This window comes from Pseudomonas sp. BF-R-24 (assembly GCF_019947335.1).
In the GTDB taxonomy this organism is placed as follows: Bacteria; Pseudomonadota; Gammaproteobacteria; order Pseudomonadales; family Pseudomonadaceae; genus Aquipseudomonas; species Aquipseudomonas jessenii.
Genome location: NZ_JAGYGG010000039.1, coordinates 1 through 51,858, shown reverse-complemented (window position 1 = coordinate 51,858; position 51,858 = coordinate 1). Strand labels below are relative to the sequence as shown.

The following is a 51,858-nucleotide window of genomic DNA, read 5'->3' as shown; positions in this document are numbered from 1 at the left end:
GGCTTGCTCGCGAATGCAGTGTGTCAGTCAATACATCTGTCACTGACACTCCGCATTCGCGAGCAAGCCCGCTCCCACAGGGGGTATGCGGTGGTCCTTAGATCCCCGCCAGCGCCAGATCCATCGCAAAGTACGTAAAGATCAGGTCTGCCCCGGCACGTTTGATCGCCCCCAGGCTCTCGCGCACCACACGGTCTTCATCGATGGCCCCGGCCTGGGCGGCAAACTTGATCATCGCGTACTCACCGCTCACCTGATAGGCCGACAGCGGCAGGCGTGAGGCTTCGCGGATGTCGCGGATGATGTCCAGGTATGCACCGGCCGGTTTGACCATCAGCGCATCAGCGCCTTCCTGTTCGTCGAGCAACGATTCGCGTATCGCTTCGCGGCGGTTCATCGGGTTCATCTGGTAGCTTTTACGGTCGCCCTTGAGCGCACTGCCGCCGGCCTCGCGGAACGGGCCATAGAGCGCCGAAGCAAATTTGGTCGAATAGGCCATGATCGCCGTCTGGGTAAACCCGGCATCATCGAGCGCCCGGCGAATCGCCTGGACTTGCCCGTCCATGGCCGCCGAGGGTGCGATCACGTCGGCACCGGCCCGGGCCGCCGCGACGGCTTGCCTGCCGAGGTTGATCAGGGTCTGGTCGTTGTCGACTTCATGGTTGTGCAGTACGCCGCAATGGCCATGGTCGGTGTACTCGCAAAAGCAGGTGTCTGACATTACGATCATTTCCGGCACCGCGTCCTTGGCGATGCGCGACATGCGCGAAACCAGGCCGTCCTCGCGCCAGGTGTCGCTGCCGCTGCTGTCCAGGTGGTGGGAGACGCCGAAGGTCATCACTGACTTGATCCCGGCACGGGCGTAGCGCTCGATCTCGCCGGCCAGCTTCGACTCGGGAATGCGCATCACGCCGGGCATGCTGTTGATCGGCACGAAGTCGTCGATTTCTTCTTCGACGAAAATCGGTAGTACCAGGTCGTTCAGGCTGAACTCGGTCTCCTGGAACAGGCTGCGCAGGCTCGCATTGCGGCGCAGACGGCGTGGGCGTGCTTCGGGGAACTGACTGGACATGGGTATTCCTGAATTTCAGAGGACGAAATGTAGGAGCGAGCTTGCTCCGGGCGGCGCTCCGACGATGGTCGTAAACGATAACGCGCATTGTCTGAATGTTCGCGTTGCCCTTACGTTTTTCGCGAGCAAGCTCGCTCCCACAGGTAATGCGGTGGATCAGCTGGAGACGGGGCTTGGAATCTGCAACCCGCGCACCACCGCCGGTCGCGCCAGGAAGCGTTCCAGCACCCGCGTGACGTTAGGGAAGTTCTGGATGCCCACCAGATCGCCGGCTTCATAGAAGCCGATCAGGTTGCGCACCCACGGGAAAATGGCGATGTCCGCGATGGTGTAGCGCTCGCCCATGATCCAGTCGCGCCCCTGCAGACGATCGTCCAGCACCTTGAGCAGGCGCCTGCTTTCCTCGACGTAGCGGTCACGGGGACGCTTGTCTTCGTAGTCCTTGCCGGCGAATTTGTTGAAAAACCCGAGCTGGCCGAACATCGGACCAATACCGCCCATCTGGAACATCAGCCACTGAATCGTCTCGTAGCGCGGTGCCGATTCCTGGGCCAGCAGTTGCCCGCTCTTGTCGGCCAGGTAGATCAGAATCGCGCCCGACTCGAACAGCGCCAGCGGCCGGTCGTCCGGACCGTGGGGGTCGAGGATCGCCGGAATCTTGTTGTTGGGATTCAGGGAAAGAAATTCCGGGGACATCTGGTCGTTGGTGTCGAAGCCTACCCGGTGAGGTTCATACGGCAGGCCGATCTCTTCGAGCATGATCGAGACCTTGACGCCGTTGGGGGTCGGCAAGGAGTACAGCTGAATCCACTCCGGATACTGGGCAGGCCATTTGCGGGTGATGGGGAATGCGGACAAATCGGTCATGGGCACGATCCACGAAGACATTGAGAGTGACGATCATAATGTAGATATCGGCTCAGCGATCCCTTGAAGCCATCGATCTCGCTGATAGGCGAGATCAAAAGAAATCACGACGGTTTCAACGCCATCCGGTGTAGCGTGTCCACAATTGTGCAACATCCTGTCGATAACCTTCGCTGCAAACCCGTGAAGGTTACCGGTACATTGCCGCCCACTCGGCCGGAATCGAACCAAACGGGCTCAGGGGACTCTGAGAACCACCTCTTTGATGACGGACCGGCTTCAATGACATGGAAAACACCCGACGCAGGACAATCGTGGTGTAGAGGTTTGTCAGCCTTAACCGAATTGCGCTGAAGACCCTTTACACATGAATCTGTTTAATTTTGCCAAACGCTTCAAACATCGCGCTTACCTTTTGTTGCCCGCCTTATTGGTGGTTAGCGCGGTGTGCCTGACGCTGGAGTCCGGCCTGAGTCGCGCCCAACCGATGGATGGCACCCAGACGCTGGTCTTCCTGCGCCACGGGGAAAAACCCGCCGGAGGCCTGGGCCAGCTCAATTGCCAGGGACTGAACCGCGCCATCGACCTGGCCACGCTGCTGCCGGAAAAGTTCGGCAAGGCCAACTATGTGTTTGCGGCGAACCCGACGCGTAACGTCGAGGAAGGCGAGCTCGACAATTCCTACAGTTACATCCGCCCACTGATGACCATCAGCCCCAGCGCCATCAAGCTTGGTCTGCCGGTGAACATCAACTTTTCCGCCAATGACACCAGTGACCTGGCCGATGAACTGCTTCACGACAAGTACCACAATGCGGTCATCTACACGGCCTGGTCCCACGGCTATCTGCCGGAGCTGATCAACAAGGTTGCCGGCGACGCCACCGGCAAAAAAATGACCATCACGGATGACTGGGAGTCCAGCGACTACGACTCGCTGTATGTACTCACCCTGACCTGGCACAACGGCAAGGCCAGCTTGCAGAGCCATGTGTACAAGCAAGGCCTGGATAATGGTGCCGAAACCTGCCCGACCTGAGGCATGCGTTGTCTGAGCTGGCGCCTTCGCGAGCAGGCCCGCTCCCACAGTAGATCTTCAGTGAACACAGATTTTGTGTACGACGCAGATCCAATGTGGGAGCGGGCTTGCTCGCGAAGGGGCCGGCAAAAGCACCCTCAAGCCTTCTGCTTCACTCGCTCGCGCAGATACTCGAGAACCGCCCCCCGTTCCCCGACAAACTCGATCCGCGCGTCTTTCTTCTCCCGCTGAAACGCATACATCGGATCGTAATACTCGCACAGCAGGCCTTCGATCCAGCCCCGGTGCAGATCCACCGCGCCACTGCGGGCCTGCTCGGCCAACGCATCCTCCATCAAAACCAGCATGCGCCGATGACGTTCGCCACCCAGGCGCTTCTGCACATTGTTCAGGCTTGCCAGCAAGCGTTCGGAAAACAGCGCAAAGCCTTCCTCGCCATGCACGTAGATGAATTCGGCGCACAGATCCACCACGTAATCGCGCAGGATCCGCTCGACCCGCCCTTCCAGGCTGTCTTCAAGCCACACCATCGGAAACTGCTGCATGCCCTGGTAAAGCGGCAACGGCAAGGCACAACTGCCCACCGCACGGCTTTCGTCTTCCAGTACGAACTGCTCGATGCCCCGGGCGCGTTTTTTCAGTACGTCTACGGCCAAGCGGTTTTCGAAGTCGATATTCGAGGGTTGGCCCGTGGCGCGCTTGCCGAAACTGGAGCCGCGATGGTTGGCATGACCTTCAAGGTCCACGGCATTGTCGAGTTGCGTGAGCACCTCGGTTTTGCCGGTGCCGGTCATCCCGCCCAGCAAGACGAAATTGCACTGGGTCACGGCTTGATCGAGGGTGTCCAGCAGGAAGGTGCGCATGGCCTTGTAGCCACCGCCCACCCGTGGATAGTCGATGCCGGCCTCGTCCTTGAGCCATTGCTGGACAATCTGCGAGCGCAGGCCGCCGCGAAAGCAATACAGCAGGCCATCCGGATGCGCCCGGGCAAAATCGGCCCAGGCCTGGATGCGTTCGGCCTTGACCGCGCCCGACACCAGTTGATGCCCCAGCACGATGGCCGCTTGCTGGCCGTGCTGCTTGTAGCAGGTGCCGACCCGCTGGCGTTCATGGTCATTCATCAACGGCAGGTTGATCACGCCGGGAAACGCACCCTTGTTGAATTCGACCGGCGCGCGGGCGTCCATCATTGGCCGGTCGTTGAGGAAGATGTCGCGGTAATCAGTGCAGTCGACGAACATCAAAACACCTCGACTGCGTTGCTCTGTCGCTCGACCAGTTCACCGATCGGTTCCAGGCTCAGGCCCAGTTCGGCGGCCACCGAGAGGAATTGCTCATTGCCTTGAGGCGTCACGGCAATCAGCAGGCCACCGCTGGTCTGCGGGTCGCAAAGCACACGTTTGTGCAGCTCCTGAAGGCGTCCGAGCTTGCTGGCGTAGCTGTCGAAATTACGCAGGGTCCCGCCCGGTACGCAACCTTGTTCCAGGTAATACTCCACCCCCGGCAGGCGCGGTACGCGGTCATATTCAATGCGCGCCGTGAGCTGGCTGCCGTCGGCCATTTCCACCAGGTGCCCGAGCAGGCCGAAACCGGTGACGTCAGTCATCGCGGTCACACCGTCGAGCTTGCCGAAACGGCTGCCGGGTTTGTTCAGGGTGCACATCCAGTCCCGGGCCAGGCCGATGTCGGCGTTGCGCAATTTGCCCTTTTTCTCGGCCGTGGTAAGGATGCCGATCCCCAGGGGCTTGGTGAGGTAGAGCAGGCAACCGGCCGTGGCGGTGTCGTTGCGCTTCATGTGGCGCTTTTCCACCAGACCGGTGACGGCCAGGCCAAAGATCGGTTCTGGCGCGTCGATGGAGTGCCCACCTGCCAACGGGATGCCCGCCGCGTCACACACTGAACGACCGCCGCGTATCACTTCCCGGGCAACTTCCGGGGCCAGCACGTTCACCGGCCAGCCCAGAATCGCAATCGCCATCAACGGATCGCCGCCCATCGCATAGATGTCGCTGATGGCATTGGTGGCGGCAATTCGACCGAAATCGAAGGGATCGTCGACGATCGGCATGAAAAAGTCGGTGGTCGAGACCACGCCGCGTTCATCATCGATTGCATACACCGCCGCATCATCGCGCGAGGCATTGCCAACCCAAAGTTTCGGGTCGAGGTTCTGCGCCCCACTGCCGGCCAGGATCACTTCCAGCACCTGGGGAGAAATCTTGCAACCGCATCCAGCGCCGTGGCTGTATTGAGTCAGGCGAATCGGCTCGCTCATAGGGGTACCTCATTGGGTCAATGGGCCGATTCTAGCAGAGCGAGGCATGCGCAAGGCGTTGCACAGCCTCGGGCTTTGTGGGAGCGGGCTTGCTCGCGAAAGCGGTGTGTCAGGCACATCCATGCTGGATGTGCCATCGCCTTCGCGAGCAGGCTCGCTCCCACATTGATTGCGGTTACGGCAGCAAAATCACTTTGTCACCACTGCCCTGATTCACCTCGGCATAACGCTCCAGGCCTTCGGCCAATGGCGACTCGAACAAGCCCTGGGGCAACGGCAACAGGTCTTGATCGAAGAACCGGCCGAACTGTTCGAGCATCGCCGCACACGCCTGCACCCCGTACAGCAACGAGTTGATCCCCACAACCGAGCCACCCTTGCGATACAACGCCAGGGCCGGCAACTGCACGTGACCGTCCACGGGTGCCGCGATGATCGCGATGCGGCCGAACGCGGCCAGGGCCGCTACCGAGGCCGGCAACCAGAAACCGGTAGTGTCGAAAATCACGTCGGCGCCGCCGGCATACACCGCGTTGACCAGTGTGCCCAAGTCTTCGGGTTTATCCAGTTGCAGGGTCTGGTAGCCCTGGTCCTGCAAATCCTTGACCTGCTCCGGACGCCGCGCGGCCGCCAACACCCGGGCACCGCGCACCTTGGCCAAGGCCAGCGCGGCACTGCCGACTGCCCCGCCACCGATGACCAGCAATCGGGTTTGGGCCGTCACCAGGCTGCGCTCCAGCGCATCCCACGCCGTGGTGTACGGCACGCCGAGGCTGGCGGCCTGGGCAAAGCTCAGATGCGTAGGTTTGAGCGCCACGCCGTTGGCCGGCAGCTTGACGAACTGCGCGTGGGAACCGTCGGCGAAAAAGCCCAGTTCCTTGCCCGTGCCCCAGACTTCCCGACCGATCATCGCCTGCGGGCCGGCCACGACAACACCGGCAAAATCACGACCGGGAATCCGCGGCAAGGTGGTGTAGGGAAAACGTCCCAGCACGTTCTTCACATCGCTGGGGTTGAGGCCAGCGGCCTTGATCTCGACCAGCACTTCATCGGCGCCGGGAACGGGGGTAGGCACCTCAACGTAGCGCAGGGCCGAGAGATCACCGGTTTTATCGAATTGCAGAGCTTTCATGGGCGTATCCATCGAGTCGAAAAGGGTTCAGGAGATCCAGCCAGCCACCAGCCCCCGCCCCATCGGCCAGAGCTTTTCGCCGGCGAGCATGCCGAGCAGGCCCACCAGGGCGATGGCCGGGGGTGCGGGAGAACGAAAATCCAGGGCGCCGTAGAGCAGACCGACGCCCAGACCGATGGCCAATGACACGAGGTAGTTCATCGCAGACTCCGGGGCAATTGAGGTATGCCCCAAGTCTAGGGGGCGATGCCTTTGATCATCGGTCAAGTGCTTCTGAATTTCGGCCAAAGCCTGGCTTCGACGAAATCAGTCCTGGCGTTGCGCCGCAGGAAACTGCGAAGGGGCAACGCCCAGCTCACGACGAAACATGTCGCTGAAGCTGCTCGGAGAATATCCCAGCTCCCGGGCAATCGCGCTGACCGGTACGCCCTGGATCAGCTCGGCCACCGCCGTCGCCAATTGCACCTGACGCCGCCACTCGGCGAAGCCCATGCCCAAACCGTCCTTGAACAGCCGCGCCAGGGTGCGCACGCTGGCTCCGGCGTTATCCGCATGTTGTTCGAAAGGAATGTCCAGTGAAGGCGCGGCCATGACCGCCTGACACAGGTTCATCAGCCGTCGGTCGGAATCGTCCGGCAGCGGAATTTTCAGCAGCGAACGCCTGGCCCGCTTGAGTTCCAGCAGCGCCAGGCCCACCAGCGCGTCGTAATACTCGGGCGCCCCGTCGTTACCCTGCTCCACCAGCCCGACGATCAGCTCGCGCAACAAACCGCCGACCTCGATCACCTGAACGCTGTCATCCAGGGTCGCCGCCAGGGACGGCCGCAGGTAGATATTGCGCATTTGCAGGTCCGATACGACACGGATGCCATGCGGCACACCGGGCGGCAACCACACCGCCCGTTGCGGAGGCACCACCAGCGCCTCATGCGGCGTCTCGACCCACATCACCCCGCTCATCGCATACAGCAACTGGCCCCAGACGTGCTCATGGGGCTCGATGTACAACCCGCGCGGATAGGTGCGGGCCAGCGGTTGCACAGGCACATCGGTGTCACTCAGGTCAGGTGGTGCGGCGAGGGCCATGGTCTATGTTCATTGGGTACGGGAAAGCTCCATGGTAACGAGGCGCCGAACGTGTCGCCAGCAACCGCCGGTATCCGACAATCCGAGTGAATTTTTCTGATGGCGCGCGATCCTTTTATGTACAACAGGGAGGAACCGGGGCTTTATGAACAGTGCAAAATTATTCGTCATCGAGTACACCCTCCATGGTGCTCCGAAATCATTCATCATCCGACTGGAAAAAATGGATAACGCAGAAGCCTGGCATTGGGCGAGTTGTGACGCGGGGGTGGGGCGAATCCCCCGATTCGGACGCGAGAAGGTGCAAAAGACCAGCAAGCCGATGGCTGAAAAATTCGGTGTGGAAAACGTCAAGTGGCGGCCGGCGAACTAATATCCGGTAACCATCAGGTTCGGGGGAAGGGATATGAGCGCAACACCCGTCAACAGCCCTGCGCAACTGGACTACGGTCTGGACACGCCGAGCGGCCGCATCACCAGGAGCGCCGAGTGCCGGATCGGACTGGAACAGGTCGAAAACGATCCATTCTGCTTCGCCATACGCGTCCCGACGCCACTGCCGGAAGATCTGGAGCAAGCCAAGACCCTGGTGCTGCGGGTCGAAGGGCGGCGCTTGCAAGGCACCGTCCGCCACAGCGAGCGCCTGGAAGATGACAGCCTCAGGCTGGAAGTGGAGCCGGACTAGGCTCCACTTTTGCGTATGCCGTGGTTTTCAGTGGGCACACTTGCAGTCTTTATGAGCGCACTCCTCGCCATGCTCATGGTGTTTGGCGCAGGCTTCACAGCAGTAATGCTTGCCGTGACGGGCAATCGGATGTTCACCGAGTTTGCAGGTACATTTCGCACAATCGCAGATACTTTCACGGTCAATCATGGAGCTGACTCCTCTAGCAAGGTCGTCCAGTGCTCGGATGCACAGAATAAGTGTAGTGGCTGTCGCTCCTGCCGATCACAAATCCCTGTGGGAGCGGGCTTGCTCGCGAAGGCGGTGTGTCAGACAACATTTATCTGACTGACACACCCTCTTCGCGAGCAAGTCGAATCGTCGCACCGCCGCTCTCACAGGTCTTGTCTCTGTTCCGTCAGATACGGAACTGCCCGACCAGGCTGCCCAGGCGCTGACCGAGGTCGGCCAGGCTGCGAGAGGTTTGCGCGCCGAGTTGGGTTTCGTCGGCGACGCTGTCCACCGCCACGGCAATCTGGTGCACGCTGCGATTGATCTCTTCGGCCACGGCGGTCTGCTCTTCGGCGGCACTGGCGATCTGTGCGTTCATCGAGTTGATGGTCGCGATCAGCTGAGCCATGGTGTCCAGCGAAGCCCCCGCCTCGTTGGCCTGGGCCGAGGTGCCGTCACCGGCCTCGCTGGAGCGACGCATCGCCTCTACCGCCGACTGGGTGCCGGCCTGCAAACGGTCGATCATGCCCTGGATTTCCTGGGTGCTGATTTGCGTGCGGCTGGCCAGCGCCCGCACTTCATCGGCCACCACCGCAAAGCCGCGCCCGGCCTCGCCGGCGCGGGCCGCTTCGATGGCCGCGTTGAGCGCCAGCAGGTTGGTCTGCTCGGCAATCGAGCGGATCACCCCGAGCACGCTGACAATCGACGACACGTCTTTTTGCAGGCTGTCCAGGGACACGCCGCTGCTGCGGATGTCGTCCACCAGGGCATGGATCTTCTCGATGCTGCCGGCCACAACACGCTTGGCCGCCTGCCCTTCTTCGTCGGTCTGCTGGGCTGCTACCGCGGCGTTCTGCGCGCTCTTGGCCACTTCCTGGGCCGCCGCCGACATTTCGTTGATCGCTGTGGCCACCTGATCGGTTTCGTGACGCTGGCGTTCCATGGCCTGGTCCGAACGGTTGGCCTGGTCGGACACCTGGTTCACCAGCCCGGTCAGCTGCGAGGTCATTTCGGTGATCTGCCGTACCAGACCGTGGATCTTGTCGACGAAACGGTTGAACGAACCGGCCAGTTCACCGAGCTCGTCCTGACTGGTGATGGTCAGGCGGCGGGTCAGATCGCCTTCGCCCGCCGCGATGTCGTCGAGGTTGGCTTTCATCAGATGCAGCGGACGCACAATGGTGTTGGCCAGCAGCATCCCGGCAGCAGCGATCACCAACAGCACCACGACTGCTACGCCAACGATACTCAGCACCATGCCTTGCATGCGCTCCTGGACCTTGGCTTCGACCACGGCCACTTGTGCTTCGATGCCGTCGAGGTTGACCGCGGTGCCGACCGCCATGTCCCACTTCGGCAGGTATTCGGTGTAGCCGAGCTTGGGCACCAGCACCTGGGTGTTGCCAGGCAATGGCGAGCTGTATTGCAGGTAGTGCGTACCGTCCTTGGCGACTTTCACCAGGTCGCGGTTGACGTAGACACCGTTCGGGTCGCGGTTGTCCTTGAAGCTCTGGCCTACGCCCTCGGGGCTGTTGGCCTTGAACAGGCGCACGGTGTTGGAGTCGTAGCCGAAGAAGTAACCGTCCTTGCCGTAGGTGATGCTCGACAGCAGCTTGATCACTTGGGCCCGCGCCGCCTCATCGCCGGGGGCGGCGGCGTCGTAGAGCGGTTTGATCGTGGTCATGGCCACGGCCACGTAGCTTTGCAAGGTTGCCTTGGCATTGCTGAGCAGGCGCTCGCGGGTCTGCTCGACTTCCTTGCGCGCCTGATCCTGAAGAATGAACAGCGTGGTCAGGCTGATGACCAGCGCAAACAGCAACACCGGGAGGACGGCAAGGGACAGGACTTTTGCCTTGAGGCTCATGCGCATGACGTTCACTCTTTTGATTTTTGTTGGCGTGGTTAAAAGCTTTAACGGCACGCCGGGTCAAAAGTTGAACGCAGTCAGTCGGAGCAGTGGAGCCCCCTGTGGGAGCGAGCTTGCTCGCGATAGCGGACTGTCAGCCAAATAGATGTTGACTGTTTCACCGCCATCGCGAGCAAGCTCGCTCCCACATTTTGATCCAGGGTAATCAGAAGGGAATTGGTTACAGGACCATCGCCGCCACCCAGCCAAACGCCAGCAACGGCAGGTTGTAATGCAGGAAGGTCGGGACCACGGTGTCCCATATGTGATGGTGCTGGCCGTCGATGTTCAGGCCGGAAGTCGGGCCCAGGGTCGAGTCGGAAGCCGGTGAACCGGCGTCGCCCAAGGCACCGGCCGTGCCGACGATGCACACGATCGCCAACGGGCTGAAGCCCAGTTGCACGCACAGCGGCACGAAGATCGCCGCCAGGATCGGCACGGTGGAGAACGATGAGCCGATGCCCATGGTCACCAGCAACCCCACCAGCAACATCAGCAAGGCGCCAATGCCTTTGCTGTGATCGATGTACGACGCCGACGACTCGACCAGCGTCTGCACCTCACCGGTGGCCTTCATCACTTCGGCAAACCCGGAGGCGGCGATCATGATGAAGCCGATCATCGCCATCATTTTCATGCCTTCGGTGAACAGGTCGTCGGTGTCGCGCCATTTGACAATGCCCGACACCGAGAAGATCAGGAAGCCGACCAGCGCACCGATGATCATCGAATCGAGCAACAACTGAATGATGAACGCCGCCGCGATGGCCACGCCGGCCACCATCAGGCTCAGCGGGTTGTATTGCACCGCCACTTGCTCGACCTGTTCGATCTTCGCCAGGTCGTAGACACGCTTCTTGCGGTAGCTGACAAACGCGATCAGCAGGCCCGCCACCATGCCCAGGGCCGGAATGCCCATGGCGTGCGTCACGTTGATGCCGCTGATGTCCACGCCGCTGCGGGCGACGTTGGCCAGCAGGATCTCATTGAGGAAGATGTTGCCGAAGCCCACCGGCAGGAACATGTAGGGCGTGATCAGGCCGAAGGTCATGACGCAGGCGATCAGTCGACGGTCCAGTTGCAGCTTGGTCAGCACATAAAGAAGCGGCGGCACCAGCAACGGAATAAACGCGATATGTATCGGCAAGATGTTCTGCGAGGCGATGGCCACGACCCAGAGCAGGCCAATCAGCAGCCACTTGACCTGGCCACCGCCGCTGGCGTGCTGGCGATCGACCATGGCCAGGGCCTTGTCGGCCAGCGCATGGGCCATGCCGGACTTGGCAATGGCCACGGCGAAAGCGCCGAGCAAGGCGTAGGACAACGCCACCGTCGCCCCGCCACCGAGGCCGCTGTTGAAAGCCTTGAGCGTCGCCTCGATTCCCAGGCCACCGGTCAAGCCACCGACCAGCGCACCGACGATCAGGGCGATCACCACATGCACGCGGGACAGGCTGAGGATCAGCATGATGCCGACCGCGGCAATTACTGCATTCATTTCATTACCTCGATACAAACGAAAAGACTCCGTCCGGCAGTCTGCGAAGAGCCACCAGCGGATTAAGGAATGGGTTTTATTAGAGGGCGCGCACTGTGCCGCAGCGTCACCTCCTTGTCAAAGCACCTCGACGCTGTCGACATGTAACGACATGTGATGACCTGTAGGAGCGAGCGAGCTCGCGATGCACCTGAGAGCACCGGGGGGGATCAGGTTTCCATCATCATCGTTGACGACCATCGCGAGCATGCTCGCTCCTACAGGGGGAAGTGTTTGATAGCCGATAGACGGGATAAAGAAACCAAAATCCCGGCCGTTACAGTGCAAAGTCTCAGATATTTATCGAATAAGGACGTCTCCATGTCGCTCAGACAACTTTCCATTCAATGGAAAATCACCCTGCTGGCCGGGCTGTGCCTGGCGGGCATCGTGACCCTGCTGGTGGGTCTTTCGCTGTACCGCATGGAGCACAGCTCCGAGCTGGTGAAAGCCTCGAGCATGGAGATGCTGACAGAGGCGGCCCAGGCCCGGATCGAGTCCCAGGGCGAAAACCAGGCGCTGGGGATACGCCAGCAGTTCATGGACGCCTATCAGTACGGCCACGGCTTCTCCCGGCAGGTGCTGTTCCTGCGTGACCAGGCCGAGAAGCGCTTTCTCGATGCCTTCGACCTGCGCGAAGACCTGACCCGCCAGGTCAAGTCAGCCCTGCAAGCCAACCCGGACCTGCTCGGCCTGTCCCTGGTGTTCGAACCCAATGGGCTGGACGGCAAGGACGAACTGTTCGCCGGCCAGGCCGAGCTTGGCAGCAACGACAAGGGTCGTTTCGCCCTCTACTGGTCGCAGCCGACGCCGGGCAAGGTAACGTCCATGGCGCTGCCGGAAAAGGACATGGCCGACACCAGCACCGGCCCCAGCGGCGAAGCGGCCAACGCCTGGTTCACCTGTCCGCGCACCACGCTCAAGCCGTGCGTGATCGAACCTTACTTCTATGAAATCGACGGTCAGAACGTGCTGATGACCAGCATCGTTTTCCCACTGATGGTCAACGGCAAGGTGATCGCCTCGCTGTCCGTGGACATCAACCTCAACAGCCTGCAAGCGGTCAGCCTGGGCGCGAGCAAGAAGCTCTATGACGGCCAGACCAGCGTCAGCATCATCAGCCCGGCCGGCCTGCTCGCCGGCTACAGCCCGGACGCCGGCAAACTCAGCCAGCGCCTGGAGGCCGTGGATAAGGCCAATGGCGCCGAACTGCTGCGCATGCTCGCCGCCAGCAGCAAAACCGCCAGCCTGCACAACCATCAGCAACTGAAAGTGCTGGCACCCTTCCAGCCGATTCCCGACGGTAAATCCTGGGGCGTGCTGCTCGACGTGCCGGAGAAAGTCCTGGTCGGCCCGGCCGAAGCCCTGAAAAAGCAACTCGACGACAGCAACACCGCCGGTACCCTGGTCGAGCTCGGCCTGGGGGTGCTCGCCGCGCTGCTCGGTCTGCTGCTGGTGTGGCTGATGGCCCGCAGTGTCACCCGACCGATCCTCGGCGTGGCGCACATGCTCGAAGACATCGCCAGCGGCGAAGGTGACCTGACCCGCCGCCTGGCCTACGACAAGCAGGATGAACTGGGCCAGTTGGCCGGCTGGTTCAACCGTTTCCTCGACAAGCTGCAACCGATCATTGCCGAAGTGAAGCGCTCGGTGCAGGACGCCCGCAGCACCGCTGACCAGTCGTCCGCCATTGCCGCACAGACCAGCGCCGGCATGGAGCAGCAGTACCGCCAGGTGGACCAGGTGGCGACCGCCTCCCACGAAATGAGCGCCACCGCCCAGGACGTCGCCCGCAGCGCCGCGCAGGCGGCCCACGCCGCCCGTGATGCCGATCAGGCGACCCGTCAGGGCCTGACCGTGATCGACCGCACCACCGCCAGCATCGACAACCTCGCCGCCGACATGAGCGCGGCCATGGTTCAGGTCGAAGGCCTGGCCGCCAACAGCGAGAAGATCGGTACGGTACTGGAAGTGATCCGTGCGATTGCCGAGCAGACCAACCTGCTGGCCCTCAACGCCGCGATCGAAGCGGCCCGTGCCGGTGAGGCCGGGCGCGGGTTTGCCGTGGTGGCCGATGAAGTGCGCAACCTGGCCCGGCGTACCCAGGAATCCGTGGAAGAAACCCGTCTGGTGATCGAACAACTGCAAAACGGCACCCAGGAGGTGGTGGGTTCGATGAACAACAGCCATCGTCAGGCCCAGGGCAGTGTCGAGCAGGTTGGCCAGGCCGTGACGGCGCTGCGCCAGATCGGTGACGCGGTGACCGTGATCAACGACATGAATATGCAGATCGCCAGTGCCGCCGAAGAGCAAAGCGCGGTGGCCGAGGAGATCAACAACAACGTGGCGACCATCCGCGACGTGACCGAGTCGCTGTCGGGCCAGGCCAATGAATCGGCGCGGGTCAGCCAGTCGCTCAATAGCCTGGCGAACCAGCAGCAGAACCTGATGGATCAGTTCCGCGTTTAAGCCCGGCAACATCCCCTGTGGGAGCGGGCTTGCTCGCGAAAGCGGTGTATCAGACACATAGATGTTGAATGTGCCGCCGCCTTCGCGAGCAAGCCCGCTCCCACATTTGTTTCTGCACCCACTCATCAAATGATGGCAAGTGGATATCTGCCGCAAGCCGATTATGCTTCATGGAACCTTGCAGCGCCTTCTGGCGTCAATCTGAATGCAAGCCACGTAATCCGAAGACTTCAGCCCCAGGGCCTGGGTACGGTAAGTGTTGGTGGGAACTCCGGCCTACAACAAGAGCAAGACGGAGAATACTCATGGCAGCAATCGACAATGCAACCACGGGCAGCACGCCCAACCGCGGGCTCACCCGGGAGGAGCGCAAGGTCATCTTCGCCTCGTCCCTGGGCACCGTGTTCGAATGGTACGACTTCTACCTGTACGGCTCCCTCGCGGCGATCATCGCCAAGCACTTCTTCGCCGGTGTCAACGAAACAACCTCCTTCATCTTCGCCCTGCTCGCCTTCGCCGCAGGCTTTGCCGTGCGGCCCTTCGGCGCCATCGTGTTCGGCCGGTTGGGCGACATGATCGGGCGCAAGCATACGTTTCTCATCACCATCGTGATCATGGGTATCTCCACGGCCGTGGTGGGTTTGCTGCCCGGCTATGCGACCATCGGCGTCGCCGCGCCGATCATCCTGATCAGCCTGCGCCTGTTGCAAGGCCTGGCGCTGGGCGGTGAGTACGGCGGCGCAGCGACCTACGTGGCTGAACATGCGCCCAAGGGCAAACGCGGCTTCTTCACCTCGTGGATTCAGACGACAGCCACCCTCGGCCTGTTTCTGTCACTGCTGGTGATCCTCGCCTGCCGTACCGCGCTGGGCACTGAAGCCTTCGAAGCCTGGGGCTGGCGGATTCCGTTCCTGCTGTCGATCCTGCTGCTGATTATCTCGGTGTACATCCGCTTGCAGCTCAACGAGTCGCCGGTGTTTGTGAAAATGAAGGCCGAAGGCAAGTCTTCCAAGGCGCCGCTGACTGAATCTTTCGCACGCTGGGAGAACCTGAAGATCGTGATCATGGCCCTGCTCGGCGGCACCGCCGGCCAGGCCGTGGTCTGGTACACCGGGCAATTCTATGCGCTGTTCTTCCTGTTGCAGACGCTGAAGATCGAACCGCAAACCGCGAACCTGCTGATTGCCGGCTCCCTGTTGATCGGCACGCCGTTCTTCGTCATTTTCGGCAGCCTGTCCGACCGTATCGGGCGCAAGGGCATCATCATGGCGGGCTGTATCATCGCGGCACTGACTTACTTCCCGATCTTCCACGCGCTGACCCAATACGGTAACCCCGACGTGTTCATCGCGCAGGAGAAGAATCCGGTCACGGTCGTCGCCAATCCCGCCCAGTGTTCGTTCCAGTTCGACCCGGTGGGCAAGGCCAAATTCACCAGTTCCTGTGACTTGGCCAAGACCGTGCTGGCCAAAAGGGCCATCCCCTACAAGAACGCGGACGCCGAGCCGGGCGCCGTTGCGCAGGTGCGCATTGGCGATAAAGTGATCGAGAGCTTCGAGGGCACCGGCATGCCGGCCGCCGACTTCAAGGCCAAGAACGACGCCTTTGCCGCCACCCTCGCCACCGCCCTCAAGGACGCCGGCTACCCCGAAAAGGCCGACCCGGCCAAGACCAACTACCCGATGGTGTTGCTACTGCTGACGATCCTGGTGATCTACGTGACCATGGTCTACGGGCCGATTGCCGCCTGGCTGGTGGAACTGTTCCCGGCACGCATCCGCTACACCTCGATGTCGCTTCCCTACCACATCGGCAATGGCTGGTTTGGTGGCTTCCTGCCGACGGTGGCGTTCGCCATGGTGGCGGCCACGGGGGATATCTACTACGGGCTGTGGTATCCGATTGTCATCGCGGTGATGACGGCGGTACTGGGTATTTTCTTCATGCCGGAAACCAAGGATCGGGAGATTCATCACACCTGAGTCGGGCAGTTTCCATGTGGGAGCGGGCTTGCTCGCGAAGGCGGTGTGTCAGTCGATGAAAGTATCGGCTGACACACCGCCTTCGCGAGCAAGTCGGATCGCCGCACCGCCGCTCCCACAATGGATCTCAGTGTTTAGGCAACTCGATGACAACCTTCAACCCGCCCCACTCGCTTTCCAGCAACGACAGTTTGCCGCCCCAGCTATCGACGATGTCGCGCACGATGCCCAGCCCCAAACCATGCCCATGGGTTTGCTCATCCAGCCGCGTTCCTCGGCCGAACACCTGATCGCGACGCTCTTCGGGAATGCCCGGGCCGTCATCTTCCACGTTGAGTTCAAAGCCCCCTGCAGTCTCGGCCACACTCAGGCGAACCTCGGCATCCGCCCACTTGCAGGCGTTATCCAGCAGATTGCCCAACAGTTCCAGCAGGTCTTCGCGATCCCAGGGCAATTGCAGGCCGGTGGGTGCGCGGTAGCTCAGCGCCAGGTGTTCGCCATGGATCATGTTCAGGGTGGCCAGCAACCCGGGGAGTTGCGCATCGCAATCAAACAGTGCGCCCGGCAACGCATCGCCGGACAACCGCGCACGATTGAGTTCCCGATTGAGCCGTTGCTGGACTTGCTCCAGTTGCTCCTTGAGGACCTTGCGCAATTGCGGGTGCGCGTCGAGTTGCTCGCTTGAAGCCAGGCTCAACAGCACCGCCAGCGGAGTTTTCAAGGCGTGGCCGAGGTTGCCCAGGGCATTGCGTGAGCGCTTGAGGCTGTCCTCGGTGTGGGCCAGCAAATGGTTGATCTGCGCCACCAGTGGTTCCAGTTCCACCGGCACCTGATCATCGAGTTGCGAACGCTGGCCCTGTTGAAGTTGCGCAATCTGCTCGCGGGCCTGCTCCAGCGGACGCAAGGCCCGGCGCACGGTAATCCGTTGCAGCAGCAAAATCAGCAGCAGCGCCGTCAAACCGAGGCCAAACCCGAGCTGTTGCATGCGCCGGAAGCTTTCGCGAATTGGCGTGTAGTCCTCGGCGACGCTGATGGAGATCGGCAACCCCGAACGTCGATAGTCCGTACGCAGCACCAGTAACTGTTGCCCTTCCGGACCCAGTTGCAAGTTGCCATGCAGGCCGGGGTGATCGAGCACCGGCAGTTCCTGATCCCATAAAGAACGGGAACGCCAATGGCCGTCGGCGAAATCGATGCGGAAATAATGCCCGGAGAACGGCCGTTGATAAGCCGGTGACAGGCGTCGCTCATCCAGTTGCAAGCCTTGCGGCCCGCGCACCAGTGCCGCCAGCAGGTTCTCGCTGTCATTGCGCAACCCGGCTTCGAGGTAGCGCTGCAACCCCAATTCGAACAGCCACAGGCTGGTTTGCGCCAGCACCAGGCCAACGACCACCATCACGCTGATCAGGCCCAGGCTCAAGCGGCGCTGGATCGATCTCACCGGGCTTGCCCGCCGAACAGATAACCCTGGCCGCGACGGGTTTCAATCACACTTTTGCCGAGCTTGCGGCGCAAGTGGTTGACGTGGACTTCCAGCACATTGGAATCGCGCTCGGTTTCACCGTCGTAGAGGTGTTCGGCGAGGTGGCTTTTGGAGAGGATCTGCTCGGGGTGCAGCATGAAATAACGCAACAGGCGAAACTCCGCGGCGGTCAGTTGAATGTCCGCACCGTCGCGCACAACGCACTGGCGACCTTCGTCCAGATGCAACCCGGCAGCCTTGAGCGTTGGCTGGTTGACCTGGCCATGGGAGCGGCGCAACAACGCCTGGATGCGCAAAAACAACTCTTCGGGATGGAATGGCTTGGTCAGGTAGTCGTCGGCGCCGGCCTTGAGGCCTTCGATGCGTTCGGCCCAGGAGTCTCGGGCCGTCAGGATCAGCACCGGCGTGGCCAGCCCCGCCGCGCGCCATTGCGCCAGCACCTCAAGTCCCGGCACGCCGGGCAAACCGAGGTCGAGGATGATCAGGTCGTAAGGCTCGGTGCTGCCCTGATGTACCGCATCGCGACCATCGGCCAGCCAGTCCACCGCATACCCCTGGCGATTGAGGCCGGCCAGCAGTTCGTCGGCCAGGGGCACATGGTCTTCCACCAGGAGCAAACGCATGGATCAGTCTTCCTTGTCTTTGAGTAAACGGCCGGTGGTAGCATCGATGCCCAGTTCGCGGACCACGCCCTCAGGGGTCAGCAGCTCGACTTCATAAATGTAGACGTTGTGTTTTTCTTCGAGCTCGGCTTCCAGCAGCTTCGCACCGGGGTAGTGACCCATCGCCTGCTGCAGCAGTTGCTCCAGCGGCAGGATCACGCCCTGTTGACGCAGGCTCAGGGCCTCATCCTGATCCAGGTCGCGGGCCAACACTGCCGAGCAAAACGCCAGAAGCAACAGCGCCATCCGGCTACCGGTGCATCGCTTGAATAAAAACACCTTCATTACGAATCCTGATGATCCTTGAGAACCTGCCCGCTGACAGCGTCTAATTCCACATCCCAGTCGATGCCCTGAGGATCGCGCAGCTCAACCTTGTACAGGTATTTGCCATAACGCTGTTCCAGCTCGGTTTCACTGACGGTGGAACCCGGATGCCTGGCCACCGCGTTGGCATTGAGTGTCTCGAACGACACAATGGTACCAGCGTCGCGCAATCTCAGCGCTTCATCCGGGCCAAGTTCCCGGGCGTGGGCGAGGCTTGCGGTCATGCCGAGGATCGACGCGGTGAACAGGGCGGTCAGGGTTTTCATGGGTGTCTCCGTATTTCTTCAGGTGCTGCCTGTGGGCGCCACCTTAACCGGATGAACTTAATTGAAACTGAATTGCCATCATTGGCAACACCGCAAATGCCCTGTGGGAGCGGGCTTGCTCGCGAAGAGGCCGTGTCAGTCGACATCCATGTTGACGGTCACACCGCTTTCGCGAGCAAGCCCGCTCCCACATAATCTGCCCGCTGAACAGACTTCGAGACCTTAATGACCGCCATCCACATCAAGTTCCCCTCCCTGACCCTCAAGGCCGGTCCAGGTGCCTTTGCGCGCATTCGTGACAGCGGCTTGAACGCCGCCGACGTCGGCACCTTGCCTGGCGCCGCTGGCGGTCCGAAGGCGCTGGGGATTCAGGGTCTGGACCTGGCGCTGTTCGGCGAGTGGCTGCCGGCAGCACCGCGGGAACGCTCGCTGATTGGCGCATCGGTGGGTTCCTGGCGCTTCGCCAGCGCCTGTCTGCCGGACGCCGCCGAGGGCATCCGGCGTCTCGGACAGCTCTACACCGAGCAACACTTTGCCAAGGGCGTGACCATGGCGCAGATCAGCCAGAGCTCACAGCGCATGCTCAATGACCTGCTCGACGGTCGCGATGCCTCGATCCTCGACAACAACCATTACCGCCTGAACATCATGGTGGTCAAAAGCCACGGCCTGCTGGCCGACGATCATCGCGGCCGCCTCGGGCTGGGCCTGTCATCGGTCATCGCCGACAACCTGCGCGGCCGGGCGCGGCTGGCACGACACTTCGAACGCCTGATCATCCACGACCCGCGCCTGGCGCCGCCAGTCAATGCCTTGAATGACTTCCCGTCGCGCTTCGTCGCCCTCAATGCCGGCAACTTGCGCCAGGCCCTGCTGGCCTCGGGCTCGATCCCGATGGTGATGCAAGGCGTGCGCGACCTGCCGGGCGCCGGCGCCGGGACCTTCCGCGACGGCGGTCTGCTGGATTACCACCTGGACCTGCCCTACAGCGGCAACGACATCGTGCTTTACCCGCATTTCACCGACCGGGTGATTCCCGGCTGGTTCGACAAGACCCTGCCGTGGCGCCGCGCCTGCCCGGCTCGCTTGCAGAACGTGCTGTTGCTGGCGCCGTCGAAGGAATACCTGGCGCGCCTGCCCTACGGCAAACTGCCGGACCGTAACGACTTCAAGCGTTTCATGGGCGACGCCCCGAGCCGGCAGAAATACTGGCGCACGACCATGGACGAAAGCCGCCGCCTGGGCGACGAGTTCCTCGAACTGGCCGCCAACGGTCGCCTGGGCGAGCGCTTGCTGACCCTTTAGTCAGGACAAACTGGTAAACTCGCTACCTGCCCGAATCGCTGCGGCGAACGCCACCTGAACAGAGCTGAAGATACTGTGGAAATTTTCAAAGAGTTTACCTTCGAATCCGCCCACCGCCTGCCCCACGTACCGGACGGCCACAAGTGCGGGCGCCTGCACGGTCACTCGTTCAAAGTGGCAATCCACCTGAGCGGCGACCTCGACCCGCACACCGGCTGGATCCGCGACTTCTCGGAAATCAAGGAGATCTTCAAGCCGTTGTACGAGCGTCTGGACCACAACTACCTGAACGACATTCCTGGCCTGGAAAACCCGACCAGTGAAGTGTTGGCCAAGTTTATCTGGCAGGAATTGAAACCTCTGCTGCCGGAGCTCAGCGCGATCCGGATCCACGAGACCTGCACCAGCGGTTGCATCTATCGCGGCGAATAAGCCGGCAGACAAATGCAGAACCCTGTGGGAGCGAGCTTGCTCGCGATGACGGCGCCACATTCAACATCGATGTGACTGACACAACGCCATCGCGAGCAAGCTCGCTCCCACAATGGAACAGCGTTTTGTCAGAGAAAAAGAAAACAGCCTTCATCGGCTGTTTTTTTATGCCTATGCTTTTTGCCTCGCACCCGCCAAGAGGACACACCTATGACTGACTGGCCACTGCCCCAGACCTATCGCTTCAAAGGGCACTCCGTGCGCTACGCCGTGCGCGGCGACGGCCCGCCGCTGGTGTTCGTGCATGGCACGCCCTTCTCCTCCTATGTCTGGCACCGGATTGCCCCGCACTTCATCACCACGCACCGGGTGCACTATTTCGATTTGCTGGGCTACGGGCAATCCGAGAAAGTTGATGGCGACGTGTCCCTGGGTGTGCAGAACGAATTGCTGACGCAGTTGCTGGACCATTGGGGCCTGGATCGCCCCGACGTGGTGGCCCATGACTTTGGCGGTGCCACGGCCCTGCGCGCGCACCTGCTCAACGGCAAGGATTACCGCAGCCTGACACTGATCGACCCGGTGGCGCTCACGCCCTGGGGTTCGCCGTTCGTGCAGCATGTGCGCCAGCATGAAGCCGCCTTCAGCGGACTGCCCGATTACATCCAGCAAGCGATTGTGCCGGCTTACATCCGCGGGGCGATCAAGCGGAAAATCCCGGACCACGAACTCGCCCCCTATGTTCAGCCGTGGCTGGGAGAGCTGGGGCAGGCGGCGTTCTACCGGCAGATCGCGCAGATGAACGAGCGCTATACCTGCGAGGCCGAGGGCCTGTACTCGACGATTCGCTGCCCGGTGCAGATTCTCTGGGGTGAAGATGACCAGTGGATTCCCATCGAACGCGGGCGGGCCTTGCAGCAGATGATTCCCGGATCGCGGTTTTATCCGATTCCCAACGCCGGTCATCTGGTTCAGGAAGACGCGCCCGAAGCGGTAGTCGCGGCGCTGCTGCGGTTTTTGCCCCTGCAGTAATCCTCCAGAACAAGCCCGCTCCCACATTTGAACGGTGGTGATCAATGTCACTGGCGGGAATCGCCGCTGGCGAGCTAACGTAAGAGTATTGCCTAAACGTTTCGCCAAAAGGATCTGCCCGATGCACATCATCAATGCCCGTCTGCGCAACCAGGAAGGCCTGCATGAGTTGAACCTGGAAAACGGCCTGATCAGCAGCATCGGCCGCCAGATCGAAGCCCCGACCCTGGGCCCTGACGATCTGGATGCCGGCGGCAACCTGGTGGTGCCGCCTTTTGTCGAGCCGCACATCCACCTCGACGCAACCCTGACCGCCGGCGAGCCGCGCTGGAACATGAGCGGCACGCTGTTCGAAGGCATCGAGTGCTGGGGCGAACGCAAGGCGACCATCACCCAGGAAGACACCAAGGCCCGGGCAAAGAAAACCATCCAGACCCTCGCCGCCCACGGCATCCAGCATGTGCGCACCCACGTCGACGTCACCGACCCGCAACTGACCGCGCTCAAGGCGATGCTCGAAGTACGCGAGGAAAGCCGGCACCTGGTCGACCTGCAAATCGTCGCATTCCCTCAGGAAGGCATCGAGTCCTACCGCAATGGCCGCGAATTGATGGAAGAAGCGATCCGCATGGGCGCCGACGTGGTAGGTGGCATTCCGCATTTCGAATACACCCGCGATCAGGGCGTCAGCTCGGTGAAGTTTCTCATGGACCTGGCCGAACGCAGCGGTTGCCTGGTAGATGTGCATTGCGACGAAACCGACGACCCGCATTCACGCTTTCTCGAAGTGCTCGCCGAAGAGGCCCGCAGCCGCGACATGGGTTCGCGGGTCACGGCCAGCCACACCACGGCCATGGGCTCCTACGACAACGCCTACTGCGCCAAACTGTTTCGCTTGCTCGGGCATTCGGGGATCAGCTTTGTCTCCTGCCCCACCGAAAGCATCCACCTGCAAGGTCGCTTCGACAGTTTCCCGAAACGCCGGGGCGTGACCCGGGTCAACGAGTTGCTGGAAGCAGGCATGAACGTGTGCTTCGGCCAGGACTCCATCGTCGATCCGTGGTATCCGCTGGGCAACGGCAACATTCTGCGGGTACTCGAAGCCGGCCTGCACATCTGCCACATGCTCGGTTATCGCAACCTGCAAAGTGCGCTGGACCTGGTGACGGACAATAGCGCCCGAGCCATGAGCCTCGGCGATCGCTATGGCCTGGAGCGCGGGCGGCCGGCGAACCTGCTGATTCTGTCGGCGGAGAGTGATTACGAGATGATCCGCAGCCAGGGGTTGCCGCTGTATTCGGTGCGCGATGGCAAGGTCTTGATGAAGCGGACGATGCCGGTGGTGGAGTTCAGTGGGCTGAACTGAGTTTGGTGTTGTCTGGTCTGGCCTCTTCGCGAGCAAGCCCGCTCCCACACTGGATCTTTGTCGTACACAGATTTTGTGTTCACTGAAGATCAACTGTGGGAGCGGGCTTGCTCGCGAAAGCTATTGTGAAGTCAATCAATTAACCGAGCCGTACCAAACAGACTGACCCGACTCAACTCCCCCAACTCTTCCGCCAGCAAGATCGGCGCCGTGCCACCCGGCATCGTCACCTTCACCTCCCCGGCGCTGACCCAACCTGCCCGCCAGGCCGCACAGGCCACCGCGCTGGCGCTGGTCCCCGACGACGCCGTCGGCCCCTCGCCCCGCTCGAATACCCGCGCGACGATGTGTCCTTCGGACACGCGCATTGCCCATTGCAGGTTGACTCCCGCCGGACAAGGCTTGCCTGCGCCGACCGGCATGGCGTAGGCGATTCGCGTCAGCCCCTCACCCAGCGCCGGCTCGCGCATCTGCTCGTTGCTCGGCAGGTCCTCGGCACTTTCCACCAGCGTCACACAATGGGGATTGCCGACCCGCGCGAACTGGCTGTGCGACCATGCACTATTGAGTGCCGACAATTGTTCAACGTGGCTGAGTTCGCGACCATTGAATATCGCCGCTTCAACCCCGTGAGCACTGACCGCCGACGGCCCGAATCCCGGCTGGCCCAGATCGAGCCAAAAACCCTTCACGCCCCCGACCTCTGCGGCTTTCACTGAAGTCTGCCCCGGCGAAGGCGAATCAGCCTTGTCGTGGTGAACCCTGAGCAGACAGGCTTCGTTCTGCGGCAACAGCCCTTGATCACTGAGGGCCTGGGAAAAAATCGTCAGCCCGTTGCCACTGCGCTCGGCCAGGGTACCGTCGGTGTTGACGATCAACAGATCAAAGGGAGGCGACGACTGAAACGGTCCGACCAGCAAACCGTCGCTGCGATGATCCTTGCTGCCGGACGGTTGAGTGCCTGGAGCCCAGCTGCAGCAAGCCTCGATCGCGGCTAGCGCCCAGGCTTCAAGGGTTTGCGCTGCCTGGCTGGCCTGGTCGGGCAGGTCGGGCAGGTCGATGCCCTGACGGCGCAGTTCTTCGGGCGTTACCACGATGTAAATGTTGCCCCGTGCATCGTACCTCTGCGCCATGGCGCCCTCCGTGTGTCATTGGAATGGCTCAACATATCGCGAAAAACACCAGCGCTGTGCAACCATATCGCCCTGTTTGACCGTAAAACTTTCCGGGCACTGATCGAACCCTCACAGGCCGATCACTGTCCGTTGAGGACGCGACGCTTTTTGCCAAGGATTGTTATGACCAGCCTCAACAGCCAAACCACCTTCGTTCCCGGGCGCCTGGAACAGATGTCCACGCGCATCGCCTTTTTCATCGCCGGGGTCGGCATCGCCGCGTGGGCACCGCTGGTGCCCTATGCCAAGGCCCGGGCCGGACTGGATGAAGGCACCCTGGGATTGTTGCTGCTGTGCCTGGGGGTAGGTTCGATCCTGGCGATGCCGCTGGCCGGGATCCTGTCCACACGTTTCGGCTGCCGGCGGGTGACGGCCGGCGGGACCCTGCTGATCTGTGCCGCCCTGCCGCTGCTGGCGACGGTGTCGTCGATTCCGGCGCTGATCGCCGCATTGTTCATGTTCGGCGCGGGGCTCGGCACCGTGGATTCGACGGTCAACCTGCAAGCGGTGATCGTCGAGCGCGCCAGCGGCAAAAACATGATGTCGGGGTTCCATGGCCTGTTCAGCCTGGGCGGGATTGTCGGCGCGGCAGGCGTCAGCGGATTGCTTGGCCTGGGGATCTCCCCTCTGGGGGCCACGCTGGTGGTGATCGTGTTGCTGCTGATCGCGCTGGCCAAGGCCGTGCCGCATCTGTTGCCCTACGGCAGCGAGAGTTCGGGGCCGGCGTTTGCCGTACCCCATGGCATCGTCCTGTTCATTGGCGGCATGTGCTTCATCGTGTTCCTCGCCGAAGGCGCTGCGCTGGACTGGAGCGCGGTGTTCCTGACACAGGAACGCGGCATCGACACCGCGTATGCGGGGCTCGGTTATGCGGCGTTTGCCTTGACCATGACGGCCGGGCGTTTGACCGGTGACAAAATCGTACGACGGTTGGGCGCGACGCGGGTGATTGTGTCCGGCGGGCTGACCGCCGCCGCAGGTTTGTTTCTGGCGACGTTCGCACCGAGCTGGGAGGCGGCGCTGGTGGGTTATGCGTTGCTGGGTGCCGGTTGCTCGAACATTGTGCCGGTGCTGTACACCGCAGTCGGCAAGCAGACGGTCATGCCCGAAAGCATCGCCGTGCCGGCCATTACCACCCTGGGTTATGCGGGCATCCTGGCAGGCCCCGCCGTCATCGGCTTCGTCGCCCATGGCAGCAGCTTGAGTTTCGCCTTTGCCCTGATGGCGGTGTTGCTGGTGGCGGTTGCCATTGGCGGGAGAGTGTTGAAGGTCTGAAAAGCATCGCGAGCAAGCTCGCTCCCACAGGGATCACACGGAACCTGTGGGAGCGAGCTTGCTCGCGATGAATTCACCTCGGTCTATCAGAACCCGACACTGGCCTGCACAAAGAACGTGCGCGGCGCACCGACGTACATACCCGAGTTGTTGTCGCTGGAACGGGTGAAGTACTGCTTGTCGAAGATGTTCTTCACCCCCGCCCCCAGTTTCAGGTTCGACACCTGCGGACCGAAGTCATAGCCGGCACGTGCGTTCCAGAGCACGTAACCCGGGATATCACCGAACTGGCCATCAGCGGTGCCTTCAGTGATGTAGTCGCCGTTGAAGCTGCCATCGGCGTTCACGCCGGTGCCCGGCGAACGCTGCTTGGACTGGGCGAACGCATCGAGGTTGTAAGTCCAGCGGTTGATGTCGTAACGCAGGCCGGCGGTGGCCACCTGGCGGGAGTAGAACGGCAGGTCACGGCCCTTGAAGCCCGGGATCTCACCTTCGTTGGTGGCGCGGGTGTAGGTGAAGCCGGCGTTGGCGGTCAGGCCGTCCAGCATCGGGTTCAGCGCGGCCATGTCGTAGTGCACCGAGGCTTCGATACCCTGGTGCTTGGTCGCGCCGAGGTTGGTCCAGCCCACGTCATTGCTGATGTATTGCAGTTCGTCGTCGAAGTCGATGTAGAACAGCGTCACTTCGCCGCCCCACACGTCATCGTTGTAGCGCGTACCGATTTCGTAGGTCTTGGCCTTTTCCGGCTCCAGGCCGTTGGCGGGCTCGTCACCGATACCGCCCTGACCCAGCTGGAAGTACTGCAGCGCGCCGAACGAGGTTTCGTAGTTGGCGAACAGTTTCCAGGCATCGGACATGTGATACATCACGCTCAGGGCCGGCAGCGGCTCGTTGCTTTCGATGCTGCGGTTTTTCTCCGGCACCCGTTTACCGGCGTTATCAAGCACCGGGCGATCGTGCCAGTCGGTGCTGATGTGCTCGAAGCGAATACCTGGCGTGACGGTCCAGTTGCCAACGTCAATCTTGTTGTCGACGTAGACCGAATTGGCCTCGGTTCCACCGGTACGGTCCTGATAGACATGGCCGTCCGCCCCCGGACGCACGACCGGCTCATTGTTGACCAGCGCCACACGGCTGGCCTCTTCGTGCATGGCCTCTTTCAGGTAGCGATAACCGACGCTGACTTCCTGGGTGGTCGGGCCGACATCAAACACATGGGACACCCGTGGTTCGATACCGAAGGTGTAGTAGGTGCGCGGGTAGGAGTTGAGTGTCTTGAGGTCACGGGAGGCAATGTTGCTGCCACGGAAACTGTCGGTGTAGTAGGTCAGCACTTCGGCCTGGGTGCGATCGTCGATCTGCCGCACCCACTTGAACGACACATCCTTGCGGCGACCGCTGAAGTTGTCGTGGTCGCGCACGGACTGGAACGGGTCGGCGTCGTACTGCGCCTGGGTCAGGCCGCCGGGCATGTCGGCCTTGGCATCGTAGTAGTGAAAGTTGAGGCTGAAATCGTCGACATCGGTCGGCGCCCAATGGGTCTTGAGGATCACGTCGTCGATGTCGTTGCCGTTGTTGCTTTCGCGGTAACCGTTGCCGTTCACGCCGGAATACAACAGCGCCACGCCCATGCCGTTGTCGGCGGTGCCGCCCATGAATGCCGTGTCGATGTGCTTCCAGCCACCGTGCTGCGAGGTTTCCAGGGTCGTGCCGATTTCCGCGGAGGCCTGTTCCGGGATCGCGCGGGTCACGAAGTTGATCACGCCGCCCACGTTTTGTGGTCCGTAGCGTACGGAACCGGCACCGCGCACCACGTCGATGCTGTCGAGGTTGCCCGAGGAAATCGGCGCCATGGACAGTTGCGGCTGACCGTAAGGAGCGAACGCCGCCGGGATGCCATCGATCAGCACGGTGGAGCGCGGCGACAGGCGCGAAGTCAGGCCGCGCACGCCGACGTTGAGGGAAATGTCGCTGCCACCGGTACCGTTGGCGTCCTGCACCTGCACGCCCGGGACACGTTTGAGTACGTCGCCGACGTTCATCGCGCCCTGCTCGACCATGGCTTCGCGGCGGATCACGGTTCGTGCCCCGGGGTGGTTCTGCACCACGGCGGCATCGGCGTCGCCGAGCCAGTTACCGACGACCTTGATGTCAGTCACGCCCAGTTCCAGTGGTCCGCTGGCCGCCGATGCTGGTGCCGGCATCAGCGTCACCGAACCTTCATCGATCTGGTATTGCAGGCCGCTGCCTTGCAGCAACTGGCGCAGCGCGTCTTCCGGGGAAAGGTTGCCATCCACCGCCGGAGCCTGCTTGCCGGCGACCAGTTCAGGGCTGAAGAACACCTGAAGCGAGGTTTGCTGGCCCAACTGACTCAGGGCCTGTCCCAAGGGTTGCGCCGGGATGCGGATGGCATCGGCGGCAAAGGCCTGGGGCAGCGCAACGTTGACCGCCAGCGCGAGGGCCAGCGGTAACCAGGGGAGTTTGTTGTTTTTAGCGGTGGAGTTTTTCACGTCGAACGTAATCCTGTGGATCGCAAGAGTGTGCGTTTGTTAATGCAAACCAGTTGCAGTTGAACAGGAAGACGATGAACTCGAAAAAAACCTGAATTTTATTTTGAAATTATTTCCTGACTGCCATCGCCAAGAGTGCGCACGGCCACGGGGAGGATGCTCGGCAAGGCCTTGAGCAGCGCATCGGTGTTGTCGGATTTGAACACGCTGGTCAGGCGCAGATCGCCCACCGCGGCACTGGCGACCTTGAGTGGCTTCTCGCGATAGCGCGAGACCTGCTCGGCGACATCGGCCAGGCTGGCATTGTTGAACACCAGTTTGCCGTTGCGCCAGGCGGTCATTTCCGCCGGGTTGACGGCATAGGCGGCGGCAACTTTGCCCTGGACATCGACGTGGGTGCCAAGGCCTGCCGTCAGATTGATGAAATCGTTATCGGCGGCGTCGCGACCTTGAACCTTGACGCTGCCCCGCTCCACCACCACCCGGGTTTCGCTGGCGCCATGACGTACGTCGAATCGGGTGCCGGTGACCGTGACCTTGCCGCTGCCCGCCGCGACCACGAAAGGCCGGCCAGTGTCATGCTCGACGCTGAACATCGCTTCGCCTTCGGTCAGCTCGACGTTGCGGCGATCCTTTTCAAAGCGCACCTGAATCCTGCTGCGGCTGTCCAGATCGACCACCGAGCCATCGGGCAACGCCACTTGGCGGCGCTCATTCAGGGCCGTTGAAAACTCGGCGGTATAAGGCGCTGGATGATTCAGGCCGCTGACCAAACCCAGGCCGAGCGCTACCGCCAACACGCTGGCAGCTACCGCGTAACGCAGCACGGGACGACGTTTTTTCAGGGTTGGCGGGGTTTCACACAGGGCCCGCAAGCGCGCCGTCGGCACCAGGTCGGCGGCGCTCCACAAGCCCTGGAGTACTTCGAATTCGCTTCGGTGCTGGGGGTGCTGCTCCAGCCAGTGTTGAAACTGACGCCGCATTTCGACATCGGCAACAGGCTCCTGCAAACGCACAAACCACTGCGCCGCGTCATCGCGAACCGCTGTTTGCCCGCACGCACAATCACGAGTATCCATCATGGAAGTTCCTGTTTGGCTGGGGAGGAGAAGGCGCGGCCGGTCATGACTGCAATCCGTCCAGGCGATCGCGCAGATGCCGAAGCGTGCGGATCATATACTTTTCCACCATGTTCTTGGACAGCCCCAGGCGTTCGGCGATTTCGGCCTGGGTCAGGCCCTCGATTTTCTGCCAGACAAACACCTTGCGGCAGTTGACCGGCAGCTCGGTGAGCGCCCGTTCGATGGAATCAGCCAGCTGGATCGCGTGCATGAAATGCTCCGGGTCGCCGGTCGGCGACTCACTGAGATCGATCGCCTCTGACTCCATGGCGCCCCGCCGGTCCTCACGCCGATAACCATCCACGGCAATGTTGCGCGCGGTCTGGTGCAAATACGCCCGGGGCTGCTGCACCACCGCCGAATCGGACTCAAGCACCCGCACGAAGGTATCGTGGGCCAGGTCCTCGGCCTGCTGACGATTCCTCAGGCGACGGGTCCAGGTGCCAACCAACTCTTCGTAATGCTCGAAAAAGCCGTGTCTGCGGGGCAGCTTGAGGGTCATTGCGGTGTGCTGTGGAGACGGGGCGTGAATAGTAATGCTTCCTATTAACTTGAAGCAATGGTTTGCGTCCGCCACACAGGGCACTTTATCCCCTTGCCATTGTGCATTTCGTCAGGAAAGCTCAATTGCGGCACGGAACCAAAGAAATCTGGCAGGCATTCAAATGCAGCCATTGACTGGTTGTAACAAAGTGCAGAAATGCCCGTACCCGGCTTTCACCCAGGAATTCACACATGTTCAGCCCCAAAGCATCGCCCAAGAGAACACCGCTGGCCCGCCTCGTCCTGGCCATCACCCTGAGCACCCTCGGCCTGCCGTTCTGGGCGGGTAATGCCCAGGCCCACGGCGGTCACGCCGAAATGGTGCCGCTGCAAGCGGGTCTTGAGGAATTTGGCGCCACGGTGAAATGGGACGACTACGCCAACCTGTTCACCATTGCCAAAGATGGGGTCTACCTCAAGGTAAAGCCCGACAGCAAAGTGGCGATGCTCAACGGCAAGCGTATCGAGCTGACGGTGCCGGTGGTGTTCAAGGACCATACGGCGTTCATGTCCAAGGACTTTATCAACCAGGTGTTCCAGTCCGGGCTGGACAAGACCTTCGTCGTCGAGACCCGCCCTAACCCGCTCAACCCCCTGAGCGCAGCCGAAATCACCACGGCCGTGGACATCGTCAAAAAATCGGAAAGCTACAAACCTGGCTTCCGATTCACCGAAGTCTCGGTCAAGGAGCCGCCGAAGGATCAGGTGTGGAACTTCGCTCTGACCGGGCAGAACGTCGCCCAGCCGCGCCAGGCGAGTATCGTGGTGCTCGACGGCAAGCACGTGATCGAAGCCCTGGTCGACCTCGACACGAAAGAGCTCAAGTCCTGGAAGCCGATCGAAGGCGCCCACGGCATGGTGCTGCTGGACGATTTCGCAACGGTGCAGACCGCTGTCGAAACCAGCCCGGAATACGCCCAGGCCCTGGCCAAGCGCGGCATCAACGATGTGAAAAAGGTCGTGGCCACGCCGCTGACTGTCGGTTTCTTCGACGGCAAGGACGGCCTGGCGCAGGACAAGCGCCTGCTGAAAATCGTGAGCTACCTCAACACCGGTGACGGCAACTACTGGGCGCACCCGATTGAAGGCCTGGTGGCGATTGTCGACCTGGAACAGAAGAAGCTGATCAAGATCGAAGACGACGCGCTCATTCCGGTGCCGATGAATCCGACGCCGTATGACGGTCGCGGACGCCAGGGCGTCGCAGTCAAACCGCTGGAAATCATCGAGCCCGAGGGCAAGAACTACACCATCAGCGGCAACAGCATTCACTGGCAGAACTGGGACTTCCATGTTCGCCTCGATTCGCGGGTCGGGCCGATCCTGTCCACCGTCACCTACGACGACAAGGGCAAGAAACGCAAGATCATGTACGAAGGCTCGCTGGGCGGCATGATCGTGCCTTACGGCGACCCGGACGTCGGCTGGTACTTCAAGGCCTACCTCGACTCCGGCGATTACGGCATGGGCACCCTGACCTCGCCGATTGCCCGTGGCAAAGACGCCCCGCAAAACGCCGTGCTGCTGGACGCCACCATCGCCGACTACACCGGCGCACCGACCGCAATCCCGCGCGCCATGGCGGTGTTCGAACGCTACGCCGGCCCCGAATACAAACACCAGGAAATGGGCCAGCCCAACCTCAGCACCGAGCGCCGTGAGCTGGTGGTGCGCTGGATCAGCACCGTGGGCAACTACGACTACATCTTCGACTGGGTCTTCCAGCAGAACGGCACCATCGGCATCGACGCCGGCGCCACCGGTATCGAAGCGGTCAAGGGCGTGAAATCGAAAACCATGCACGAAGACACCGCCAGGGAAGACACCCGCTACGGCACCCTGCTGGACCACAACATCGTCGGCACCACACACCAGCACATCTACAACTTCCGTCTCGATATGGACGTAGACGGCGAGCAAAATTCGCTGGTGGAAGTGAACCCGGTGGTGCTGCCCAACGACCGTGGCGGGCCGCGCACCAGCACCATGCAGACCGAGACCAAAGTGGTCGGCACCGAACAGCAAGCGGCGCAGAAGTTCGACCCGTCGACCGTGCGCCTGCTGACCAACTTCAGCAAGGAGAACAAGGTCGGCAACCCGGTTTCCTATCAACTGATCCCTTATGCCGGCGGCACGCACCCGGTGGCCAAGGGAGCCAACTTCGGCAAGGACGAATGGCTCTACCACCGCCTGAGTTTCATGGACAAGCAGTTGTGGGTGACGCAATACAACCCGGAGGAAAAGTACCCGGAAGGCAAATACCCGAACCGCTCGGACAAGGACTCGGGCCTGGGGCAGTTCACCCAGGACAACCATTCCATCGAGAACACCGACGACGTGGTCTGGCTGACCACCGGCACCACCCACATCGCCCGCGCCGAAGAGTGGCCGATCATGCCGACCGAGTGGGTACATGTGCTGTTGAAGCCGTGGAATTTCTTTGATGAAACGCCAACGTTGAACCTCAACTCACCGAAATAAGGCACACGCAAAAACCTGTAGGAGCGAGCCCGCTCGCGATGGACGTCAACGATGACGCGGGCTGTCTGAATACCCGCGTTGTCCTGACGTTTTTCGCGAGCAAGCTCGCTCCTACAGGTACAGGCAAAATCTCACGCATGCCGCTTGCGATACTCCCCCGGCGCAATGCCGAAGCGCGACTTGAACGCTGTCGAGAAGTAACTCGAATCGGAAAACCCCCACGAATACCCCAGCACCGACAACTTCTCCTCCTTGCCCGATTGGCGCAGGGATTCAGCGCACAGGTCCAGGCGGCGGTTCTTGATGTAGCGCGCGACCACCAGGCCTTTCTTGGCAAACATCCGGTACAGGCCTCGGGTCGATATGCCGACTTCCCGCGCCAGCCATTCCGGGCACAGGTCTTCGGAGCGAATGTTTTCGTCGATGCAGGTGAGCGTCTTGCGAAAGATCCGCTCATGGGCATCGGTGCAATCGTCGGCCTGGCTGATCGCCGGGCGCAGCAGACTGACAATCGCCTCCAGGGTCGCTTCGCTTTCCTGTCGGGTCAGGTGCTGCTGGCGGGTGGCATCGAGGATCAACCGGTGCGAGAGCATCGCGATGGGCGAGGTTGCGGCAATCCGGTGGCCGCACTTGACCTGATTGAAACGCAGGGTTTGCTCGACCAGTTGATAGGGCAGGATCAGCGACAACTGCCGAGAGTTTTCGCCATAAGTGAAGTCGCTGGGCCGCGAAGCATCGATTAGCGTGATGTCGCCGGGGGACAGCAAGACCTTGTCGTCGCCTTGGGCCATGCCCGCCGTGCCGTCGAGTTGGAACACCGCAAAATACTTGCCGCCCTCGCCCGCCGCGACTTCCTGGGGCGTACGGTACAAACGCGCCTGGCACACGTCGACGAAACTGAGTTTGAGCGCATCGCTCTGGTATTCGCGGATACGTCCGGCAAATTCGTTGCCCAGGGGTTGTGCGTTGAAGGCGCCACAGATCTGGTTGATCTGATGGATCCACTGGTCGAACCCATCATGGCGCTGTGCTGTTGTAGAAATCATGTCAGGCCTCACGCAGGCTTATTTTTATTGTCTACGTCAATCCACACGACATCGGATGCTTCGAGTCTCCTGAACCGCACCACTCCCTGAACAATGACGTGCTATTTCAGTCCGCCAAAACGCCGATAGAAGCTTTCACCCACATCCGGCAACGGGCCGTCGGCCGTTTCCAGTGCGGCGTTCAGCCATTCTTCGGCCTTGGCGTAAATCAAACGGTAAATGTTGCGGCACAACTGGCGGGCGGCGCGGCCTTCCCAATCGCCGGGCAGCAACTCGTCCGGCAGTTGCGGGTCGCGCAGCAGCAGCTTGCGGTACTCGTGAATCAGCAGCACCCGCGCCAGGAAGCAGTCGGCCGGTTGCAGGTTTTCCTGCTCGCGCAGGGCTTGCCACAGCGGCCGGAACAGCTGGATGAACTCGCTGTAGTGCGCGGCCAGCTCCTCGATGTTCCAGCTCTCGCGCACCTGCAGACGCAGGGCCTTGGAGGCCAGTACGTCCTGGGCGGTGGTTTCGAAGACAATGGTGTCTTCCTGGACGCCGAGGTCGAGCAGGGTCGCGTTGACGTCGGAACGGTCGCTGCGCGGACAGGCCAACACTACCGGCGAAATCGCGCCGAAACCCTGCCACTCCAGTTCTTCACGCACCTGTTTGCGTTTGTCCTGGGTCAGCTGCGAGAGCATCACCAGGCACCAGGAACCATCCCAGGCCGGCATCGTGGTGCTGTAGACCCGCTTGAAGGCCTTGTCGAAACGCCGGCGACCGGTGCCGGTCAGGCTGTAGTAACTGCGGCGACCGACCTTCTCGGCGGTCAGCCAGCCTTCTTTGGTCAGGCGAAAAATCGAGGTGCGAATCAGCCGCTCGTTGATACCGATGGGCTCGAGCAATTGAATCAGGCTGCCCAGCCAGACGGTGCCGCCATGGGGTTCGATGGCATCCCCGTACAACGTGATGATCAAGGAACTGGCGCGGATCGGCGTCTGCTCCTGGAAGCGGGTAATCAGATGGTTCAAGGGAGTCAGGGACGACATGGGCGTTCCGTGTAAAAAAAGAAAAGGAATATACCGAAAGCTGTGGGGTTAATCCCAATCCCTTGTGGGAGCGGGCTTGCTCGCGAAGGCGGCGTGTCAGTCGACATCAATGCTAAATGACACACCGCTTTCGCGAGCAAGCCCGCTCCCACAATGGACCGTGTTCACAGGCTGGCGCCCTTGGGCCGCAACCCCCTGTCGCTGATGCGCGGGCGATCAGCTTCCGGCTCGGCCAGCGGCTCGCAGACCTGCATCTGTTCCAGGCAACGCTTGGCCAATTCCTGATACTCACGTGTTCCCGCCTGCTTCCACGCCACTTCCTGATCGCTGAGGCTGCGCTTGACGCTGGCCGGTGCGCCCATGACCAGCGACTGCTCCGGGCATTCGAAGCCGGCCTTGACGAATGCCGCCGCCGAAACGAATGAACGCGGACCGATCCGGGCGTTGTCCATCACCACCGCATTCATGCCCACCAGCGCATCGGCGCCAATCCGGCAACCGTGCAGCACCGCACCGTGGCCGATGTGGCCATTGCGCTCGACCACGGTGTCGCTGTCGGGGAAACCGTGCATCACGCAGGTGTCCTGCAGGTTGGCGCCCTCCTCCAGCACGATCCGCCCGAAATCCCCGCGCAGGCTGGCCAGCGGGCCGACATAGCAATGGGGGCCGATGATCACGTCACCGATCAATACGGCGGACGGATGCACATAAGCGCTCGGATCAACCACCGGAGTCAGGCCATCAAGGCTGTAGCAGGTCATGGAAGCTTCCTTCACAAAGCGATGCAAATAATGACTCATTTTGTATCACATCACTTTTAACAGCACAAAGACTAAAAACCGTATCACTTGAAATACACCTTTCCGACGAATGCCAGCACGCCTCTAAAATCACCATAAAACCCAATGTTTTCTAGGCATAACCCGCTATCAGCACCCCTTCAGCGGGAAGATGAAAAATCTAAATGCACACCAATAAGACACATTAAATCAATTTTCGTATTGCATTTACGTATCACGTTATAGCTATACTTGGGCAAAACCGGCCCCTGCGGCCGATCCAATAACGAGCCGGCACCCCGCCGAGCGTGCACCGTGAGAGCATCCGCCATGCCTCTGACCCTTGCCGTCGAATTGATCGAGCCTGGCGTCCGCCTGATTACCCTGCAGCGCCCGCAAGCCCTGAACGCCCTGACCACCGAGTTGCTGGGCGAACTGGCCGCTGAACTGAACATCGCGCAAGCCGACCCCGACACCCGTGCCGTGGTGCTCACCGGCAGCCGCAAAGCCTTCGCCGCCGGTGCCGACATCAAGGAAATGGCCGAGCGCAATCTGGTCGGCATCCTCGACGACCCGCGCCAGGCCTCGTGGCAAGCCATCACCCGCTTCAGCAAACCGCTGATCGCCGCGGTCAACGGCTTTGCCCTCGGCGGCGGCTGCGAACTGGCGATGCACGCCGACATCATTATTGCCGGCGAAGACGCCCGCTTCGGCCAGCCGGAAATCAACCTCGGGATCATGCCCGGCGCCGGTGGTACCCAACGTCTGCTGCGCGCCGTCGGCAAATCCATGGCCATGCAAATGGTGCTGACGGGCGAGTCGATCGACGCCCGTCAGGCCCAGCGCGTCGGTCTGGTCAGCGAAGTGACCCAGCCGGAATTTACCGTCGAGCGCGCCCTGCACATCGCTCACAGCATTGCGGCCAAGGCGCCACTGGCGGTGCGCCTGGCCAAGGAAGCGCTGCTCAAGGCCATGGACACGGACCTGGCCAGCGGCCTGCGTTTCGAGCGTCACGCCTTCACCGTGCTGGCCGGCACCCGCGACCGCGACGAGGGCATTGCGGCCTTCCAGGAAAAGCGCTCGCCGACCTTCACCGGCCAGTAATCCGCAACGAATTCGAATGACCTCCGAGAGAGCGCCAAGACCATGAACTTCGAACACATCCTGTTTTCCATCGAGGCCGGCGTCGCCCTGCTCAGCCTCAACCGGCCAGACCAGCTCAACAGCTTCAACACCCAGATGCATGGCGAAGTGAAGGAAGCACTCAAGCAAGTGCGGCAGAACCCTGACGTGCGCGTATTGCTGCTGACCGGTGAAGGTCGCGGCTTCTGCGCCGGGCAGGACCTGAGCGACCGCAATGTCGCGCCAGGCAGCGCCGTGCCGGATCTGGGCGAGTCCATCGAGAAGTTCTACAACCCGCTGATCCGCCAGTTGCGCGACCTGCCGCTGCCGGTGATCTGCGCGGTCAACGGCGTGGCCGCCGGCGCTGGCGCCAACATTCCGCTGGCCTGCGACCTGGTGCTGGCGGCGCGTTCGGCCAGTTTCATCCAGGCGTTCTGCAAGATTGGCCTGATCCCTGATTCAGGCGGCACCTGGACCCTGCCGCGTCTTGTGGGCATGGCCCGGGCCAAGGCTTTGGCACTACTGGGCAACCGTCTAACCGCCGAACAAGCCGAGCAATGGGGCTTGATTTACCAGTGCGTGGAAGACGCCGAACTGCGCGATGAAGCCCTGAAGCTGGCCCGCCACCTCGCCACACAACCGACCTACGGTCTGGCGCTGATCAAACGCAGCCTGAACGCCAGCATGAGCAACAGTTTTGACGAACAGCTCGAGCTGGAGAAAGACCTGCAACGTCTGGCCGGGCGCAGCGAGGACTACCGCGAAGGCGTCGGCGCCTTCATGGAAAAACGCACCCCAAGTTTCAAGGGACGCTGAGCCATGACCGCATTGAACACATCTGCACGCATCGCCGTGATCGGCGCCGGGGCCATGGGTGCCGGTATCGCCCAGGTGGCGGCCCAGGCCGGCCATCCGGTCTTGCTGCTGGACAATCGTCCCGGCGCAGCCGCCCAAGCGATTGAAGGCATCGACCGACAACTGGGCAAGCGAGTCGAGAACGGCAAGCTGTCGGCCGAGTCGCGCAGCGCGACGATTGCACGCCTGCAAGCGGTAGAAGCCATCGAAACCCTGGCCGACTGCGATCTGATCATCGAAGCCATCGTCGAGAACCTTGAGGTCAAGCGCGCGCTGTTCCGCCAGCTCGAAGGCATCTGCGGCGAGCATTGCATCCTCGCCAGCAACACCTCGTCGCTGTCGATCACCAGCATCGCCGCGCAGCTTGATCATCCACAACGCTTGCTCGGCCTGCACTTTTTCAACCCGGCACCGGTGATGGCGCTGGTGGAAGTCGTCTGCGGCCTGGCCAGTGATCCGGCACTCGCCGAGTGCCTGTACGACACGGCCAAGGCCTGGGGCAAAAAACCGGTGCACACCCGCTCCACACCGGGCTTCATCGTCAACCGCGTGGCCCGGCCGTTCTATGCCGAAAGCCTGCGGATGCTGCAGGAAGGCGCGGCCGACTGCCCAACCCTGGATGCGTTGATGCGCGAGGCCGGCGGCTTTGCCATGGGCGCGTTCGAACTGACCGACTTGATCGGCCATGACGTCAACTACGCCGTGACCTGCTCGGTGTTCGACGCTTATTACCAGGACACACGCTTCCTGCCGTCGCTGATCCAGAAAGAACTGGTGGATGGCGGGCGTCTGGGACGTAAAAGCGGACAGGGTTTCTACAGCTACGCCCAAGGCGCCGAACGTCCGCAAGCAGCTGAAATCAGCAGCAGCGCGAGCGTCGAGACTTGTATCGCCGAAGGTGACCTTGGCATCGCCCAGGGTTTGCTGGCGCGCTTGAGCGAGCAAGGTGTCGAAGTCATCCGGCGCGACGGCCGCGGATTGCTGCGAGTGGGTGACGCCGTGCTGGCCCTGAGCGATGGCCGCATGGCCTGCCAGCGTGCCCGGGAAGACGGCCTGCGCAACCTGATCCTGCTGGATCTGGCGTTCGATTACGGCAACGCCAAACGCATCGCTATCAGCCATGCGGCAGGCATTGATCCGCTGGCCCTCGAACAAGGCGTTGCCCTGCTGCAGCGGGCCGGCCTCATGGTCAGCCTGCTCAGCGACAGCCCGGCCCTTGCCGTCCTGCGCACCGTGGCCATGCTCGCCAACGAAGCCGCCGACGCCCTGCTGCAAGGCGTGGCCTCGGCCGCCGACATCGATCTGGCCATGCGCGCCGGGGTCAATTATCCACAGGGGCCGCTGGCCTGGGCCGATGCCATTGGCCTTTCGCACATTCTTGAAACGCTGGAAAACCTGCAAGCCAGTTATGGCGAAGAACGCTACCGGCCGTCGCTGCTGCTGCGCCGTCGCGCCACCGAAGGGAGAACATTCCATGACTAACCATGAAGCCATGACCCTGGCCAGTGAATGCGCGCAATCGCTGCTCCAGCGCGACGCCGCCAGCCAGGCCATGGGCATGCGCCTGCTCTCGGCCGGCCCCGGTTGCGCGCGAGTGGGCATGGCGGTGCGGGCCGACATGATCCAGGGTCACGGCACCTGCCACGGCGGCTACCTGTTCGCCCTTGCCGATTCGGCATTCGCCTTTGCCTGCAACAGTTACAACGAAGCCACCGTGGCCATCGGTTGCAGCATCGACTACATCGCCCCGGCGCGCCTGGGTGACACGCTGAACGCCGACTGCATCGAGCAGAGCCGTTCGGGTCGCACCGGCAACTACGACGTGCGCATCGAAAACCAGCAGGGCCAATTGATCGCCCTGTTCCATGGCAAATCCTACAAAGTGCGCGGCCCGGTGCTGACGCAGGAGAACCCGAATGAATGACGCCCTGATCATCGACGCAGTCCGGACCCCGATTGGCCGTTACGCCGGTGTCCTGAGCAGCGTGCGCGCCGACGACCTCGGCGCGGTGCCGCTGCGCGAGCTGCTGCGCCGCCACCCGCAAGTGGACTGGAACACGGTTGACGACGTGATCTACGGCTGCGCCAACCAGGCCGGCGAAGACAACCGCAACGTCGCGCGCATGTCCGCACTGCTGGCCGGGTTGCCGGTGAGCGTGCCGGGTACCACCCTCAATCGCCTGTGCGGCTCCGGGCTCGATGCCATCGGCACCGCCGCCCGCGCCATTCGCAGTGGCGAAACCGGGCTGATGCTGGTCGGTGGCGTTGAATCCATGTCCCGCGCGCCACTGGTGATGGGCAAGGCCGAGCAGGCGTTTTCACGTGCAGCCGAGGTCTTCGACACCACCATCGGCTGGCGCTTCGTCAATCCGCTGATGAAAAAGGCCTATGGCATCGACTCCATGCCGGAAACGGCAGAGAACGTCGCCGAACAGTTCAACATCTCCCGGGCCGACCAGGACGCCTTCGCTCTGCGCAGCCAGCAACGCGCTGCCGCTGCCCAGGCCAGCGGGCGTCTGGCCAAAGAGATCGTCGCGGTGGAAATCCCCCAGCGCAAAGGCCCGGCCAAGTTGGTCGAGCACGACGAGCACCCACGCGGCGACACCACCCTTGAGCAGCTCGGCAAACTGGGTACGCCGTTCCGCGAGGGCGGCAGCATCACCGCCGGCAACGCCTCCGGGGTCAACGACGGGGCCTGCGCGCTGTTGCTGGCCAGCCCGGAAATCGCCAAACGCCACGGCCTGACCGCCCGTGGCCGGGTCGTGGCCATGGCCACGGCTGGCGTTGAACCACGGATCATGGGCATCGGCCCGGTGCCAGCCACCCGCAAGGTGCTGGAAGTGGCCAACCTGAGCCTGGCCGACATGGACGTGATCGAGCTCAACGAAGCCTTCGCCGCACAGGGCCTGGCGGTGCTGCGCGAACTGGGCCTGAGCGACACCGATCCGCGGGTCAACCCCAACGGCGGCGCCATCGCCCTGGGCCACCCGCTGGGCATGAGCGGCGCACGCCTGGTCACCACCGCCCTGCATGAGCTTGAGGAACGCAATGGCCGCTACGCCCTGTGCACCATGTGCATCGGTGTCGGCCAGGGGATCGCGCTGATCATCGAGCGTCTATCCCACTAAAGAATCGCGATTCCCAAGGAGCCGAGAGGTATCCTTGGGGCATGCACTCAAAGCCCTTGTGCAAAAGGGCTGGAACACAAAAACAATTCGAGTGAACACATGAACATGCCAATTGCCCAAGCCGTGCTGAACCCTGTGCTGGACCCGCTGGAAACCGCCAGCATCGACGAGCTGCGCCAGCATCAGCTGGAGCGCCTGCGCTGGAGCCTGAACCACGCCTACAACAACGTGCCGCTGTACCGTCAGCGCTTCGATGCGCTGGGCGTACACCCCGACGACATCAAGTCCCTGGACGACCTGGCGAAATTCCCTTTCACCACCAAGTCCGACCTGCGGGACAACTACCCCTACGGCATGTTTGCCGTACCGATGCACGACATCGTGCGCCTGCACGCATCCAGCGGCACCACCGGCAAACCGACCGTGGTCGGCTACACCCAGAATGACATCGACACCTGGGCCAACGTGGTTGCGCGTTCGATCCGCGCCGCCGGTGGCCATCGTGGCGACAAGGTGCACATTTCCTATGGCTACGGCCTGTTCACCGGCGGCCTCGGCGCGCACTACGGCGCCGAGCGCCTGGGCTGTACGGTGATCCCGATGTCCGGCGGCCAGACCGAAAAACAGGTGCAGCTGATCAAGGATTTCCAGCCGGACATCATCATGGTCACGCCGTCCTACATGCTCAACATCGCCGATGAAATCGAGCGCCAGGGCATCGACCCGCACAAACTGGCCCTGCGCCTGGGTATCTTCGGCGCCGAGCCGTGGACCGCCGAACTGCGCAGCGCCATCGAGGCACGCATGGGCATCACCGCCCTGGACATCTACGGCCTCTCGGAAATCATGGGCCCGGGCGTGGCCATGGAATGCGCCGAAACCAAGGACGGCCCGACCATCTGGGAAGACCACTTCTACCCGGAAATCATCGACCCGGTCACGGGCGAAGTACTGCCGGACGGGCAGATGGGCGAACTGGTGTTCACCTCGCTCAGCAAAGAAGCTCTGCCGATGATCCGCTACCGCACCCGCGACCTGACGCGCCTGCTGCCGGGCACCGCGCGTCCCATGCGGCGCATCGACAAGATCACCGGGCGCAGCGATGACATGCTGATCATCCGTGGCGTTAACGTGTTTCCGACGCAGATCGAGGAGCAGGTTTTAAAAGTTAAACAACTTGCCGAGTGTTATGAGATTCATCTGTATCGCAATGGAAACCTGGACAGCGTTGATGTGCATGTCGAGCTCAAGGCTGAGCACCAGCACCTGACCGATGAACAGCAGAAGGCGGTTTGTGGGGAGTTGAGCAAGCACATCAAGACGCATATCGGGATCAGTTCGCGGATCGTTTTGCAGCCGTTCCATTCGATCAAGCGATCCGAGGGCAAGGCTTGCCACGTGGTGGATAAACGTCCTAAAGCATGACTGCTGCACCCTTTATGGCCCCGCTTTTTGCGGGGCTTTTTTTTGGTTTTTTTCATATCCATCGCTGCGGCAACGACCCTGTAGGAGCGAGCTTGCTCGCGATGGACGTCAACGATAACGCGTGCTGCCTGGACGCCCACGTTGCCTGGACGTTCTTCGCGAGCAGGCTCGCTCCTACAGCTGGACTACGGGCATCTGAAAGAAAATGGCCGGCTGTCAGGCCGCCATCGCGAGCAGGCTCGCTCCCACAGAAGAGCAAAGGCAGATCGGCGTACACAAACGCTCTTCACCACTCATAAGGCCGAGCGTTAGCTCGCCTGCAGCTCTTGATCTTGATCTTGATCCACCCGCCCCTTCGGGAGGCTGAGTGGAGGTATTCATCCGGGGATTGGCGCGCCGCGCCGTTCGACGCAGTCGAACACATTGCATGTAGGTGCAGCGAAGCAAACCGGAGGGCAATGCCCCCGGATGAATGCCGGAGCGAAGGAACGCCGAGCCTTAGCGAGGGGCCGGACGCTCGGGGCGAGCCTTTTTTTGCTTACTTTTTTTTGGCGTTTGAAAAAAAAGTGAGTCGCCGTAAGGGCGAAACCGCCAGTGGCCGTTACCAAAGAAATGGATATGTACGCCGCCCCCCCCCATTCATCCCAAAGCGATACAAAAAACAATTACGACACGTCATTTTCTGTTTGATATTAAATTCTGTATCGCTTATAAAGTTCTCCATGCCCCAGAACAGATTCAAGGCGGGAACTCAAAAATGTACGCACAGCTCGTAGAAACCGGCGTAAAGCGCATCAAGGACCTCTCGGAAATGTCCGAACAGGAACGCGCCTTCCAGGAAAAAATCGATTCAGAAATCAAGATCGAAGCCAAGAACTGGATGCCAGATGCCTACCGCCAGACCCTGATCCGGCAGATTTCCCAGCACGCCCACTCCGAAATCGTCGGCATGCTGCCCGAAGGCAACTGGGTCACCCGCGCGCCAAGCCTCAAACGCAAACTGCAACTGATGGCCAAGATCCAGGACGAAGCCGGCCACGGCCTATACCTGTACAGCGCCATGGAAACCCTGGGCGCCGACCGCGATGAAGAAATCGCCAAGCTGCACAGCGGCAAGGCCAAGTACTCGAGCATCTTCAATTACCCGACGCTGAACTGGGCCGACATGGGCGCGGTGGGCTGGCTGGTGGATGGCGCGGCGATCGTCAACCAGGTGGTGCTGCAGCGCACCTCCTACGGCCCGTATTCCCGGGCGATGATCCGCATCTGCAAGGAAGAGAGTTTCCACCAGCGCCAGGGCTACGAAATCCTCCTGACCATGATGCGCCACGGTAACCAGGCGCAAAAAGACATGGTCCAGGACGCGATCAACCGCCTGTGGTGGCCGTCGCTGATGATGTTTGGCCCAAGCGATGAACATTCGCCGAACAGCGCCCAGTCCATGGCCTGGAAAATCAAGCGCCAGAGCAACGATGAACTGCGCCAGCGCTTCATCGACCAGACCATCCCGCAGCTGGAGCTTTTGGGCTGCACCTGCCCCGACCCGGACCTGAAGTGGAACGCCGAGCGCGGCCACTACGACTTCGGCGAAATCCAGTGGAACGAATTCTACGAAGTGCTCAAGGGCAACGGCCCGTGCAACCAGGAACGCGTCGCCACCCGCCGCAAGGCGATCGAAGACGGCGCCTGGGTTCGTGAAGCCGCCGTCGCCCACGCCCGCAAAAAACAAAACAAGAACGCCGCCTAAGACAACCGTACCCCCTGTAGGAGCGAGTTCGCTCGCGATGGTCGTCAACGTTAACGTTGGTTGCCTGACACCCCGCGGTGCTCGCGGGTACATCGCGAGCAAGCTCGCTCCTACAGAGCCTCAATGTGGAGTAACTGAAATGTCCGAGTGGACCCTCTTCGAAGTCTTCGTGCGCAGCAAGCACGGTCTGAACCACAAGCATGTCGGCAGCGTGCACGCCGCAGACACCACCATGGCCATCGAAAACGCGCGCGAGCTCTACACCCGTCGCAGCGAAGGCGTGAGCCTGTGGGTCGTGCCTTCGGCGTTGATCACCGCCTCGTCGCCGGATGAAAAAGACCCGCTGTTCGATCCGTCGGACGACAAGGTCTACCGCCACGCCAGCTTCTACGAGCTGCCGGCCGAAGTCGGGCACATGTGAGGTCGACCATGAATAACAAGACCGATCTGATCGAATACCTGCTGCGCCTCGGCGACAGCGCCCTGATCCAGGGCCAGCGCCTGTGCCAATGGTGCGGCAAGGCCCCGGCGCTGGAAGAAGAACTGGCGCTGATGAACGTCGGCCTCGACCTGGTGGGCCAGGCGCGCAACTGGCTGGAGTACGCCGCCGAACTGCTGGACGACGGCCGCGATGCCGATCACCTGGCGTTTCGTCGTGACGAGCGCGCCTATCGCAACCTGCTGCTGGTGGAACAACCCAATGGCGACTTCGCGGTGACCATGCTCAAGCAGTTCCTCTATGACGCCTGGCATTTGCCGGTGCTGCAGGGCCTGAGCCAGTCCAGCGACGAGCGCATTGCCGGGATTGCCGCCAAAGCCGTGAAGGAAGTGACCTATCACCTGCGTCGCTCCGGCGAATGGATCGAACGCCTGGGTGACGGCACCGAGGAAAGCAATCGGCGCATGCTCGCAGCGATTCCCGAAGTCTGGCGCTTCACCGTTGAACTGATCGCCGCCGATGACAGCGAACAGCGTCTGTGCGCCGCCGGCATCACCCCGGACATCGCCAGCGTCGCCACCCAGTGGCAGACAAAGGTCGAGCAGATCTTCAGCAGCGCCACCCTGCCCGTCCCCGCGGCGCCGAGCTATTTCTACCTGAATGCACGCAAGGGCCTGCACACCGAACACTTAGGGATTCTACTGGCCGAAATGCAGTGCCTGCCACGAGCGTACCCCGATGCAACCTGGTGAGCTGATCGCCAGCGACCTCGGCGCCCGGCCGGCTCAACCGACCGACCTGGCTGCCGCGTGGGCGATCCTGTGCGAGGTCATGGACCCGGAAGTGCCAGTGGTCAGCGTGGTTGACCTGGGCATCGTCCGCGACCTGGACTGGCAGGCCGGTCACCTTCACGTGGTGGTCACGCCGACCTACTCCGGTTGCCCGGCCACCGAAGTGATCGAAAGCGACATCCGCGAAGCCCTGGAACTCGCCGGATTCAAGGCGCCGCAATTGGAGCGCAAGTTGACCCCGGCCTGGACCACCGACTGGATCAGCGACAGCGGCCGCGAACGCCTGCGCGCTTACGGCATCGCGCCGCCCGAGGGCAGCACCAGCAAGCGCAGCCTGCTCGGTGAAAGCCCGCTGGTTGTATGCCCGCAATGCGGCAGCGCCCACACCGAGGTGCTCAGCGAGTTCGGCTCCACCGCCTGCAAGGCCCTGTACCGCTGCGTCGATTGCCGGGAACCGTTCGACTATTTCAAGTGCATCTGAGCGGCGAATCGGCCGTCCCAGCTGGAGAACAACAATGAGCAAATTTCACAGCCTGACCATCAAGGACGTGCGCGCCGAGACCCGTGACGCGGTGTCCATCGCCTTCGAGATTCCGCAGCACTTGCAGGACAGCTTCCACTTCACCCAGGGCCAGCACCTGGTGATGCGCACCCAACTGGACGGCGAAGAAGTACGCCGCTCGTACTCGATCTGCACCGGGGTCAACGACGGTGAGCTGCGCATCGCCGTCAAGCGTGTTACCGGCGGACGCTTCTCGGCATTTGCCAACGAACAGCTGAAAGCCGGGCACACCCTGGAAGTGATGCCGCCCGCCGGGCATTTCTGCGTCGAACTCGACCCGGCGCGCCATGGCAACTACCTGGCCGTGGCGGCAGGCAGCGGCATCACGCCGATCCTGTCGATCATCAAGACCACCCTGGAAACCGAGCCCCACAGCCGCGTCACCCTGTTGTACGGCAACCGCTCCAGCTCCGGTGCGCTGTTCCGCGAACAGCTGGAAGACCTGAAAAACCGCTACCTGCAACGCCTGAACCTGATCTTCGTGTTCAGCCGCGAGCAGCAGGATGTCGACCTGTACAACGGCCGGATCAACGCCGAGAAATGCGAGCAGCTGTTCAGCCGCTGGCTCGACGTCAAGGCCCTCGACGCCGCCTTCATCTGCGGCCCGCAGGAAATGACCGAGACCGTGCGCGACAGCCTCAAGGCCAAGGGCATGGCGCCCGAACGCATTCACTTCGAACTGTTCGCCGCCGCCGGCAGCCAGCAAAAACGCGAAGCCCGTGAAGCGGCGCACCAAGTGGATTCAGCGGTCAGCCAGATCACCGTCATCAGCGATGGCCGCGCCCTGGCGTTCGACCTGCCGCGCAACAGCCAGAGCATTCTCGATGCGGGCAACGCCCAAGGGGCCGAACTGCCCTACTCGTGCAAGGCCGGCGTGTGCTCGACCTGCAAGTGCAAGGTCATCGAAGGTGAAGTGGAAATGGACAGCAACCACGCCCTGGAAGACTACGAAGTGGCCGCCGGCTACGTGCTGTCGTGCCAGGCCTTCCCTATCAGCGACAAGGTGGTGCTGGATTTCGATCAGCTCTGAAACCCCGTTTACAGGAACAACCACAAAACCTGTGGGAGCGGGCTTGCTCGCGAAGACGGAGTATCAGGCGCCATCCATGTTGAATGTGATGACCCCTTCGCGAGCAAGCCCGCTCCCACATTGATCCGGTTCCAACCCGAAACTGTTTCACTCACAACAAAAAAAACAAAGGAGCGCGCGTCATGACACCCCAGGAAATAGAACTCATCGGCCAGCACCCGGATTTCATCCAGCTGGTTCGTCGCAAACAGAAGCTGTACTGGTCACTGAGCCTGGCCATGCTGGTGATCTATTACGGCTTCGTGCTGCTGGTGGCTTTCTCCCCTTCTACCCTCGGCCAATCCCTGAGCGGCGGCGTGACCACCGTGGGCATGCTGGTGGGTGTCGTCATCGTCGGCCTGGCCTTTGCGCTGACCGGTTTCTATGTCTATCGCGCCAACAACGTGATCGATCCGCTGAATGAAAAACTCAAGCAGGAGTGCGCCCGATGAACCGCCTTCTTGCACTGTTCCTGCTGCCGCTGGCGGCTGTCACTGATGTTGCGATGGCCGCCGACGGCGTGGCCCGCCCATTGAATTGGAACGCCATCGGCATGTTCCTGGTGTTCGTGTTGTTCACCCTTGGCGTGACACGCTGGGCGGCACTGCGTACCCGCTCCACCAGCGATTTTTACACCGCTGGCGGCGGCATGACCGGTTTCCAGAACGGTCTGGCGATTGCCGGCGACATGATCTCGGCAGCCTCGTTCCTCGGCATCTCCGCGATGATGTTCCTCAATGGCTACGACGGTTTGCTCTACGCCCTGGGCGTGCTGGCCGGCTGGCCGATCATCCTGTTCCTGATTGCCGAGCGCCTGCGCAACCTGGGCAAATACACCTTTGCCGACGTGGTGTCCTATCGCCTGGAACAAACCCCGGTGCGCCTGACCTCGGCCTTTGGCACCCTGACCGTGGCCCTGATGTACCTGGTGGCGCAGATGGTCGGCGCCGGCAAGCTGATCGAACTGTTGTTCGGCATCGACTACCTCTATGCAGTGATGCTGGTCGGCGTGTTGATGGTGTTCTACGTGACCTTCGGCGGCATGCTCGCCACCACCTGGGTGCAGATCATCAAGGCGGTGATGCTGCTGTTCGGCACCAGCTTCATGGCGTTCATGGTGCTCAAGCACTTCGGCTTCAGCACTGAGGCGATGTTTGCCGGTGCCACCGCCGTGCACGCCAAGGGCAACGCGATCATGGCCCCCGGCGGCTTGCTGTCCAACCCGATCGATGCGATTTCCCTGGGGCTGGGCATGATGTTCGGCACCGCCGGCCTGCCGCACATCCTGATGCGTTTCTTCACCGTCAGCGATGCCAAGGAAGCGCGTAAAAGCGTGTTCTACGCCACCGGTTTCATCGGCTACTTCTACTTGCTGCTGATCATCGTCGGCTTCGGCGCCATCGTCATGGTCGGCACCGATCCGGCGTTCCGTGACGCCAGCGGCGCGATCATCGGCGGCGGCAACATGGTCGCGGTGCACCTGGCCCACGCGGTAGGCGGCAACCTGTTCCTCGGCTTCATCTCGGCGGTCGCCTTCGCCACCATCCTGGCGGTGGTTGCCGGGCTGGCGCTGTCCGGCGCCTCGGCAGTGTCCCATGACCTGTATGCCTGCGTGATGCGCAAAGGCCAGGCCAGCGAGCAACAGGAAATGCGCGTGTCGCGAATCGCCACCCTGTGCATCGGTGTGCTGGCGATCGTCCTCGGCCTGCTGTTCGAGTCGCAGAACATTGCCTTCCTCTCCGGTCTGGTGCTGGCCATCGCCGCATCGGTGAATTTCCCGGTGCTGTTCCTTTCGATGTACTGGAAAGGCCTGACCACCCGCGGCGCAGTCCTCGGCAGTCTGTCCGGACTGGTCTCGGCGATTGTCCTGCTGGTGCTGAGCCCGGCGGTGTGGGTCAACGTGATGCATCACGACAAGGCGCTGTTCCCGTACTCCAACCCGGCGCTGTTTTCCATGAGCCTGGCGTTCTTTAGTGCATGGCTGTTTTCCGTCACCGATACCTCGCCCCGGGCAGCCCTTGAGCGTGGCCGTTATCTGGCGCAGTTCATCCGCTCGATGACCGGCATCGGTGCCACTGGCGCCAGCAAACACTAAACGACGACCGATCAGTTGGCAGGGAATAAAAATAATGAAACCCGCACGTACCACGTCTTGTGAATCACTGTTTTCGCTGGCCGCCGCATTGAGTCTGCCCATGATCGCCCCCAGCGCCATGGCCGACTTCATCGGCGACAGCAAGGCCCGCATTGATATGCGCAACCACTACATCAATCGCGATTTCCGTCAGGACAACGCGCCGCAATCCAAAGCCGAAGAATGGGCCCAGGGATTCACTGCGCGCATCGAGTCCGGATTCACCGACGGCACCTTCGGTTTCGGTCTCGACGCGCTGGGGGAGCTGGGGATCAAGCTCGACTCCAGTCCCGACCGCCGTGGCACCGGGCTGCTGCCGTTTGGCCCGCAGAGCCATGAGCCCGACGACGAGTACAGCGAACTGGGCCTGACCGGCAAATTGAAAGTATCCAAAAGCGTGTTGAAGCTCGGCACCCTGCAACCCTTGTTGCCAGTGGTCACCTACAACGACACACGCCTGCTGGGTTCGACATTTGAAGGTGGCTTGCTGACCAGCCAGGAAATCGACGGCCTGACGGTGAATGCCGGACGCCTGACCAAGGCCAACCTGCGGGACTCCTCCAGCAACGATGACATCGGCTTCGGCGCCGCCACCAGCGATCACTTCGACTTCGGCGGCGGCACCTACGCGTTCAGCCCGCAACTGAATGTGAGCTACTACTACGGCAAGCTGGAACAGATCTATCGCCAGCAATTCGCCGGGCTGGTGCATACGCAACCGTTGGGCAACGGCTTCAACCTGCGCAGCGACCTGCGTTATTTCGACAGCCGCGGTGACGGCGCCGAGCGGGCCGGGCGCATCGACAACCGCAACTTCAACGGCATGTTCACGGTGTCCCACGGTGCCCACAAGGTCAGTGCCGCCTACCAGCAATTGTCCGGCGACAGCGCCTTTCCGTTCCTCAACGGCGGCGATCCGTACGTGGTCAACCTGGTGACGTTCAACACCTTCACCCGCGCCGACGAGGACTCCTGGCAACTGCGTTACGACTATGACTTCGCGGCCCAAGGCATTCCCGGCCTGACCTTCATGACCCGCTACACCGACGGTCGCCACGTCAAGGCAGGCACCGTCGACAACGGTCGCGAATGGGAGCGCGACACCGATATCAGCTACGTCGTCCAGAGCGGTGTGTTCAAGAACGTCAGCCTGCGCTGGCGCAACGTGACTTTCCGTTCCGGCAATGGCTTGACTACCGCCCTCGATGAGAACCGGCTGATCGTCGGTTACACCCTGGCGCTTTGGTAATTCCGAAAGGCGCGGCCGCCACCGCGCCACAACCCTTCATAACCAGGAGCAATCGTGATGTCCTCTTCACCTGCACTGCATGCCCCCACCCTGCAAAGCTTCATCGCCGGTCGCTGGATCGGCCAACACGGCGCGCAGGTCCTGCGCAGCGCCATCGACGGCCATGAAATCGCCCGCACCCACGAAGAGCGTCCGGACTTCGCCGAAGCCATCGAGCACGGCCGTCGCCAGGGCATCAGCGGCTTGATGGCGCTGGACTTCCAGCAGCGCGCCCAGCGTCTCAAGGCCCTGGCCCTGTACCTGAGCGAGCGCAAGGAACAGCTCTACGCGATTTCCCACCACAGCGGCGCGACCCGCGCCGACAGCTGGATCGACATCGAAGGCGGCAACAGCACGCTGTTCACCTACGCCAGCCTCGGCTCCCGCGAGCTGCCGTCGGGCAACATCGTCCACGAAGGCCCGGCCATGCAGCTGAGCAAAATGGGCACCTTCGCCGGTACGCACATTCTGGTGCCCCGTGGCGGTCTGGCGGTGCACATCAACGCGTTCAACTTCCCGATCTGGGGCATGCTGGAAAAATTCGCCCCGAGCTTCCTCGCCGGCATGCCGTGCATCGTCAAACCCGCCAGCGCCACCAGCTACCTGACCGAAGCCGTGGTGCGCCTGATGGACGAGTCCGGCCTGCTGCCGGCGGGCAGCCTGCAACTGATCATTGGCAGCACCGGCGACCTGCTCGACCGCCTGCAAGGCCAGGACGTGGTGACCTTCACCGGTTCCGCCGACACCGCAGCCAAGCTGCGGGTCAACCCGAACCTGATCCGCAATTCGGTGCCGTTCAACGCCGAAGCCGACTCCCTGAACTGCGCGATCCTCGCCCCGGACGTAACCCCGGATGACGAAGAGTTCGAGCTGTTCATCAAGGAAGTCGCCCGGGAAATGACCACCAAGGCCGGGCAGAAATGCACCGCCATCCGCCGCGCCATCGTGCCGGCCAAGCACATTGATGCCGTGGCTACGCGCCTGCGTGATCGCCTGGCCAAAGTGGTGGTCGGCGACCCGTCGGTGGAAGGCGTACGCATGGGCGCACTGGCGTCTCACGATCAGCAGAAAGACGTGGCTGAGCGTCTGGAAAGCCTGTTGCAGAGCAGCGATATGCTGTTTGGTGCCCGCGACGGTTTCGAACCCCGTGGTGAAAACGTCGACAAGGGCGCGTTCTTCGCCCCGACCCTGTTGCAGGCCCGCGACCCCCATGCCGAGGGCGGCGCCCACGATATCGAAGCGTTCGGTCCGGTCAGCACCCTGATGGCCTACGACGATCTCGACGAAGCATTGGCCCTGGCCGCGCGCGGCAAAGGCAGCCTGGTGGCCAGCCTGGTGACCAAGGATCCGCAAATCGCCGCCAAGGCCATCCCGGTCGCGGCTGCCTGGCACGGCCGCTTGCTGGTACTGGATCGCCACTCTGCCGGCGAATCCACCGGTCACGGCTCGCCGCTGCCACAACTCAAGCACGGCGGCCCGGGGCGTGCCGGTGGCGGCGAAGAACTCGGCGGCCTGCGCGCGGTGAAACACTACCTGCAACGCGCGGCGGTACAAGGTTCGCCGACCATGCTGGCGGCGGTCACCGGCGAGTACGTGCGCGGGGCCAAGGTCATCGAAACCGACGTGCATCCGTTCCGTCGCCATTTCCAGGACCTGCAGATCGGCGAGTCGCTGCTGACCCACCGCCGCACCGTCACCGAAGCAGATCTGGTGAACTTCGGCTGCCTGTCGGGCGACCACTTCTACATGCACTTCGACGAGATCGCGGCCAAGGAATCGCAGTTCGGCAAGCGCATCGCCCACGGTTACTTCGTGCTTTCAGCGGCGGCCGGGCTGTTTGTTTCCCCCGCTCCGGGGCCGGTACTGGCCAACTATGGCCTGGACACCTTGCGCTTCATCAACCCGGTGGGCATCGGCGACACCATCCAGGCGCGCCTGACCTGCAAACGCAAGATCGACCAGGGCAAGAAGAGCCCGCAGGGCATCCCGCAAGGGGTGGTGGCGTGGGATGTGGAAGTGACCAACCAGTTGGGTGAGCTGGTGGCCAGTTATGACATTCTGACCCTGGTGGTCAAACGCGAAGACTGATCTGGATTCCTGGTTGACCACTAATCTCGTGGTCAACCTCAATCTACTGTGGGAGCGGGCTTGCTCGCGAAAGCGGTGTGTCAGTCAATAATGATGTCGACTGACACACCGCTTTCGCGAGC

General features: G+C 61.9%; 46 protein-coding genes and 3 pseudogenes. 27 read left to right on the top strand and 22 right to left on the bottom strand.

What is annotated here, in order from left to right; all coding sequences use genetic code 11:
• Positions 1-97: 97 nt before the first annotated feature.
• Both hemB and KGA98_RS23820 read right to left on the bottom strand, forming a co-directional pair.
• The gene (gene hemB / locus KGA98_RS23825; protein ID WP_090456805.1) at positions 98-1,072 is read right to left on the bottom strand and encodes a porphobilinogen synthase; all 975 of its coding nucleotides are present in this window, start codon (positions 1,070-1,072) and stop codon (positions 98-100) included.
• A 156-nt stretch (positions 1,073-1,228) separates the two neighbouring features.
• Positions 1,229-1,939 carry a glutathione S-transferase family protein gene (locus tag KGA98_RS23820; protein WP_154908800.1) on the bottom strand — a complete coding sequence of 237 codons (711 nt, stop codon included), beginning with the start codon at positions 1,937-1,939 and terminating at the stop codon, positions 1,229-1,231.
• Between the two features lie 367 nt (positions 1,940-2,306).
• Here KGA98_RS23820 and KGA98_RS23815 point away from each other — a divergent pair, with 367 nt between their 5' ends.
• Complete coding sequence (locus tag KGA98_RS23815; RefSeq protein ID WP_057714013.1) at positions 2,307-2,978, top strand: hypothetical protein; 672 nt, start codon at positions 2,307-2,309, stop codon at positions 2,976-2,978.
• A 137-nt stretch (positions 2,979-3,115) separates the two neighbouring features.
• Here the strand turns inward: KGA98_RS23815 and mnmH are convergent, their stop codons facing one another.
• The 5 genes from mnmH to KGA98_RS23790 all read right to left on the bottom strand — a co-directional run bounded on the left by mnmH (position 3,116) and on the right by KGA98_RS23790 (position 7,471).
• A complete protein-coding gene (gene mnmH / locus KGA98_RS23810) occupies positions 3,116-4,219 on the bottom strand; it encodes a tRNA 2-selenouridine(34) synthase MnmH (RefSeq protein WP_223504131.1) in 1,104 nt (367 codons plus the stop codon).
• Entirely contained in the window at positions 4,219-5,253 is a 1,035-nt protein-coding gene (gene selD / locus KGA98_RS23805) for a selenide, water dikinase SelD (RefSeq protein WP_057714011.1), read from the bottom strand. Before selD ends, mnmH begins: the two co-directional genes overlap by 1 nt.
• A 175-nt stretch (positions 5,254-5,428) precedes the next feature.
• Positions 5,429-6,385 carry a zinc-binding alcohol dehydrogenase family protein gene (locus KGA98_RS23800; RefSeq protein WP_223504129.1) on the bottom strand — a complete coding sequence of 319 codons (957 nt, stop codon included), beginning with the start codon at positions 6,383-6,385 and terminating at the stop codon, positions 5,429-5,431.
• A 27-nt stretch (positions 6,386-6,412) separates the two neighbouring features.
• A complete protein-coding gene (locus KGA98_RS23795; protein WP_079246732.1) occupies positions 6,413-6,586 on the bottom strand; it encodes a DUF1427 family protein in 174 nt (57 codons plus the stop codon).
• 105 nt (positions 6,587-6,691) lie between these two features.
• Positions 6,692-7,471: an AraC family transcriptional regulator gene (locus tag KGA98_RS23790; RefSeq protein ID WP_057714009.1), complete on the bottom strand. Its 780-nt coding sequence runs from the start codon at positions 7,469-7,471 to the stop codon at positions 6,692-6,694.
• Positions 7,472-7,616: 145 nt separating this feature from the next.
• Here KGA98_RS23790 and KGA98_RS23785 point away from each other — a divergent pair, with 145 nt between their 5' ends.
• Together KGA98_RS23785 and KGA98_RS23780 are read left to right on the top strand one after the other, a co-directional pair.
• The gene (locus KGA98_RS23785; RefSeq protein WP_057714008.1) at positions 7,617-7,844 is read left to right on the top strand and encodes a DUF6555 family protein; all 228 of its coding nucleotides are present in this window, start codon (positions 7,617-7,619) and stop codon (positions 7,842-7,844) included.
• A gap of 33 nt (positions 7,845-7,877) precedes the next feature.
• Positions 7,878-8,156: a hypothetical protein gene (locus KGA98_RS23780; RefSeq protein ID WP_223504127.1), complete on the top strand. Its 279-nt coding sequence runs from the start codon at positions 7,878-7,880 to the stop codon at positions 8,154-8,156.
• Between the two features lie 27 nt (positions 8,157-8,183).
• On the opposite strand, the gene KGA98_RS23775 is transcribed toward KGA98_RS23780, so the two are convergent.
• The 4 genes and pseudogenes from KGA98_RS23775 to KGA98_RS23765 all read right to left on the bottom strand — a co-directional run bounded on the left by KGA98_RS23775 (position 8,184) and on the right by KGA98_RS23765 (position 11,770).
• Positions 8,184-8,345 (bottom strand): metallothionein, encoded by a 162-nt coding sequence (locus tag KGA98_RS23775; protein WP_081015030.1) that lies wholly within the window; start codon positions 8,343-8,345, stop codon positions 8,184-8,186.
• A gap of 208 nt (positions 8,346-8,553) precedes the next feature.
• A pseudogene (locus tag KGA98_RS28785) lies at positions 8,554-9,144 on the bottom strand (methyl-accepting chemotaxis protein); the annotation flags it as partial.
• Positions 9,145-9,459: 315 nt separating this feature from the next.
• A pseudogene (locus tag KGA98_RS28780) lies at positions 9,460-10,230 on the bottom strand (cache domain-containing protein); the annotation flags it as partial.
• A 223-nt stretch (positions 10,231-10,453) separates the two neighbouring features.
• Entirely contained in the window at positions 10,454-11,770 is a 1,317-nt protein-coding gene (locus tag KGA98_RS23765; protein WP_056722503.1) for a Na+/H+ antiporter family protein, read from the bottom strand.
• Between the two features lie 156 nt (positions 11,771-11,926).
• Between KGA98_RS23765 and KGA98_RS28775 the strand changes: the two are divergent.
• From KGA98_RS28775 to KGA98_RS23755, 3 genes and pseudogenes are all read left to right on the top strand, one after another.
• Positions 11,927-13,420 (top strand): annotated as a pseudogene (locus tag KGA98_RS28775) (HAMP domain-containing protein); the annotation flags it as partial.
• Positions 13,421-13,522: 102 nt separating this feature from the next.
• Entirely contained in the window at positions 13,523-14,278 is a 756-nt protein-coding gene (locus KGA98_RS28770; RefSeq protein ID WP_371318489.1) for a methyl-accepting chemotaxis protein, read from the top strand.
• Between the two features lie 305 nt (positions 14,279-14,583).
• Entirely contained in the window at positions 14,584-16,260 is a 1,677-nt protein-coding gene (locus tag KGA98_RS23755) for an MFS transporter (RefSeq protein ID WP_223504121.1), read from the top strand.
• A 127-nt stretch (positions 16,261-16,387) separates the two neighbouring features.
• Here KGA98_RS23755 and KGA98_RS23750 read toward each other — a convergent pair whose 3' ends face one another.
• From KGA98_RS23750 to KGA98_RS23735, 4 genes are read right to left on the bottom strand one after another with little or no spacing between them, the layout of a single operon-like run.
• Entirely contained in the window at positions 16,388-17,701 is a 1,314-nt protein-coding gene (locus tag KGA98_RS23750) for a sensor histidine kinase (RefSeq protein WP_223504119.1), read from the bottom strand.
• Positions 17,698-18,366 (bottom strand): response regulator transcription factor, encoded by a 669-nt coding sequence (locus tag KGA98_RS23745; protein WP_057714001.1) that lies wholly within the window; start codon positions 18,364-18,366, stop codon positions 17,698-17,700. The genes KGA98_RS23750 and KGA98_RS23745 overlap by 4 nt, the downstream gene beginning before the upstream one ends.
• A gap of 3 nt (positions 18,367-18,369) precedes the next feature.
• A complete protein-coding gene (locus KGA98_RS23740) occupies positions 18,370-18,690 on the bottom strand; it encodes a PepSY domain-containing protein (RefSeq protein ID WP_223504117.1) in 321 nt (106 codons plus the stop codon).
• Positions 18,690-18,998, bottom strand: coding sequence for a PepSY domain-containing protein (locus KGA98_RS23735; RefSeq protein ID WP_090456824.1), 309 nt, complete (start codon positions 18,996-18,998; stop codon positions 18,690-18,692). Before KGA98_RS23735 ends, KGA98_RS23740 begins: the two co-directional genes overlap by 1 nt.
• Positions 18,999-19,223: 225 nt before the next feature.
• On the opposite strand from KGA98_RS23735, the gene KGA98_RS23730 reads away from it, so the two are divergent.
• The 4 genes from KGA98_RS23730 (at position 19,224) to codA (ending at position 23,133) form a co-directional block, all read left to right on the top strand.
• Positions 19,224-20,303 (top strand): patatin-like phospholipase family protein, encoded by a 1,080-nt coding sequence (locus KGA98_RS23730; protein WP_150814160.1) that lies wholly within the window; start codon positions 19,224-19,226, stop codon positions 20,301-20,303.
• 75 nt (positions 20,304-20,378) lie between these two features.
• Entirely contained in the window at positions 20,379-20,735 is a 357-nt protein-coding gene (gene queD, locus KGA98_RS23725) for a 6-carboxytetrahydropterin synthase QueD (protein ID WP_008021670.1), read from the top strand.
• Between the two features lie 210 nt (positions 20,736-20,945).
• Positions 20,946-21,767 (top strand): alpha/beta fold hydrolase, encoded by an 822-nt coding sequence (locus KGA98_RS23720; protein ID WP_223504115.1) that lies wholly within the window; start codon positions 20,946-20,948, stop codon positions 21,765-21,767.
• 121 nt (positions 21,768-21,888) lie between these two features.
• Positions 21,889-23,133: a cytosine deaminase gene (codA, locus tag KGA98_RS23715; RefSeq protein WP_223504113.1), complete on the top strand. Its 1,245-nt coding sequence runs from the start codon at positions 21,889-21,891 to the stop codon at positions 23,131-23,133.
• A 131-nt stretch (positions 23,134-23,264) separates the two neighbouring features.
• Here codA and KGA98_RS23710 read toward each other — a convergent pair whose 3' ends face one another.
• Positions 23,265-24,266 (bottom strand): diaminopimelate epimerase, encoded by a 1,002-nt coding sequence (locus KGA98_RS23710; protein WP_223504111.1) that lies wholly within the window; start codon positions 24,264-24,266, stop codon positions 23,265-23,267.
• A gap of 165 nt (positions 24,267-24,431) precedes the next feature.
• Here KGA98_RS23710 and KGA98_RS23705 point away from each other — a divergent pair, with 165 nt between their 5' ends.
• The gene (locus tag KGA98_RS23705) at positions 24,432-25,583 is read left to right on the top strand and encodes an MFS transporter (protein WP_057713994.1); all 1,152 of its coding nucleotides are present in this window, start codon (positions 24,432-24,434) and stop codon (positions 25,581-25,583) included.
• A gap of 86 nt (positions 25,584-25,669) precedes the next feature.
• On the opposite strand, the gene KGA98_RS23700 is transcribed toward KGA98_RS23705, so the two are convergent.
• The 3 genes from KGA98_RS23700 to KGA98_RS23690 all read right to left on the bottom strand — a co-directional run bounded on the left by KGA98_RS23700 (position 25,670) and on the right by KGA98_RS23690 (position 29,716).
• A complete protein-coding gene (locus tag KGA98_RS23700) occupies positions 25,670-28,093 on the bottom strand; it encodes a TonB-dependent siderophore receptor (protein WP_223504109.1) in 2,424 nt (807 codons plus the stop codon).
• Between the two features lie 98 nt (positions 28,094-28,191).
• On the bottom strand, positions 28,192-29,175 hold the full coding sequence (locus tag KGA98_RS23695; protein ID WP_223504107.1) for a FecR family protein: 984 nt from the start codon (positions 29,173-29,175) through the stop codon (positions 28,192-28,194).
• A gap of 40 nt (positions 29,176-29,215) precedes the next feature.
• A complete protein-coding gene (locus tag KGA98_RS23690) occupies positions 29,216-29,716 on the bottom strand; it encodes a sigma-70 family RNA polymerase sigma factor (protein WP_057713991.1) in 501 nt (166 codons plus the stop codon).
• A gap of 233 nt (positions 29,717-29,949) precedes the next feature.
• On the opposite strand from KGA98_RS23690, the gene tynA reads away from it, so the two are divergent.
• Positions 29,950-32,238, top strand: a complete 2,289-nt coding sequence (gene tynA, locus KGA98_RS23685; RefSeq protein WP_223504103.1) for a primary-amine oxidase — start codon at positions 29,950-29,952, stop codon at positions 32,236-32,238.
• Between the two features lie 131 nt (positions 32,239-32,369).
• Here the strand turns inward: tynA and feaR are convergent, their stop codons facing one another.
• From feaR to paaY, 3 genes are all read right to left on the bottom strand, one after another.
• Complete coding sequence (gene feaR / locus KGA98_RS23680; RefSeq protein ID WP_223504101.1) at positions 32,370-33,284, bottom strand: transcriptional regulator FeaR; 915 nt, start codon at positions 33,282-33,284, stop codon at positions 32,370-32,372.
• Positions 33,285-33,385: 101 nt separating this feature from the next.
• Positions 33,386-34,309 (bottom strand): phenylacetic acid degradation operon negative regulatory protein PaaX, encoded by a 924-nt coding sequence (gene paaX, locus KGA98_RS23675; RefSeq protein WP_008003007.1) that lies wholly within the window; start codon positions 34,307-34,309, stop codon positions 33,386-33,388.
• 164 nt (positions 34,310-34,473) lie between these two features.
• The gene (gene paaY, locus KGA98_RS23665) at positions 34,474-35,070 is read right to left on the bottom strand and encodes a phenylacetic acid degradation protein PaaY (protein WP_223504099.1); all 597 of its coding nucleotides are present in this window, start codon (positions 35,068-35,070) and stop codon (positions 34,474-34,476) included.
• A 348-nt stretch (positions 35,071-35,418) separates the two neighbouring features.
• Here paaY and paaF point away from each other — a divergent pair, with 348 nt between their 5' ends.
• The 15 genes from paaF (at position 35,419) to paaZ (ending at position 51,736) form a co-directional block, all read left to right on the top strand.
• Positions 35,419-36,192: a 2,3-dehydroadipyl-CoA hydratase PaaF gene (gene paaF / locus KGA98_RS23660; protein ID WP_223504097.1), complete on the top strand. Its 774-nt coding sequence runs from the start codon at positions 35,419-35,421 to the stop codon at positions 36,190-36,192.
• Positions 36,193-36,234: 42 nt separating this feature from the next.
• The gene (gene paaG / locus KGA98_RS23655) at positions 36,235-37,026 is read left to right on the top strand and encodes a 2-(1,2-epoxy-1,2-dihydrophenyl)acetyl-CoA isomerase PaaG (RefSeq protein ID WP_223504095.1); all 792 of its coding nucleotides are present in this window, start codon (positions 36,235-36,237) and stop codon (positions 37,024-37,026) included.
• Positions 37,027-37,029: 3 nt separating this feature from the next.
• Entirely contained in the window at positions 37,030-38,547 is a 1,518-nt protein-coding gene (paaH, locus tag KGA98_RS23650; RefSeq protein WP_223504093.1) for a 3-hydroxyacyl-CoA dehydrogenase PaaH, read from the top strand.
• The gene (paaI, locus tag KGA98_RS23645) at positions 38,540-38,989 is read left to right on the top strand and encodes a hydroxyphenylacetyl-CoA thioesterase PaaI (protein WP_223504091.1); all 450 of its coding nucleotides are present in this window, start codon (positions 38,540-38,542) and stop codon (positions 38,987-38,989) included. Before paaH ends, paaI begins: the two co-directional genes overlap by 8 nt.
• Positions 38,982-40,193 carry a 3-oxoadipyl-CoA thiolase gene (gene pcaF / locus KGA98_RS23640; protein WP_223504089.1) on the top strand — a complete coding sequence of 404 codons (1,212 nt, stop codon included), beginning with the start codon at positions 38,982-38,984 and terminating at the stop codon, positions 40,191-40,193. The genes paaI and pcaF overlap by 8 nt, the downstream gene beginning before the upstream one ends.
• Before the next feature lie 99 nt (positions 40,194-40,292).
• Entirely contained in the window at positions 40,293-41,618 is a 1,326-nt protein-coding gene (paaK, locus tag KGA98_RS23635) for a phenylacetate--CoA ligase PaaK (protein WP_223504087.1), read from the top strand.
• A 757-nt stretch (positions 41,619-42,375) separates the two neighbouring features.
• A complete protein-coding gene (paaA, locus tag KGA98_RS23630; protein ID WP_057713980.1) occupies positions 42,376-43,365 on the top strand; it encodes a 1,2-phenylacetyl-CoA epoxidase subunit PaaA in 990 nt (329 codons plus the stop codon).
• Between the two features lie 139 nt (positions 43,366-43,504).
• Positions 43,505-43,786, top strand: a complete 282-nt coding sequence (gene paaB / locus KGA98_RS23625) for a 1,2-phenylacetyl-CoA epoxidase subunit PaaB (RefSeq protein WP_007943393.1) — start codon at positions 43,505-43,507, stop codon at positions 43,784-43,786.
• 8 nt (positions 43,787-43,794) lie between these two features.
• On the top strand, positions 43,795-44,556 hold the full coding sequence (gene paaC / locus KGA98_RS23620; RefSeq protein WP_223504085.1) for a 1,2-phenylacetyl-CoA epoxidase subunit PaaC: 762 nt from the start codon (positions 43,795-43,797) through the stop codon (positions 44,554-44,556).
• A complete protein-coding gene (paaD, locus tag KGA98_RS23615) occupies positions 44,543-45,076 on the top strand; it encodes a 1,2-phenylacetyl-CoA epoxidase subunit PaaD (protein WP_223504083.1) in 534 nt (177 codons plus the stop codon). The genes paaC and paaD overlap by 14 nt, the downstream gene beginning before the upstream one ends.
• A 34-nt stretch (positions 45,077-45,110) precedes the next feature.
• Positions 45,111-46,187 carry a 1,2-phenylacetyl-CoA epoxidase subunit PaaE gene (gene paaE, locus KGA98_RS23610; protein WP_090456854.1) on the top strand — a complete coding sequence of 359 codons (1,077 nt, stop codon included), beginning with the start codon at positions 45,111-45,113 and terminating at the stop codon, positions 46,185-46,187.
• A gap of 182 nt (positions 46,188-46,369) precedes the next feature.
• Positions 46,370-46,678 (top strand): DUF485 domain-containing protein, encoded by a 309-nt coding sequence (locus KGA98_RS23605; RefSeq protein ID WP_150814175.1) that lies wholly within the window; start codon positions 46,370-46,372, stop codon positions 46,676-46,678.
• Positions 46,675-48,321, top strand: a complete 1,647-nt coding sequence (locus KGA98_RS23600; RefSeq protein WP_223504081.1) for a cation acetate symporter — start codon at positions 46,675-46,677, stop codon at positions 48,319-48,321. Before KGA98_RS23605 ends, KGA98_RS23600 begins: the two co-directional genes overlap by 4 nt.
• Positions 48,322-48,355: 34 nt before the next feature.
• Positions 48,356-49,609, top strand: coding sequence for an OprD family porin (locus KGA98_RS23595; protein WP_223504079.1), 1,254 nt, complete (start codon positions 48,356-48,358; stop codon positions 49,607-49,609).
• Positions 49,610-49,666: 57 nt separating this feature from the next.
• Complete coding sequence (paaZ, locus tag KGA98_RS23590; RefSeq protein ID WP_057713974.1) at positions 49,667-51,736, top strand: phenylacetic acid degradation bifunctional protein PaaZ; 2,070 nt, start codon at positions 49,667-49,669, stop codon at positions 51,734-51,736.
• Positions 51,737-51,858: the final 122 nt, after the last annotated feature.

Coding starts and splice junctions, on each gene's coding strand:
- KGA98_RS23735 (WP_090456824.1), bottom strand. CDS start 18,998: ATGAAAACCCTGACCGCCCTGTTCACCGCGTCGATCCTCGGCATGACC.
- KGA98_RS23790 (WP_057714009.1), bottom strand. CDS start 7,471: ATGGCCCTCGCCGCACCACCTGACCTGAGTGACACCGATGTGCCTGTG.
- KGA98_RS23800 (WP_223504129.1), bottom strand. CDS start 6,385: ATGAAAGCTCTGCAATTCGATAAAACCGGTGATCTCTCGGCCCTGCGC.
- paaD (WP_223504083.1), top strand. CDS start 44,543: ATGCAACCTGGTGAGCTGATCGCCAGCGACCTCGGCGCCCGGCCGGCT.
- KGA98_RS23605 (WP_150814175.1), top strand. CDS start 46,370: ATGACACCCCAGGAAATAGAACTCATCGGCCAGCACCCGGATTTCATC.
- paaK (WP_223504087.1), top strand. CDS start 40,293: ATGAACATGCCAATTGCCCAAGCCGTGCTGAACCCTGTGCTGGACCCG.
- paaH (WP_223504093.1), top strand. CDS start 37,030: ATGACCGCATTGAACACATCTGCACGCATCGCCGTGATCGGCGCCGGG.
- paaZ (WP_057713974.1), top strand. CDS start 49,667: ATGTCCTCTTCACCTGCACTGCATGCCCCCACCCTGCAAAGCTTCATC.
- KGA98_RS23815 (WP_057714013.1), top strand. CDS start 2,307: ATGAATCTGTTTAATTTTGCCAAACGCTTCAAACATCGCGCTTACCTT.
- KGA98_RS23795 (WP_079246732.1), bottom strand. CDS start 6,586: ATGAACTACCTCGTGTCATTGGCCATCGGTCTGGGCGTCGGTCTGCTC.
- selD (WP_057714011.1), bottom strand. CDS start 5,253: ATGAGCGAGCCGATTCGCCTGACTCAATACAGCCACGGCGCTGGATGC.
- KGA98_RS23765 (WP_056722503.1), bottom strand. CDS start 11,770: ATGAATGCAGTAATTGCCGCGGTCGGCATCATGCTGATCCTCAGCCTG.
- paaY (WP_223504099.1), bottom strand. CDS start 35,070: ATGACCTGCTACAGCCTTGATGGCCTGACTCCGGTGGTTGATCCGAGC.
- hemB (WP_090456805.1), bottom strand. CDS start 1,072: ATGTCCAGTCAGTTCCCCGAAGCACGCCCACGCCGTCTGCGCCGCAAT.
- paaF (WP_223504097.1), top strand. CDS start 35,419: ATGCCTCTGACCCTTGCCGTCGAATTGATCGAGCCTGGCGTCCGCCTG.
- pcaF (WP_223504089.1), top strand. CDS start 38,982: ATGAATGACGCCCTGATCATCGACGCAGTCCGGACCCCGATTGGCCGT.
- paaX (WP_008003007.1), bottom strand. CDS start 34,309: ATGTCGTCCCTGACTCCCTTGAACCATCTGATTACCCGCTTCCAGGAG.
- KGA98_RS23740 (WP_223504117.1), bottom strand. CDS start 18,690: ATGAAGGTGTTTTTATTCAAGCGATGCACCGGTAGCCGGATGGCGCTG.
- KGA98_RS23755 (WP_223504121.1), top strand. CDS start 14,584: ATGGCAGCAATCGACAATGCAACCACGGGCAGCACGCCCAACCGCGGG.
- paaI (WP_223504091.1), top strand. CDS start 38,540: ATGACTAACCATGAAGCCATGACCCTGGCCAGTGAATGCGCGCAATCG.
- paaE (WP_090456854.1), top strand. CDS start 45,111: ATGAGCAAATTTCACAGCCTGACCATCAAGGACGTGCGCGCCGAGACC.
- codA (WP_223504113.1), top strand. CDS start 21,889: ATGCACATCATCAATGCCCGTCTGCGCAACCAGGAAGGCCTGCATGAG.
- paaC (WP_223504085.1), top strand. CDS start 43,795: ATGAATAACAAGACCGATCTGATCGAATACCTGCTGCGCCTCGGCGAC.
- KGA98_RS23730 (WP_150814160.1), top strand. CDS start 19,224: ATGACCGCCATCCACATCAAGTTCCCCTCCCTGACCCTCAAGGCCGGT.
- KGA98_RS23820 (WP_154908800.1), bottom strand. CDS start 1,939: ATGACCGATTTGTCCGCATTCCCCATCACCCGCAAATGGCCTGCCCAG.
- KGA98_RS23600 (WP_223504081.1), top strand. CDS start 46,675: ATGAACCGCCTTCTTGCACTGTTCCTGCTGCCGCTGGCGGCTGTCACT.
- KGA98_RS23690 (WP_057713991.1), bottom strand. CDS start 29,716: ATGACCCTCAAGCTGCCCCGCAGACACGGCTTTTTCGAGCATTACGAA.
- KGA98_RS23710 (WP_223504111.1), bottom strand. CDS start 24,266: ATGGCGCAGAGGTACGATGCACGGGGCAACATTTACATCGTGGTAACG.
- mnmH (WP_223504131.1), bottom strand. CDS start 4,219: ATGTTCGTCGACTGCACTGATTACCGCGACATCTTCCTCAACGACCGG.
- KGA98_RS23785 (WP_057714008.1), top strand. CDS start 7,617: ATGAACAGTGCAAAATTATTCGTCATCGAGTACACCCTCCATGGTGCT.
- tynA (WP_223504103.1), top strand. CDS start 29,950: ATGTTCAGCCCCAAAGCATCGCCCAAGAGAACACCGCTGGCCCGCCTC.
- paaG (WP_223504095.1), top strand. CDS start 36,235: ATGAACTTCGAACACATCCTGTTTTCCATCGAGGCCGGCGTCGCCCTG.
- KGA98_RS28770 (WP_371318489.1), top strand. CDS start 13,523: ATGGAGCAGCAGTACCGCCAGGTGGACCAGGTGGCGACCGCCTCCCAC.
- KGA98_RS23720 (WP_223504115.1), top strand. CDS start 20,946: ATGACTGACTGGCCACTGCCCCAGACCTATCGCTTCAAAGGGCACTCC.
- paaA (WP_057713980.1), top strand. CDS start 42,376: ATGTACGCACAGCTCGTAGAAACCGGCGTAAAGCGCATCAAGGACCTC.
- paaB (WP_007943393.1), top strand. CDS start 43,505: ATGTCCGAGTGGACCCTCTTCGAAGTCTTCGTGCGCAGCAAGCACGGT.
- feaR (WP_223504101.1), bottom strand. CDS start 33,284: ATGATTTCTACAACAGCACAGCGCCATGATGGGTTCGACCAGTGGATC.
- KGA98_RS23695 (WP_223504107.1), bottom strand. CDS start 29,175: ATGATGGATACTCGTGATTGTGCGTGCGGGCAAACAGCGGTTCGCGAT.
- KGA98_RS23595 (WP_223504079.1), top strand. CDS start 48,356: ATGAAACCCGCACGTACCACGTCTTGTGAATCACTGTTTTCGCTGGCC.
- KGA98_RS23775 (WP_081015030.1), bottom strand. CDS start 8,345: ATGATTGACCGTGAAAGTATCTGCGATTGTGCGAAATGTACCTGCAAA.
- KGA98_RS23745 (WP_057714001.1), bottom strand. CDS start 18,366: ATGCGTTTGCTCCTGGTGGAAGACCATGTGCCCCTGGCCGACGAACTG.
- KGA98_RS23780 (WP_223504127.1), top strand. CDS start 7,878: ATGAGCGCAACACCCGTCAACAGCCCTGCGCAACTGGACTACGGTCTG.
- KGA98_RS23705 (WP_057713994.1), top strand. CDS start 24,432: ATGACCAGCCTCAACAGCCAAACCACCTTCGTTCCCGGGCGCCTGGAA.